The sequence below is a fragment of the Streptomyces sp. NPDC028711 genome (assembly GCF_055565415.1).
The window spans coordinates 113,915-167,660 of sequence record NZ_JBVHUJ010000011.1 but is presented as its reverse complement, the minus strand read 5'-3'; the positions used below and the strand labels follow the sequence as shown (position 1 = coordinate 167,660).

The window sequence follows — 53,746 nt, the reverse complement described above, 5'->3', positions numbered from 1 at the left end:
CGGCGATCGGCCCCGGTTGGAATCCCCCGTCCAACCGGGGCTCTGTCGTTCCCGGCCCGGCTCCCGCACGGCACACCGACGGCGCCCGAGGGGCGCGCGCCCCGGCGCGTTCGACCCGTTCGAGTGAGGCCCGGCATGGTGGCCCCGCACCCGGGCAGTGATCTTCCCGAGCCGGCGACCCGATCACTCGCCGGCCGCTCCGACCAGGGACGATCGCAGGGGGACACCATGCTCGGCACCACCTCGCGCGCCCGCCGCGCTCTCCTGACCGCGGCTGCCGCCCTTCTGGTCTCCGCCTGCACCGCCGTCGGGCCGGGAGCGTCAGGGCCCTCCGGAGTCCCCTCCGAGCCGGCGGCACAGGACGCGCTCCTGAAGGCCGCCGAGCAGCGGCTCGTCGCCGACTGCCTCGACGGTCAGGGGCTCTCGCTCTCCTCCAGGCCCCGTGCCCCGGACGAGGACCGGGCCTTCCGGGCGGCGCTCTTCGGCACCGGCCCCCGGGAACTCTCCGTCACCCTCGCCACGGGCGCCACCGTCACCGCCCACGAGGACGGCTGCCTCGCCTCCGCACGTCACCGGCTCTACGGCGACCAGCGCCGCTGGTTCCGGGCCCAGGTCGTCGTCGACAACCTCCGTGCCGAGGCCCAGGCCCGGATGGGCGCCGACCCCGACCACCGTGCGGCGCTCGCCCGCTGGACGCGGTGCGTGACTCCGTCCGATCGCCCCCGCCCCGACCGCCCGGAGCCCGCCGTCGCCACCCGCTGCGCCCGCGAGAGCGGACTCGACGAGGTCCGCGCGCGGCTGGAGGCCGCCGAGCTGGCCGTGGTGCGCGCCCTGCACCGCGACGAGCTCACCACCTACCGGCAGCTGCGCGACCGCGCGCTGCGGCGGGCAGCCGAACTGCCCGCGCCCACTCACCCGCAGAAAGGCCACACCCTCTCGTGAAGCGACTTCTCGTCACCACTGCCGCGGCGCTGTTCGCCGCCACCGCCGGCCTGGCGTTCGCCACCTCCGCGGGCGCCGCGGAATGCCCCAGCGGTGAGTTCTGCGTCTGGCAGGACTCCAACTTCGGCGGCCAGCGGGCCAACTGGAGCGGGGACGACGGCTGGTGGGAGAGCTGGATCTCCGACACCGACTCCTCCTGGGCCAACCACGGCATCTCGGGCCCCGGCATCAAGGACCACGTCCAGGTGTACGAGAGCGCCTGGCAGGGCGGCAGCATGACCATCTGTCTCGCCCCGGGCCAGGAGGTCGGCTACAACGGCGCGGCCAACGACCGAGGCGACTCCCACGTCTGGTCGACCGGCTGCTGACCCTCCCCGAGGCCCGCGTCAGCTCTCGTGGCCCAGCCACAGGTCGGGGCCGAACACCTCGTAGTGGATGCCGGCGGCCTCGACGCCCCGGCCGATGAGATCGCCGCGGACCGCGCGGAGGAACGGCAGCGGGCCGCACAGGTACGCGGTGACACCGGCCGGCAGGTCGAGTGCCGTGACGTCCGCCCGGCCCGGACGTGCCCGTGAGTCGCCCGGCTCCTCGTACCAGAGGTGCAGCGTTCCCTGCGGCAGCGCGTCCACGAGGCGCCGCAGCTCGACCGCGTGCGCGTGCGACGCGGGGGAGCGGTCGGCGTGCACGACCACGACCGGCCGGGTCGAGCCGGTCGTCGCGAGGTGGTCGAGCATGGCCAGCATGGGAGTGCCGCCGATCCCGGCGGAGGCGAGCAGCAGCGGGCCGGGCCCCTCGGGCAGGACCAGGTCGCCGAACGGCGCGGAGACCTCCAGGGTGTCCCCGGCCCGCGCGTGCGCGTGCAGCCAGGACGAGACCTCGCCGGCCGGGTCGCCGTCGACCCGCTTCACGGTGATCCGCCACTGCGGCCGTGCGGGCGCGGCGGACAGGCTGTACTGGCGGATCTGCCGGGCGCCGTCGGGGAGGGTGACCTGGACGCTCACGTACTGGCCCGGCCGGAAGGCGGGCGAGGGGGTCCCGTCGGTGCGCCGCAGCGCGAAGGACACCGCGTCGGCCGTCTCCTCCGTCCGCTCCGAGATCTCCATGGACCGCCATACCTGGCCCTCGGCGACGCCGGCTTCCTGGTAGAGCCGCGCTTCCACGGCGATCAGGGCGTTGGCCATCAGCCAGTACACCTCGTCCCAGGCCCGGGCGACCTCCGGGGTCACCGCCTCGCCGAGGACCTCGACGATCGCGGCGAAGAGGTGCTCGTGCACGATCTTGTACTGCGCGGACGTGACGCCGAGCGAAGCGTGCTTGTGCGCGATGCGCGAGAGCATGACGTCGGGGCGCGCGTCCGGCCGCTCCAGCAGGGCGGTGGCGAAGGCGGCTATCGAGCCCGCGAGCGCCTTCGGCTGCTCGCCGACGGCCTGGTTGCCCCGGTTGAACAGCTCGCGCAGGAGCTCGGGACGGGCGGCGAAGAGGCGCCCGTAGAAGCGCTCGGTGATCTGGTCGAGTGCGCCGCCGACGGCGGGCAGAGTGGCGCGCACGACCGGGGCGGCCTGCTCGGACAGCATGGGAAACTCTCAATCTGGTAGATGATCTTCGCATTTAAAAGCGCGAGTCGGCGCCTCGCGGAGGCGTACGGCTCAGGCGGTGGGGCGTGAGGTGAGGGAGAGCAGCAGGGGGCCGGTCGGTGAACCCACGAGATCGGCCACTGTCAGGGGGTCGAGCACCCGGTAGAAGGCCTCCTGTGCCTCCCGCAGCGCCCCCCGCAGTCGACAGGCGGTACGTAGCGGGCACGGGGGATCGCTCTCGCAGGCGGCGACCTCGTCCTCGCCCTCCAGGGTGCGGGTCAACCAGCCCACGGACGAACGCCGACCCTGTTCCGTCAGGGCCAGTCCGCCGCCGCGGCCGCGCCGGGCCTCGACGACCCCGAGGTGCTGGAGCCGGGTGACCACCTTCGCCATATGGGCGTAGGGCACCTCCAGGGCCTCCGACACCTCCCGGGTGGTGACGGATTCCTCCGGAGCGGTGACCGCCAGGCGCATCACGGCGCGGAGCGCCAGGTCGGTGAACTTCGTCAGCCTCACGCCGCGACCGTATCAAAGCGGTATGTCGAATACGTATTAAGGGTGGGGCGGTCGGCCGCCCCACCCTTCACGCGTGGCGCGCGGAGATCTCAGCGGTGCGACGGGCGCTCAGGCCAGGACCTTCGCCTTCGCCCTCTCGAACTCCTCGGGCGTGATCGCGCCCTTCTCCTTCAGCTCCGCGAGCCGCGTCAGCTCGTCGATGGAGCTGCCGCCGCCCGCCTGCGTCCCGGCCGCCTTGCGGATGTAGTCCTGGAGAGCGGCCTCACTCTCCTTGGCCTGCCTGATGTCACGCTGTCCCATCCCCTTGCCCCGGGCGATGACGTAGACCAGCACCCCGAGATACGGGAGGACGATGCAGAAGATCAGCCAGCCGGCCTTGGCCCAGCCGTGGAGGGAGTGGTCCCGGAAGATGTCGGTGACCACCTTGAACAGCAGGAACAGCCACATGATCCAGAGGAAGAACCACAGCATGGTCCAGAAGAGGTTGAGGAGGGGGTAGTCGTCCATTCCTGCACGCTCCGTTCCCACGCAGGCCGGAGAAGGCCAGGTGTCTCAGAGAGTCTCACCCGGCCCGGCCGCCGCCGCATGTCGTGACCGTGCGACGTGCCCGCCGCTGACAGGGTCCGGCCGGCCGCTCCGTGGGTTCAGGCGCCGCGCAGGGCGGCGAGGGCGCGGTCCGCGTGCGCGCTCATCCGCAGTTCGCTGCGGACGACTTCGCGCACCCGTCGGTCCTGGCCGATCACGAACGTGACCCGCTTCGTCGGGGCGAGCGAGAACCCGCGCTTCACGCCGAACCGTTCTCGTATGGCACCGTCCGTGTCGGACAGCAGGGGGTAGCCGAGGGAGTGCCGCTCGGCGAACTCCTGTTGCCGCTCCACCCCGTCGGAGCTGATCCCCACGGGCAGCGCGCCGACGGCGCGGAACTCGGCCGCGAGGTCGCGGAAATGACAGGCCTCGGCGGTGCAGCCCGGGGTCAGTGCCGCCGGGTAGAAGAAGAGGACGACCGGCCCCTCGGCGAGCAGACCGCTCAGGGAGCGGGGGGTGCCCGTCTCGTCCGGAAGGCTGAAGTCCTCGATGAGGTCACCGACGTTCATGGAGGCCCGTCCCCGATCCGTCCCTGTGAGCCGCCGGAGCTTCCGGAGGCTGGGGCGGTGACGTTACCGCAGAGTAGCTCCGGGGTCACCCCTCATCCGCTCCGGACCCCGGTCCAGGCCGCCGCCTTCCTCAGCTCCGACACCCCCGGGGAGCCCGCAGGCCCGGGTCGATCACGACCGGTGCGCGGCCTCCGGCCTTCCGCTCCGCGCGGCGGCGCGGAGGTCGAGCACGGCGAGGGCACGCTCGCCCCAGCGCAGGTTCTCCTCCTCGAAGAACCTGCCGCGCATCAGAGTGAGGTACGGGCCGACCCGCTCCGCCTCCGCGAGGTACCGCTCCTCGTCCCGGCCGTCGAGCATCCACTCCCGCAGCCGGTCGTAGCGGGCCAGCTTCGCCCGCGCCGTCTCCATCCGCTGGGCCACGAACCCGCGCACGGCCGCCGTGTCCCCCTCGTCGCAGGCCTGCACCTGCACCATCAGCTCGTCACGGACCGCACTCGGGCGCGGCGGCGTCGACGTGTAGGCCGCCAGATCCCGCAGCCCCGGCTCGGTCAGGCTGAACATCCGCTTGTTGGGGCGTCGTTCCTGCTGCACCACACGCGCCGTGATCAGTCCGGCCTCCGCGAGCCGGTCCAGCTCGCGGTAGAGCTGCTGCGGGGTGGCCGCCCAGAAGTTGGCGACGGACACGTCGAAGATCTTGGCCAGGTCGTACCCGGATGCCTCGCCCTCCAGGAGAGCTGCGAGGACGGCGTGCTTGAGCGACATCCGGACACGCTAGCAGCACGTTGAATAGTTTCCTCCGCACCTATTCAACCGGCGCTCCGGGACCGTACGGGGGCCCTTCGCTGGCAGGTCCGTCCGGCGCCTGCCTAGGCTGGAGAGAGGGGACGGCAGACCCGAGGGGCAGCGCGATGGACAGCGGCACGTTCGTCTACACCAGCTATATCCGGACCACTCCCGACGAGCTCTGGAAGGCCCTCACCGACCCGGTGTTCACCCGCCGGTACTGGGGCGTGGCCTTCGAGTCCGAGTGGACCTCCGGCGCGTCCATGGTCTGGCACGAGGGCGGACGCAGGACCGCCGACCCCGAGCAGGTCGTCCTCGCCGCCGAGCCCGGCCGCCTCCTCTCGTACACCTGGCACACCTTCACGCCCGAGTGGGCGGAGGCCGTGCACCTGGGACAGGACGTGTACGAGCGCCTCGCCCGGGAGCGCCGGTCCCGGGTGACCTTCGCGATCGAGCCCTCGGGGGACACGGTCAAACTCACGGTCACCCATGACGATCTGGAAGCCGACGGCTTGATGCGGGGGCTGATCGGCGAGGGCTGGCCCGCGCTGATCTCCAGCCTCAAGTCGCTCCTCGAGACGGGCGAGGAGCTCCCGGAACCACCCCGCTGACGCGCGGGAGCGCCCCCGGACTCCCTCGGGGGTCCATGCCGCTGGCCCAATCGAGTCGTCTCGTCCGCCACTCCGCCGCCACGCCCGCCGCCTTGATCATCTTTTTCTCCTCTCATCCGTTTTGATGCTGCGGTCGGCACAGCCCCGCCGACGTCGTCGTCCGGAACGAGAGGGTGTCCGACGTGCCGTCACGCAGATACGTACGGGGGTGGGGAGCGCTCTCCCTGGCCGTCGGAGCCGCACTCGTCGGTACGGCGGCCCAGCCGCCCGCCGGACCCGACCGGAGGCCCACGGCGGCGCCCGACTCCACCACCGTCGTCTCGGTGGACGGCTGCGCCGCGGGTGGCCTCTGCTCCGCACTCCACCGCACCGCCGTCCTCACCGGCGGCCCCGTCGTCACGGGAGCCCCGGTCACCCTCGACGACACCCCGCTCTCCGGCCCCGTGGAACTCGCGCTGCGCACGCCGGGAGTGCTCGCCGACGTCACCGTCACCGACCGGCGGGGCCGTCGTGTCGCCGGGGCGCCGAGCGCCGACGGCACCCGGTGGACCAGCGCGGCGCCCCTGCCGGCGGGAGCCCGGTACGCCGCGCGCCTCGTCATCGAGCGGACCGGCGCCGAAGGGCCGCGCCGCCACCTCGCCCGCCTGGACCTCCGTACGGACGCCGCCCCCGCCGGGGAGCGGCTCACCGTCTCCTTCGGACCCGGCGACGGGCGCACCTACGGGGTCGGCCAGCCGGTCACGGCCGCACTCAGCCATCCCGTGCCGGCGGACGACCCCGCCGCCCGGCGGGTCGTGGAGCGCGCCCTCGTCGTGCGCACCGAACCCCGGGTCGACGGGTCCTGGTACTGGGTCGACTCCACCACCCTCCACTACCGGCCCCGCGCCTACTGGCCCGCCCACACCACGGTCCGGGTCCGCAGCGGTCTCGAAGGGGCCCGGGTCACCGGCGCCCTCCGCGGCGGCCGCTCACGGCCCCTCACCTTCACCACCGGCCCCCGGGTCGAGGCCGTCACCGACGTCGCCGACCACGAGATGACCGTCCTCCGTGACGGACGCGTGCTCCGCACCCTCCCGGTCACCACCGGCAAGCCCGGCTACCGCACCCGGGGCGGCACCAAGGTCGTCCTCGGTAGGGAACCGCTCGTCCGCATGCGCGGCGACTCCATCGGCATCGCCCGCGGCAGCCGTGACTACTTCGACCTGAAGGTGCGCTGGGCCACCCGCGTGACGTGGAGCGGCGAGTACCTCCACGCCGCGCCCTGGTCGCTCGACGCGCAGGGCAGCGAGGACGTCAGCCACGGCTGCACCGGCATGAGCACCGAGGACGCCGCCTGGCTGTACCACACCGTCCGCGAGGGGGACCTCGTACGCGTGGTCAACGGGTACGGCGAGCCCATGGCCCCCTTCGGCAACGGCTTCGGCGACTGGAACCTCAGCTGGCCCGCATGGCTGCGGGGCAGCGCCCTCGCCCAGGACGCCACCGGGACGCACCCGGGCCACACCGCTGCCACCCTGCGCCCGACACTCTGACGCCCGGGCGGACGGGAGACGTGCCGTACGCGGCGACCCGCCCCCGGAACACCAGGGCGCGGCGCGCCTCCAGGCCCGTACCTCTCAGTGATACTGACGGCCTCCCCCCAGCCGACCGTAGGGAGCTTCGATGACGGACATCACCCAGGTCGACGTCGGCGACGCGACCCTCTTCGTGGAGGCACGGCGCCTCGGCCCCGACACGGAACTCGACGACCTCGAAGGGCTCGGCGGACGCCTGCCCGACCTCTCCGCGGTCACCGAGGCCCTCTCCTCGTTCGCCGGACAGATCGGGGACGCCCTCCACCGGGCGGCCCCCGACCGGGCCACCGTCGAGTTCGGCTGCCAGCTCGGCCTGGACGCCGGCAAGCTCACCGCCCTGGTCGTCCAGGGCAGCGCGAACGCGAGCCTGCGCGTCACCCTGGAGTGGGAGAAGCCGACCCGCTGAGCGGCGGCGACGTGGCCGCCGGGCCGTACGTGGACCACCTCTGCTCCGACGACCACAGCCCGACGCTCCCCGCACTCCAGCGGCTGCCGAGCCCCGCCCCCTATCGGTACTCCACCGTCAGCGTCACCGGCGTGTCCCGGTTCACGAACAGGTACGCCGTCGTGGCCGGAGCCGACGTGAACCCGAGCCGGAACTGCGTGACCCCGCCCCGGTTCAGCGCGGCGAGCGCCTCCGCCGACAGGTCCGTCGACACCGCGCTCCCGGAGGAGAACGCGTCGATCCGGGCCGCGCCCGCCACCGAGGCCTGCGCGGACCAGTCCGAGGGCTCCACCGCGCAGCCCCCGAAGCAGCCCGTACGGAGGTCCGCCAGGAGCCGGTTGCCCGCCGGGGAGGCCCAGGGATCGCCCGAGCCGCCGGACCGGGTGACGGTCAGCCAGGCCCGGGTGATTTCCTTGCCGGCCGGGATCCGCGACGTGTCGAAGGAGACGAGCGACCGGTTCACCCTGCTGTCCGTGCCCCGGCCGAGCGCGAGCCCGGACAGGTCCTCCAGGGTGCCGACCGCCGCCCCCGAACCGTCCGCCGCCGCCTTCACGTACCCGTCCTCGGCGTCCGTGCTGGACAGGACCGTACGACCGGACGCGGGCGGTGGCGTCCCGGTGCCGCCGCCGCCCAGGGCCCGCACCATGCCCATGACCGCCTCGATCTGCTTCCCGCCGTGCCGCGCGTACGCCGTGTCACCGAGGTAGCCCCACCAGTTCCAGCAGCCGTTCGGGTTCTCCAGGGTCGCGGTGGGCGCCGCCTGCGGATACAGCACGATCATGTCGTTGGTGTCGGCGTACTCGTTCAGGTACGCGTTCTCCACGAACCGGGTCCCGAACCCCTGGTACGTGTACCCCTGCTTGCAGCCGTGCAGCGCCACGAGCAGCCGGCAGCGCGCCCCCGCGGCGCAGGACCCCGGGACGTACGCGAAGCCCTCACCGCCCATCGAGAGCGCCGACGCCGAACCGCCCGGCGCGTACGCGTTCTGGTCGAAGCGGATCAGCGTGCCGCCCGTGCCGGACCCGGGCGCCGCGACCGAGCCGAAGAGATGGCCGAGGAGCGCCCCCTCCGCGTCGATCCCGCAGTCGTTCAGATACGGACTCTGTGTCACCGTGCAGGAGTTGGGGCCGAGCGGGGTGATCCAGGCGTGCCCGGCCGCCGTCGACCGGTTGTACTGGACCCGGGCGCCGAAACGGCCGTAGTAGTCGGCGAGCGCGTCCACCACCGGCCGTTTCACCGTCGCGTCGCCCGAGCCGCCGAAGACGTACACCGGATCGCCCGACAGGTTCTCCACCGGGTCGACCTGGCCCTGCGCCGACCGCTCGCGCGTGGTCTGCTCCAGGGCGGCGAGCTGGAGGTTCTGCGTCGTGTCCATACAGGCGTTGAGCGCCGTGGCGAGCTGCCCGCGGGCGCAGTCGTACGGCCCTGAGGCGAACACCGCGGAGCCCTCGAACGTACCCGAGTACGCCACGTGCAACTGGGTGGCCATGTAGCCGCCGGACGACACGCCCGCACTGAACACGGAGTCGATCGCGTACGCCTGGAGCGTGCCGGGCACGGGCGGGGGAGCGGCGGCCCCGGCGGGGGCCGGGGTCGGGAGGAGGGCCGCGGCGGCGCAGAGCAGCAGCGCCGCGAGGCGGAGTGGCCCGCGACGGCGGACGGGACGGGGTGAACGCATGGGATCTCCCGGATGGCTGGTTCCTGACGGAGGGTCGGCCGGGAGGCTATGGGCGGTGGGGAGTCTTCCTCCATGGGCGAGGACGCCACAATCCGGCCCGCCCGGTATGGCGGCCCGTCACCTGGCAGCCGCCACCGGGCCGGTGGCGGCGAGCTGCGAGGATGCCTCCATGGATCACCACGACGAGAAGGACGGCCTCCTGGCCGAGGCGGTCGCGCTGCGCGAACAGGGCCGCACGGAGGAGGCCCGCGAGCGGCTCGTCGCACTCGCCGCCCGCCACCCGGACGACGCCCCGATCGCGTACCAGACGGCCTGGGCGCATGACGTCCTCGGCCTGGAGGCGGAGGCGGTGCCGTACTACGAACGCGCCCTCGCGGGGAAGGGGCTCGGCTCGGATGACCGGCGCGGGGCGCTCCTCGGGCTCGGCAGCACCTACCGGGTCCTCGGGCACCACGAGGACGCCGTCGCCCTCCTCACCGGCGCGGCCGAGGAGTTCCCGGCGGACGGTTCGCTGCGGGCCTTCCTCGCGATGGCCCTCTACAACACGGGCCGCCACCACGAATCGGTCCGGCTGCTGCTCCGGCTGCTCGCCTCCACCAGCGAGGACCCGTCCGTACGCGCGTACCGCCGGGCCATCGAGCACTACGCGGACGACCTCGACGCGACCGAGTGAGGCGGGGCGGCGGTACGAGGTGAGGCGGCGGCAACCCGTGTGAGGCGATGCCGTCAGTCGTTCACCACCGTCAGTCGTTCACCGCCGTCAGGAGCACCACCGCGTCCTCCAGGGCGGTGAGCCCGTGCCGCTCCTTGGGGATCATCCGCAGCGTGCCCGAGGGAAGCTCCTCCGCCCAGCCGGCCGCCGTCAGGTTCACCCGGCCCCTGAGCACCTGGAGGCTCGCGGCCGGCGGCGCGTTGTGCTCGTCGAGGGACGTGCCCGAGGTGAGGGCGATGACGGTCTGCCGCAGCACTCCGTCGTGCATCAGCAGATGGGCGCTGCGCCCGTGCGGCGCGGTGCGGGCCGCGGCCAGATGCTCGTCGGCGAGGGCGGTGAGGTCCTGCTTCATGTCTCTCCCTGCGGGGTGCGCGGGCGGATACCCCCAGCCTCCCGTGTGACGTCCGGTACGCAACTCGGGGCCGCCGGTCGTGCCGAGCGCGCCACCACAAGCCCCCCGACGGCGACGGACGCCCCGGCGGCGAACAGGGCGGCCGACCAGCCGTACGCGGCGTACAGCCAGGCCCCGGCGAGGGACCCAAGGGCGCCGCCGCCGAAGGTGGCCAGCATGAACACCGTGTTGACCCGGGCCGCCACCGCCCGTCCGATGCCGAAGATCCGCGCCTGGTTGGCCACCTGGCAGCAGCTGACCCCGAGGACCAGCAGGTTCGCCCCGGCGACCAGGGCCGCGGGGGAGTACGGGGCGAGGCCCGCCGTGCCGAGGCCGAGCCCCGCGACCAGCAGACCTCCGGAGCTCACGGCACGCGCCCCGTACCGGTCGGTGAGCGACCCGGCCGACGCCGAGAGCAGCGCGGCGGGCAGCGTAAGCGCCCCGAAGAACCCGGCGGCACCTGGCCCGTACCCCAGCGGCGGGGCCGCCAGATGGAAGGCGAGCACCGCCCAGAACACGCTGAAGGCGGCGAAGACGCAGGCCCCGAGCAGCGCCGAGACCCGCAGGTCCCGGTGGACCGCGAGAAGCCGGGGCAGTCCCGCCAGGAGCGCGGCGTACGAGTCGCGACCGCGTGCCCCGAGCCGCTCGGGCAGCCGGCGGGGCAGGACGCACAGCAGAGCCGCCGTGGCCCCGGCCGCCACCAGGTACGCCACCCGCCAGCTGCCGCTCGCGTCGGTGACGGCCCCCGAGACCGTACGGGAGAGGGTGGAACCCAGCGTAAGGCCGAGTCCCACCAGGCCGACGACCCTGCCCTGCCGCCCGGGTCCCGCGAGGACCGCCGCCACCGGGGTGAGGATCTGCGGCAGCACCGTCGTGGTGGAGAGCGCGAGGGTCGCGAGCGTCAGCGTGAGCACGTCGGGAGCCGCCGCCGCGACGAGCAGCGCGACGGTCGTGGCGGCGAGCAGCACCGAGGTGAGGCGGCGCAGCCGTGCGGTGTCGGCCAGCGGCACGAGCAGCAGGATGCCGAGCGCGTACCCGATCTGGGCCGCCGACGCCACCAGACCCGCCGTACGGTCCGAGACGTCGAGCCCGCGGGCCACGGCGGCGAGCAGCGGCTGCGGGAAGTAGATGTTGGCCACGGTGACCGCCCCGGCCACGGCGAACAGCAGGACGTTCACGGGCCGGTCGGGACCGGGGGCGGGTCGGGGGCTCGGTTCCACGGACTCTCTTCCGCACGGGGGAGGCTGACGGCTCCAGGCTCCTCGCCGCGGGGACGGCGGATCAAGATGTCATCATGAAAGCGGCGTTGAGCCACACTCAACGATCACGAGGGGGGAAGATGCTCGAACGCTACGAACTGGAGACGTTCCTCACGCTCGCCGAGGAGCTCCACTTCGGTCGCACCGGCGAGCGCCTCGGCGTCTCCACCGGCCGGGTCAGCCAGACCGTCAAGAAGCTGGAGCGCCGCATCGGCACCCCCCTCTTCGCCCGCACCAGCCGCAGCGTCCGCCTCACTCCGGTCGGCCTCCGGCTGTACGAGGACCTCCTGCCCGTCCACCGGCAGCTCCGCGCCGCCGTGGAACGCGCCGCCGAGGCGGGGCGCGGACTCCACGGCCGGCTGCGCACCGGCTTCGGCACCCCTTGGGGCGGCGAACTGCTCACGGCCGCCGCCGACGCCTTCCTCGCCCGGCATCCCGGCTGCGAGATCACCCTCCACGAGGTCCCCCTCGACGGCGGGGTCCGGCCACTCCTGGACGGCGCACTCGACATCCAGCTCACCGCGCTCCCCGTGGACGAGCCGGAACTCACCACCGGCCCCGTCGTCGTCCGCGACGACCGGGTCCTGCTGCTGCCCGCCGCCCACCCCCTGGCCCGCCGCCCGTCCCTCTGCCTCGACGATCTCGCCGACCTGCCCCTGATCACCACCGGCGGCGCCAACTCCCGCCGCTGGCTCGATCACCACTACCCCCGGCACACCCCCTCCGGAGCACCCGTCGAGCGGGGCCCCGTCGCCTCGACCTGGCAGGAGGTCCTGTCGCACGTCTCGGCCGGCCGGGGAGCCGCCCCGGGAGCGGCGCGCGGCGCCCGCTACCACCCCCGCCCCGGCGTCGCCTACGTCCCCCTGCGCGACGCCCCGCCGCTCGAATACGGCCTGGTCTGGGCCACCGCCGCCGACTCGGGCCTGCTCAGGGCCTTCGTGACGGCGGTCGGCACCCAGCGGGCCTGACGCGCGACCGGTCAGCCGCCTTCACACGGTACGAAGGCCCCCGTGCCGCGCGACCGGTCAGCCGCCGGCACGCGGCACCAGCGCCCCCGTCAGATGGTCGTACGCCACGTGCGCGTGGAGCCGGACGCCGGTGACGAGGGTGTCGTCGTCCGCGTAGAAGCGAGGGTTGTGGTTGGTCACCAGACCGCGCCCGCCCGGCACGGGAACCGGCCGCCCCGACGCGTCCAGGGCCGTGTCCTGGACGCCCAGCATCACGTACAGGCCGCCGAACCGGCTCACGAACTCGGAGACGTCGTCGTACCCGAGCGTCCCTCCCGTCTCCACCACCCGCTCCTCGCCCACCACCCGCCGGAAGGTCGGAAGGCCCGCCTCGACCCATGGACCGCTGTTGTGCACGGGTGGCACGGACTGCAGGTACTCCACCGAGGCCGTCGCCCCGTACGCCGCCGCGGAGTGCTCCGCGAGCGTCGTGAGTCGCCGCTGGACCCTCGCCATGTCGGACTCCACGGCGCAGCGGACCGTGCCCCACAGCGTCACCGTCTGCCCCACGATGTTGAAGCGGCCGACGTCCTCGACGTGCCCGATCGACACCGTGACCGGATCGAAGGCCGAGACCTGCCGGTACAGCTGGCCGATGCCCGTCAGGACCGCCCCCACCGCGGGCATCGGATCGATGCCCTCCCACGGGGTGGAGCCGTGGGTCTGCTCGCCGGTGACGACGATACGGACGAGGGTGGAGGCGCCGTACTGATTGCCGATCCGGTACCCCACGTACCCCTTCGGATGGGGTGTCACATGCAGCCCGAACGCCATCGTCGGCACGGGGTCCGCGAAGGCGCCCGCCTCGACCATCGCCAGGGCCCCGCCCTCCTCGGTCACCGGAGGGCCCTCCTCCGCGGGCTGGAAGACGAAGAGCACCGTGCCCGGCAGCCGCTCGCGGACTCCCGCGAGCACCGTCGCCGCGCCGAGGAGCGCCGCCGTGTGACAGTCGTGCCCACAGGCGTGCGAGACGGGGAACGGGCCGCCCGGGTAGTCGGCGTCGACCACCTGGGAGGCGAACTCCGCCCCGCACAGGTCCTTCACCGGCAGCGCGTCCATGTCCGCCCGCAGCGCCACGACCCGCTCACCGGGGGAGCCGCCGCGCAGGACACCGACGACCCCGTGCCCGGCGATGCCCGTACGGACCTCGTCGAGACCGAGGGCGCGCAGCCGCTCCGCCACCATGCGGGCCGTGTTCACCTCACGGTTGGACAGTTCCGGATGCCGGTGCAGATGGCGCCGCCAGGCCACCACCGGCTCCGCCACCCCGGCCGCCCGCCGGTCCAGTTCGTCGTGGATCGCGTCGCTGCCCAAGGGGACTCCCTCTCGCTCCGGCCGGAGCCGCGGTCACGGGACACATGCCCCACCAGGCTCCCATCCGAGCGCGTACCCCGCGTCGACATCGCCGAGCGGGGGCCTCACGCCCGGTCGGTGGCTCGCGGGGAGAGCGGCCGCTCGAAGAACGTCTCGAGGACCACCGTGGCCTGGGTGCCGCTGACCCCGTCGATGGCGTAGATCCGGCGCAACACGTCCTGCAGCTGCTCGGTGGTCGCGGTCCTCACCTTCACGAGGACCGAGGCGCTGCCGGCGATGACGTGGGCCTCCAGGATCTCCGGGAGCGCGGCGAAGGCCTCCGCCGCATCGCCCATCCAGGCGGTCGAGTCCACCATCACGTACGCGAGGACGGCACCGCCCACCGCGGCCGGGTCCACGTCGACGGTAGTACGCCGGATCACGCCCCGTTCCCGCAGTTTGCGGACGCGCTCGTGCGCGGCGCCCGCGGACAGGCCGACGGCCTGTCCGAGCGCGGCGTAGGACCGGGTGGCGTCCTCCTGGAGGAGGGCCAGCAGGGCTCGGTCGATGGGGTCCACAACTCTCCGTTCGAAGCATCCTTGCGCTGACCGTAGCTCATCCTGCAATCTTCACGTCAGGCAGGACGAGGTTCGGCAAGCGACGCTTCCAGGAAGGCAGACTCCCATGACCGGCGAGGGCCCCGGGCTGTACGAGATGTTCGACGAACGGTTCCGCACCGGACGGTGCATGAACGGCGACGAGGCGCTGGAGGTCCTGTACACCGGCTGCCGCTGGGCCGAGGGGCCGATCTACGTGCCCGCCTGGCGCCAGCTGATCTGGAGCGACATCCCCAACGACCGGATGCTGCGGTGGGACGAGGAGACGGGCGCCGTCAGCGTCTTCCGACGCTCCGCCGGGCACACCAACGGCAACACCCTCGACCGCCAGGGCCGGCTGATCACCTGCGAGCAGGGCAACCGCCGTGTCACCCGCACCGAACACGACGGAACCGTCACCGTGCTCGCGGACCGGTGGAACGGCAAGCGCCTCAACAGCCCGAACGACGCGGCGGTCAGGTCGGACGGGTCGATCTGGTTCTCCGACCCGGACTTCGGCATCACCAGCGACTACGAGGGCTATCGCGCGGAGAGCGAGATCGGCTCCAACAACGTCTACCGCGTCGATCCGGCCACCGGCGAAGTGCGGCTGGTCGCCGACTGCTTCGGCGCGCCGAACGGTCTCGTCTTCTCGCACGACGAGCAGCAGCTGTTCGTCTCCGACACCCGGGCGGGGTTCATCCGGGTCTTCGACGTACGCGACGACGGCACGCTGTCCGAGGGCAAGGTCTTCGCCGACGCGGCGGCCCGGGAGCGCGCCCGCTTCGACAACCTCCGCTTCGACGACGCCGGCCGGCTGTGGGCCGCAGCGATGTACGACGGCGTGCACTGCTACGACCCCGACGGCACCCTGATCGGGCGGCTCGACGTCCCCGAGGCGGTCGCGAACATCTCCTGGGGCGGCGCCAAGCGCAACCGACTCTTCATCGCCGCCGAGACCAGTCTCTACTCGGTGGTCATGGGCGCCACGGGCACCCACCCGACCGGACCGGGGCGCCGGCCCTGGCTCGACCAGGCGCCCCGGTGATCCCGCGACCCGAGGGGGCCGCTCAGGTCAGGACGCGCCCTGGCCGCTGTGCCCCTGAAGGGTGGCGCGGAGCAGGTTCGGGTCCTTCACCTCGGTGAAGTACGACGCGCTCGGAACGTAGACGGTGTTGCCGCGCACGGCCACGGAGGTCGGGTTGGAGAGCCCGTCGCGCCGGGTGAGGACGGTCTTGTGCGTGCCGTCCGGGCGTACGAGGGCGAGTTCGCTGTCCATGATCAGGGCAGCGAGGACGGTGTCGCCGTGGCCGGTGAAGGCGAAGTCGTCGATCCCGTCGAGCCCCGTCGCCCTGGTCTCGATGGCCCCCGCGCTCTCGTCGTCGCGTACGGGGACGCGCAGCAGCGTCTTCCGGTCGGAGTTGGACACCCACACGGCGCCGTTGTGGACCTTGACGCCGTTCGCGCCGATACCGAAGCCGTCAGGAGCGGGCAGCGGTCGGAGCGCGGTGCCCGTGGCCCAGGCCGTCGGGGCCCCTCCCTGCTGCGGGGCGCGCCACACCGTTCCGCGTACCGAGTCGGCGACGTAGAGCACGCCGCATTCCTCGTCGAGGTCGATGCCGTTGGGGAACCCGTCGGCCGGCAGCCGCACGATCTGGACGGGTGCGCTGCCGTCGGGCTTGACGCGCCAGACGCCGGTCTCGCGCGTACCGGTGGCGTAGGCGACGTAGAGGGTGCCGTCGTGAGCGCGGGCGATGCCCAGCGCTGCGGCGGCGCCGATGACGGGGGTGCTCGGATCCGCCACGGCGGGCAGCTCCGCGAGGGTCCGCTTGTCGCCGTGCCTGTCGACCTGGACGACCTGCCGGGCGAAGGACAAGGTCAGGATCGTGGAGCCGTCGGGTCCGAGGACGATGTTCTCCGGCGTCTGTCCGAGCGCGAAGTCGAAGCGGGCGACGACGCGCGGGTCCCGCACGGTCGGCTCGCCGGCCACTGTGGGGCCCGATACGAACACGGTGAGGGCGAGGGCGGCCGTGGCCGTGGCGGCCAGGCGGGTGAGTCGGAACATGGAGTCTCCTTGGCAGGGCACGGGGCACCGGGAAGCGGGGCGCCGGACGACCATGACGGCATGTCGTCCCGGTGCGGCGGGAGCCCCGGCCGGGAGGTCGCCTGCGTGGCCGACGGGATGCGGCCGGATGCCCGGGCGCGCGGGTGACGCAGGTGGGGCCGGCGGAGACGCCGGGACCGGTCAGGGGCGGTGCCTGGTGGATGACCTCATGCGCGGCCGGCTTCGGGGACTCCCAGTGCTCGCAGGGTGAAGGCGACGAGCGAGGGTACGGTGCCGGGTCCGACGGACCCCTCCGCCAACGGGCCCACGAGCGCCTCCGCGCCGGCGCCGACCAGCGCCGAGGCCGTCAGGACCGGGTCCTGCGGCGGCAGCTCGCCGGAGCGGACGCCCTCCTCGACGCGTGCGGCGAACACGTCCCGGAACGCGCGGCGGAAGACGAGCCGTTCGGCGTCGACGGCCGGGTCGACCGGCTCGGCGAGCAGCGCGTAGGCGAGTCGCGGCGACTTCAGGGCACGCAGCGCGAAGGTCTCGACGACGGCCACCACCCGCTCGGCGGCCGAACGGTGCCCCGGGTGCCCCGCCGCCTCGGAGACGGCCGCGACCTCCCGGCTCACCACGGTCCTGAAGAGTTCCACGGAGAGCTCGGCCTTGCTGGGGAAGTGGCGGTACACGCTGCCCGTGGCGATTCCGGCGCGGGCGGCGACGGCCGCCACCGTGCACCCCGCGTAGCCCTGCTCGGCGAGCAGCTCCCTGGCGGCGTCCACGACGGAGGCGCGCTGGGCGTCGAGGCGGGCCTGGACGGCGGGGGTGCGGCGGTAGGGCATGGAAGGAGTGAATCAACCCTTCAGAGCTTGATCAAGGGGAGCGTTTCTCTGGCCCTGGGTGGGGGGCGGGGACCCGTCCCGTGACAGCGCACGCCCCCGCCGTCTCCGGGCGGGGGCGTGCGCCGTTCGGTACGGGCGAGGTCAGCCGGTGAAGACCTCCGTCAGGGACCAGATCGCGAGCGCGGCCATGCAGACACCGCCGATGCGCTGCACGGTCTTGAGCGGGACGCGCTTCGCGATGAAGCGGCCCGCGACCAGGGCGAGAGCCGAGACGCTCATCAGGGCGGCGAGGGAGCCGATCGCCGTCGACCAGGTGCCGTTGGTGGCGGCCAGGTTGGCGGTGGTGATCTGGGTGAGGTCCCCCCACTCGCTGATGAAGACGGCCATGAAGGCGGTCGAGAACACGGGCCAGAAGCCGGTGACCGTCCGCCCGCCCTCATCGGCCTCGTCGTCGTCGCCCCCGCCGCGCAGCAGCATGAAGGCGCCGAAGCCGAACATCAGGGCCGAGACCAGCTTCACGGACCAGCCGGGGAGCAGCCCGAGCAGGCTGCCGGCCCCCACGGCGATGGCGACATGGGCCAGGAAGGCGGTCGAGGTGCCGAACCACACGTACAGCGGACGCATGCGCGTGCCCATGGCGAGGGACGCGAACATCGTCTTGTCGGGGAGTTCCGCGAGGAAGATCAGCCCGAAGGCGGTGAGGATCGCCAAGGGGTCGAGGTGCATACCGGGGCTCTCTGCTCGGTCCGGGCCCGTGGACTCGGCACGGCGCCTCGGTGGGCGACGGGAGGACCACTCGGCCCGGCATGACGGACCACGCCCACGGAAGCGCGGACGCGGTTGATGCCTGGCCGAAGGTCTCGCCCGTCCGCGCGGAACGCGGACCCGGTCACCGGGAACCCGGGGGTTCCAGTGTGTCGACGACCGGTTTGCGGGGCTACTCCCCTTCGCTGTCCCTCAGTGTAACCGACGGGGGCGCGAGAGTGAGTAGACAGCGTCTACTCGATCTTGGTAGACAGTGTCTATGAATGAGAAGCCCGAGAAGTACGACGGTGAGCGCGACCCGGACGGCGACCCTGACGGTGAAGTCGAGGGTCACCCTGAGGGTGAGGGCGACCTTCACGGTGGCGGGCTGCGGGCGCGGCTCGTCGAGGTCGGCGTCGAACTCGTGGACGCCGAAGGCGCCCAGGCCCTCTCCCTGCGCGAGATCGCCCGACGCGCCGGCGTCTCCCACGGAGCCCCCCGCCGCCACTTCCCGACCCACCTCGACCTCCTGTCGGCCATCGCCCGGCAGGGCTTCGCCGAACTGTCCGCCCGGGTCGCCGCCGAGGACCGGGAGACGGCCCCACCGCGCGAACGGATCGCGCTCCTCGCCCGCCTCTACCTGGACTACGCGGGGACCCGGCGCGGCATGTACGAGCTGATGTTCCGCCACGACCTCCTGGAGAGCGGCCGTCTGGGGCTGCGCGAGACGAGCCTGCCGCTGTTCGCCCGCCTCACCGGACTCGTCGCCCTCGTCCGCCCCGGGGCCGACCCCCTCGTCGTCGCGGGCGCGCTCTGGGCCAACCTCCACGGCATCGCCCAGCTCTGGCACTGGGGCAGCCTCCGGCTCGCGACCGGCGGCGACGACCCGGCCCCCCTGCTCGCCGCAGCGCTCGACGCCCACCTCGGCCCGACGGAGCCGGCCGCGTGAGCGCGCGTCGCGCTCCTTGGTCCCAGGGAGCCGGTCGCATGACCGCGCGTCGCGTTCCTCGACCCCGGGGAGCCGGTCGCGTGGGCCCGCGTCGCGCTCACGTCCTCGCCTGCAGTGTCGTCGGCGCCGCCGTGGTCGCCCTCGACGGCACCGTCCTCACCGTCGCCCAACCGGCCCTCCAGCGTGATCTGCACGCCGGCGTCGAGCAGGTCCAGTGGACGAGCACCGGGTATCTCGTGGCCGTCGCGAGCCTCCTGGTCTTCGCCGGCCGGCTCGGCGACCGCTACGGCCACCGCCGGGTCTTCGCCGTCGGCGCTCTCGGCTTCGCCGCCGCCTCCACGGGTATCGCGCTGGCGCCCGGCATCGGCGCGGTGATCCTGCTGCGCGTGCTCCAGGGGGTGTGCGGAGCGCTTCTGCAGCCCGCCACCCTCGGCATGCTGAGGACCGCGTTCCCGCCGGAGCGGCTCGGGACCCCGATCGCCGTACGCACCGCCGCCATCGGCCTCGCGGCCGCCGCGGGACCGCTCGTCGGCGGCGCGCTGGTCTCCGCGTACGGCTGGCGCTCGGTCTTCCTCCTCGGCGTACCCCCGACCCTGGCGATCAGCCTCCTCGCCCTCGCCGGCGGCGAGCCGACCACCGAACGCCACGCGGAACCGCCCGGGGCCCGACACCCGGACCCGCACACGGGCCGCCGAGGAGACCCGTCCACAGCCCGGCATCCGGAGCCACGTGAGGCCCGGCACCCGGACCCGCACCTCGACCACCGCCGGGCCGGACTCGCCGCCCTCGATCCCCTCGGTGCCCTGCTGCTCGCCGCCGCGCTCGGTCTGCTCGTCCACGGGCTCGTCGAAGCGGCCCGGCCCGGGGGCATGACGGCCGCCGTGCTCGCCGGCGTCGGCGCAGGCGTCGCGGGGCTGGTCCTCGCCCGGCACGAGCGCCGCGCCGCCCGCCCCCTGCTGCCGCCCGAGCTGCTCAGGAACGGCCCCGTCGTCGCCGGCCTCGCCGTCCTGCTCGCCGCTTCCGCCGCCCTCTTCGGCTCGCTCTTCGTGGCGACGTACTTCCTCCAGGACGTCCAGGGGCTCGATCCCCTCGACTGCGCGCTGCGCGTGCTGCCGCTCGCCGTCCTCATGGTGCTCGGCGCGCCCCTCTGCGCGCCGCTCCAGCGGCGGTTCGGCCCCCGGCGTACGGCGACCGCGGGCGCCGCCCTGCTCACGCTCGGCGTCCTGGTGCTCTCGCGGCTCGGCGCGACGGCAGGACCGGCCTCCGTCGGCACCGCCGCCGCCCTGCTCGGCGCCGGGTTCGTCGTCCTGATGGTCACGGCGACGTCGGTCGTCGTGCACCGGGCCCCCGAGGCGCACGCCGGAGTCGCCGGAGGCCTCCAGCAGACCGCGATGAACGTGGGACCCGCACTCGGCGTCGCCGTCGCGACCCTCCTCCTCGCCCTCGTCCCGCGCGGCGGATTCGTCCCGGCCGAGGGCGCCGCCCTCCCGGCCCTCGCCGTGATCGCCGCGCTCGCTCTCCCGGCCGCGCTCGCCCTTCCCGCAGGCGACGCCGACCGAGGGAGGACACGCCCGGGGCCGCCGTCACCCAGGCCCGGACGTCGCCCCTGCGTACGATCATGAGATGCCCGCAGGTCACCGGGGCCGTCCCGGCACAGCGACGCGCACCCAGTTCAACCTCGGTCGCGCACTGCCCTTCCTGGCCCTGGCGCTCGCGTTCCTCGCCGATGTGATCACCCCGGACCGGGAGCGTTTCGACCGCCTCCTCGTCGCCGCGCCCGCGCTCGCCGCCGTCACCTGGAGCGTGCGCGGGACCGTCGGCATCGGGCTGCTCGCCATGGCCGCGCGGCTGCTGCTCAGCCTCCTCAGGGGGGACACCCTCACCGCCGAACTCGCGGCCAGCGAGACGGTGCTCGTGGGCGTCACCGCCGCCGCGGCCTGGGTCAGCCGGGTCCGCGCCCGCTACGAGCAGGACCTGCGGGAACTCACCGCCGTCGCGGAGGTGGTGCAGCGCGTCGTGCTGCGCCCGCTCCCCGCCCACCTCGGCCGCTTCGACCTGCACCTGCTGTACGTGGCCGCCGCGGCCAAGGCCAGGATCGGCGGCGACTTCTACGAGGCCGTACGGGTCCCGGGCGCGGTGCGGATCATGCTCGGCGACGTCCAGGGCAAGGGCCTCGGCGCCGTCGAGACCGCCTCCGTGCTGCTCGGCTCCTTCCGCGCCGCCGTCAACGACGCCCCCGATCTGGCGACCCTCGCCGACCGGCTCGACGAGGGCCTGGCCCGCTACGGCGCCTGGGACCCGGACTCGGACGCCGCCGAACGCTTCGCCACCGTCGTCCTCGTCGAACTCCCCGACGGCGAGGACGTCGCACGGCTCCTCAGCTGCGGCCACCCCGCACCGCTGCTCCAGCGCGGCGCCGAGGTCGAGTGCGTGCACTTCACCGACCCCTCACTGCCCGTCAACCTGGCGGGCCTCGCCGACTCCCGGCACCGCGTCGAGGAGGTCCCCTTCGGCCCAGGGGACCGGTTGCTCCTCTACACCGACGGCGTGAGCGAGACCCGCGACAGGACCGGCACCTTCTACCCGCTCGAACTCCGCCTGCGCGGCTGGGCGCGGGAACCGGACGAGGAACTGCCGGAACTCCTCCACAAGGATCTCGCCCGCTACGGCGCCGACGGCGTCGACGACGACGTCGCCGCCCTGCTCGTGGTGTGCCCGCCGGAACCCGCTGAACCGACCCGTCCGCGCTGACCTGACCCGTCCGCGGTGTCACCAAACATCGACTTCGGGGCGGCTTGTGTCGTTCCCGACGGGTTGGGTGACACGTGCGCCGTTCGTGCGCTCTTACCGCTCCGGCCCGCATACGTGAGGCTTGCGACGGTCCGCGTCGCGGACCGTCACCAGTCCAGTCGAGAGGAACGGGTGCACGTGCCCCAGGAGAACCCCTTCAGTGCCGGCTCGTCCGAACACTTCCCCGGCTTCCCGGACGTCACGGCGGGCCTGACCGCCGCCGAGACCACCCGGATCACGGGACGCGGCCTCTGGGCCGCCGACGGAACGGTGGACCCCGGTGCCGTCCGGCTCGGCCAGACACTCGCCAACGCGCTCCTGGGAGGCCCGCCCGACGACACGGACGGCACCGACGGCATCGGCGGCACCGACATCGCCGACGTGCTGCTCCCCGCCGAACTCGCCGCGTTCGTCAGGGAGGTACGAGGCCTGGCCCTGCCCGCCTACCACCGCGTCGAGGGGGCCACGGAGGACGTGCGGCTCTCCGCCTTCAGCCTCCGGCAGCTCGGCCCGGGCCCGCACCCGCTCGTCGTCGTCCCGGCCGGCTGGACGCCCTTCGGCTGGCCGCTGTTCCTCTGGTCGTACCTCGTCCTCGCCCACAAGGGCTACCACGTCCTCGCCTACACCCCCCCGGGGCCTCGGCATCCCCGGACTGCCGTCCACCTCCGGGGGCCTGGTCGACGTCGCGGGGCCGCACGACTGGGCCGACGGCTCCGCCGTCATCGACTTCGCCGTCGACCACTTCGCCCCGAGCACCATCGGCTTCATGGGCGAGTCCTACGGCTCCGGCATCAGCCAGCTCGTCGCCGCCCACGACGACCGGGTCGCCGCCGTCGTCGCGCTCAGCACCTGGGGCAACCTGGCGACCAGCCTCTACGACCACGAGACCCGTCACCTCGCTGCCGTGAAGGCCCTTCTCGCCCTCACCGGCGGGTCCGTGGAGAGCAAGTTCGACGAGGACAACCAGCGGATCCTCGCCGACTTCCAGGCCGACCGGAACCTGGACACCGTCGTCGACTGGGGCCGGCTGCGCGCCCCCGAGTCGTACCTCCACCTGACCAACGAGAAGGGCACGCCGACCTTCTTCTCCAACACCTGGCACGAGAGCCTCTTCGCGGTCAACCAGACCCTGGAGACCTTCAACGGCCTGGACGTCCCGAAGCGGCTCAACCTGTGGATCGGCGACCACGCCGCGCCCGAGGGTCCCGCGCTCATCGGCCCGCCCGCCACGCCCGGCGAGGTCAACCTCCCCATGGCGGAGGCGTACGCCTGGCTCGACCACCACCTCAAGGGCGAGCGCAACGGCGTCGAGGACTGGCCGAAGGTCTGCAACCAGGTGATGTTCACCTATGTGACGGAACCGGTCCTGGACCCGGAGACCGGCGAGCCGACCGGAGAGAACCGGATCGTCACGCCCGCCCGCCGGGAGACGAGGGCCGACTGGAGCGAGGTCACGCGGTCCACCGAGGTGTACGGCCTCACCGGCGACGGCGCGGGCGGCTCCGACGGCCGTCTCCTTCCCGCCGGCGGGGGAGCGCACGGGGCGGAGGGGACCGGCTGGCGGCGCGCGTTCCTCGCCGGCGTGGACACCGAGGCCACCGCCATGGACGGCCTCATGAAGACCGGCCAGGCGGAGTGGGCGGGCAACCCCAAGATCTACGACACCCGCAAGATCGACCGCCGGCACGCGGTCGCGTGGACGACGGAACCGCTCGTCCCGTCCGACGGGGGCGAGGCGGCCGGCCGCCGCGTCCGCGGCATCCCGCGGCTTCGCCTCACCGTCCGCTCCACCGCCACCTCGGCGAGCCTGTACGCCCACCTCCTGGACGTCGCCGAGGACGACACGGCCCGCATCATCAGCCATGAACCGCTCAATGTGTACGGCCTGACGCCCGATCAGGACAGGACCGTCACCTGGACGCTCCAGGCGGCCGCGTACGACATCGCCTCCGGCCACCGCCTGATGCTGGTCGTCGACAGCAAGGACCCGCTGTACGGCGACGCGTCCGTCACCTGGACGCAGACCGTCATCGGCTCCCCCGCGGACGATCCCTCGTTCCTGGAACTGCCTCTCGGCTGACCTCCGCCAGGTCGTATCGCGGAGGGGTACACGGGCCCAACGGCTCGCGCACCCCTCCGCCGCTCACGTCACGGTGTCCGCCGCAGGCGCGTCCTGCCCTGTCAAAGCCCCGTCACCCACCCGGGTCAGCCCCCGGTCTGCCGCGACATGAGCCCACAGCACGACGCGCCGAGCAACCCCAAGTCCCTAACGTGCACGTCATGAACCGATTCACCAGAGCGGCCGCGGCCGTGCTTCTCGCCGGCTCCCTCGCCTTACCCGTCACCCTCGCCACGGCGGCCACCGCGACGGCCTCGGGCCCGGCGCCGGTCGCCGCACCCGCGCCGGAGGTCACGCGGGCCGCGCTCCCCGCGCCCACCGGGCCGTACGCGCTCGGCAGCACCGTCCTGCCGCTCGTCGACCGGTCCCGCACGGACCCCTGGGTCCCCGGTGCCGACGGCCGCGAACTGATGGTCACGCTCCACTACCCCGCCGCGCGCCCCGGCGGCGGACGCCCCGCCCCGTACGCCACCCGGGAGGAGGCGCGGCTGCTCGCCGGACAGCTCGGGCCCGCCGTCCCCGGCGACGTGCTCGCCAGGACGCGCACCCACAGCAGGACCGACGCCCGGCCGGCCCCGGGCCGCCACCCCCTCGTACTGCTCTCGCCGGGCTTCGGCGTCTCCCGCTGGACCCTCACGCATCTGGCCGAGGACCTCGCCTCCCGTGGCTACGTCGTCGCCTCCGTCGACCACGCCTACGAGTCGTCCGGCATCAGCGTTCCCGGCGGCCGTACCCTCACCTGCGTCGCCTGCACCGCCCTCGACGGGGGCGGGGTGCACGGCAGCGTGGTCACCTCGACCCGCGCCGCCGACATGCGGTACGTCATCGACCGCCTCACCGGCCCCCGACCCGCCTGGCGGCACGCCGACGTGATCGACGCGCGCAGGATCGGCATGGCGGGGCACTCCATCGGCGGGGCGAGCGCGGCCACCGCGATGGTGGCCGATCCGCGCGTCGACGCCGGGATCAACATGGACGGGTCCTTCTGGGAGGACCTTCCGCCGGAGGGCCTGCGGGGCCGCCCGTTCATGATGCTCGGGACCCACGACGCCATGCATCTGCCCGGCGGGACCGACACCACCTGGGACCGGACGTGGACCGCGCTCGACGGGTGGAAGCGCTGGATCACGGTGGCCGGATCCGAGCACTTCACCTTCTCCGACGGCCCCGTGATCACACGACACTTCGGTCTGCCCCAGCCCGAACTGCCCACCGACAGGGCCGTCGTCGTCACCCGGACGTACGTCGCCGCCTTCTTCGACCGGCATCTGCGCGGAGTCCCGCGCCCGCTGCTCGACGGCCCGTCACCGGCGAACCCCGAGGTCCACATCCAGCACCGCTGACCGACAGGGCCCCCGTGCCGTCAGCCGCGGTACGGGGTGTTCGCCTCCGCCCAGTCGGCGAGCGCCCGCGCGCACTCGGCGACCGATTCGCGCCAGGTGCGCGCGGCACCGTCACCGGCCTCGTCGCTGACGTGCTTCACGATGCGCAGCGGCACCCCGGCGAGCTCCGCGGCCACCGCGAGCGCGTACCCCTCCATGTCGACGAGCGGCGCCCGCTCCGCGAGCCGGGCGCGGGCGGCCTCGTCCGAGATGAACGCGTCCCCGGTGGCGAGGACCACGTCGCCGCCGTCGGGCAGCGACAGCGGAGCCCCGTACGTCTCGCCGGTCAGCGTGGCGAGCAGCTCGCCGTCGAGGTCGTGCTGGACGACGGTGCCGACGACGTGCGTGCCGGTCCAGCCGCTCCGCAGCGCCCCGGCCGTCCCCAGGTTCACGATCCCGGACGGGCGCGGGCCCCGGCCCAGGACGGTCGCGAGCGCGGTCGCCGCGTTCACCTTGCCCATGCCGGTCAACAACACCGGCAGGTCCGTGTCCAGGAACTGCGCCTCCTCCTTGACGGCGAGGACGAGCAGGGGACGGCCGGCCGAGATCTCTCCCAAGAGTTCCATGGGGGCCACGCTAGTTCGATTGCCCGCCCGCCGTACAACCGGGACCGGAACTCCTCCGGGGGCGGCGGTACGTCACCCCGGTCACCCCAGGGTCAGTCCGCGCTCCGCGAGCGCCTCACCGAGCACGCGCAGCGCCTTCGGCCCGACGCCGTGCAGCGCGGCGAGTTCGGCGGCGGGCACCCCCGCGAGCTGGTCGAGCCGGGTGTACCCGGCCGCGGCGAGCGCGCGCGTGGCGGGAGCGCCGACGGCGCGGGGGAGATCCGCGTCGGGGCGGTCGGATCCGGTGGCCATGGAGCGATCGTGCCACGCCGGCGACGCGGCGGCCCGCGCCCCGCGATGTACGGCCGTGTGTACGGGATCCCTCTCGTCGTGGACCCGGACGGATGTGCCCCCCGCCGTTCCTGCGCCCCCGGCGCCGTACGCCCCCGTCCTCAGACCGGCAGCAGGCGGCCGATCAGCGCCCCCAGCCGGCGGGCGTTCCGGCACGGACGCATCTCGACGATTCCGGCGTAGGCCGGGGCCACCGAGTCCCCCGTGCCCCACAGCGAGGGCTGCTCGGGGTTGAGCCAGTGGACCCGCCGGGCCCGGTCCGCGATCCGCCGCAGCGCCGCGAGGTTCGGATCGGAGCCGTTGGTCCGTGCGTCCCCGAGCACGAAGACCACCGTGCGCGGGCCGACGGCCTCCGCGTACCGGTCGGCGAACTCCCCCAGCGCCGTCCCGTAGTCGCTCTGCCCGTGCCACCCCGTCAGCTCCGCCTCCGCCAGGATCCGGTCGCCGAGCCCCGCCGGGTCCGCCGAACCCCGGGCGATCAGCCGCGTCACCTCGTCCACCCGGTTGACGAAGGCGAACACCCGCACCCGGCTGAACTGGTCGTGCAGGGCCTGCACGAGCAGCATCGTGAACTGGGCGAAACCGGCCACGGAACCCGAGACGTCACAGAGCAGGACCAGCTCCGGCCGCCGAGGAGCGCGTCGCCGCAGGACCGGGCGCACCGGCACGCCCCCGGTCGACAGAGAGCGACGCAGCGTCCGCCGCAGATCGATCTCCCCGCGCGCCGCCCGCCGCCGCCGGGCCGCGAGCCGCGTGGCCAGCTTCCGCGCCAGCGGCCGTACCGTACGCCGCAGCTCGTCCAGCTGCGCCCGCCCGGCGAGGAGGAAGTCCACCTGGTCCGCCGTCCCCGCGACCGCGCGGCGTGCGACCAGGTCCCGCCCCCGCCGTTCGGCGACGCGCCGCCGTGCCTCGGTCCGCACCCGCTCGCGGAACGCCTCGATGCGCAGCCGGATCTCGTCGTCGAGCAGACGGTCGGTGAACTCGGCGTCCTCCGTGGGGAGGGCAGCCCTGTGCCGCTCCCTCACCCGGGCGAGCAGCGTCTCCGGGCGCAGCCGGGACAGCGTCTGGTACGAGGACCAGCCGTCCGAGCCGGGCGCGGAGCCGAAGCCGCCGAAACCGTCCACCGCCTCGGCGGCCAGCCGGTCGAGGGCGGCGCCGTCACCGGCGGTGAGGGCCTCCGCCAGCCGCTCGCGCAGCGCCGCGAGATCCGCCGGGGCGTGTGTGTACGCCCCCGCCGCCCCTGTCTGCCCGAGCGGGAAGTACAGGTCGAAGACCCGGTCGAACACCGGGCGCTGTCCCTCCCCGTGCAGCAGGGTCGCCGCCAGCGCCTCCCGTACCCGCTCGCGGTCCGTGAAGCCGACGGCGTCGAGCGCGTGCCCGGCGTCGACGGTCTCCCCGGTCCCGATCCCGAACCCATGGGCGCGCAGCGCCCCCACCAGGCCGGTGAGGCGCCCGACGGCCCCCGCCCCGGTCGGCTCCGCCGGGCTCACACCGCGTCCAGGTCGAGCTTGGCAGCAGCCTTCACGATGTCCTCCTGGTGCTTCAGAAGGACGCCCAGGGTCTCCCGTACGACCCGCTCGTCCAGCCGGTCCGCGCCGAGCGCGAGCAGGGTACGGGCCCAGTCGATCGTCTCCGACACGGACGGCGCCTTCCGCAGGTCCATGGCCCGCAGCGCCCCGACGACCCGCACCACGGAAGCGGCGAGCGCCGTGTCGAGCCCGGGGACCTTGAGCGTGACGATCCTGCGCTCCAGCTCCTCCTCGGGGAAACCGATGTGCAGGAAGAGGCAGCGGCGGCGCAGGGCCTCGGACAGTTCGCGGCTCGCGTTCGAGGTGAGCACGGTGAACGGCCGCCGGCTCGCCCTGATGGTGCCGAGCTCGGGAACCGTGATCTGGAAGTCGCCGAGGACCTCCAGGAGCAGCCCCTCCACCTCGACGTCCGCCTTGTCGGTCTCGTCGATCAGGAGCACGGTCGGCCCGTCGGACCGGATCGCGGTGAGCAGCGGCCGGGGGAGCAGGAACTCCTCGCCGAAGATGTCCGTACGCGTCTCGTCCCACGACTCGCCACGGCCGGCCGTGATCCGCAGCAGCTGCTTGGCGTGGTTCCACTCGTAGAGCGCGCGGGACTCGTCGACGCCCTCGTAGCACTGCAGCCGGACCAGGCGCGCGCCCGTCACCTCGGAGACGGCCTTGGCGAGCTCCGTCTTGCCGACGCCGGCCGGGCCCTCGACGAGCAGCGGCTTGCCGAGCCGGTCGGCGAGGAAGACGGTGGTGGCGACGGCGGGCGACGCGAGGTAGCCGGTCGCCGCGAGACGTTCGGCGACGTCGTCCACGCAGCTGAAGAATCCGGTCGTCGTGGTCGTCATGCCGTCCCCCCGGGAGCGAGTCTCTTACCGGCCAGTAGCCTCTGCTGTACTTGATCAGATCCGGCACCGGCGCACAACCGTCCCGCGCGCGGGAAGCCGGCCGCTGGTGCAATGGAGGACCGGGTACGCCACCCGGGGACCGCGCGGCGGTGGAGGTGTCGTGACGGAACGGGACGAGGCCCTCCTTGCCAGGGTGCGGGCCATGGAGCAGGCGGTCGGCGAGATCGGCACGACCCTCGACGAGACGGCCACCTGCCGCGAACTCGCGACCTTCGCCGCGCGCCGTCTTGGCGCCTCGGCGGCGGTCGACCTGGTGACGGAGCGGGGCACCCCGCCCCGGCGCGCCGCCCGCGCGGAACCGCCGACGCCCGTCACCACCGCCCCTACCGGCCCGGCCACGATCGCCACCCGTACCGCCCCGGCCGGCGGCCCCGGCCCCGCCACCGCGCCGGCCATCGATGGCGAACCCGCCAACTCCGGCGAACCCGCCGCCTCGCGCCCACCCGCCGCCCCCGGCGCCACCGCCCCCGGGAGTCGTGACGCCCACCGGCTCTCCGTGCCCCTCGCCGTGCACGACGAGGAGCCCCTCGGAGCGGTCACCCTCACCCGTACCGGCGGCCCGCCCTTCTCCGCCGACGAGACGGCTCTCCTCCGCCACGCCGCCCGGCTCGCGGCCCGGCACCTCGGCCATGCCCGGCGCCTCGCGGCCACCGAGGACACCGCGCTCCACCTCCAGCGGGCCCTCGTGGCCGAACCGGGCAGGCCGCACCCCAATCTGGAGGTCGCGGGCGGCTACCTCCCCGCAGGACCCCGCGCCCTCGTGGGCGGCGACTGGTTCGAGACCGTACGGCTCCACTTCGGCCGCAGCCTCCTCGTCGTCGGTGACGTCATGGGCCACGGCCTCGACGCGGCCGTCGACATGAACGCCTACCGCACGGCGCTCCGCGAGGTCGCCGCGACCGACCTCCCCCCGCACCGGGTCCTGCGCCACCTCGACTCCGTGGTCGCCGAGGACGATGCCCGCCGCCCCGCCACCTGCCTGCTCGTCCGGGTCGACCCGGCCCGTGGCACCGCCACCTTCGCCAGCGCCGGGCACCTGCCGCCGGTGGTGTTCGGCGCCGACGGCCAGGCGGAACTCGTCGACCTCCCGGTGGGCCCGCCCCTGGGCACCGGCGTCGGGGGCTACGAACCGGCGACCCGTCCGCTCACCCCCGGCGAGACCCTGCTGATCTTCACCGACGGACTCGTCGAACGGCGGGGCGAGGACATCGACGTGTCGCTCGCCCGTCTCGCGGCCCTCCGGCTCCCCGCGGGCTCCGGCCCCGGCCAGGTCGTCGACGAGGTGCTCCGCCGCCTCGGCGCGCACGGCGCGGAGGACGACGTGGCCGTCCTCGCCGCCCGCGTCCGCGCGCGTGCGCCGCAGTGACACCGGGTCACATCCTCCCCACGGAGCGCCGTGACACACGGTCACACCACCCCAGGTCACGACGGGTTTCGCAGCTGGGCGGGATTCTTCCGGCAGGACGCTTGTGCGCGGCCTCCGCGCCCGGCACGCTCCTCCGTATGAACACGGCCAGGCATGCCAGTGAACGTCTGATGAGCTGGCCCTCGCTGACACCAGGCCGCGCCCATTGCGGCGCCGCGCTCGGCCTGGGCACCGCGACGCACGAGATCGTCCATTTCCACGGTGAACACGAGGCCGACGTCCATCTCACCCGCGCCATGATCGCGAAGCTGCGCCCGGCCCTCCTCGGGTCGAGCGCGGTCCGCCTGCGGGCCGGATCCGGATGGGTCACCGTCCGTCTTGACATGGGATCGGACATCGACCTGCTCGCCACCCTGGTGAGCGCCGCCCTCCAGGCCAACGGCGTCCCCGACGTCGCCCCTGACGGCTGCACCCGCACCCGCCCGGTCTCCGGCATCCGCTGAGCCCGATTCCCGGATCCCCGTCCTTTACGCGCGCGTGCCCCCGGAACCCTCCGCCGGTGCGGGGAACAGCATGCACGTGCTGGTCGCGTGGGCGAGCAGCCGGTCCTCCGCGTCGTACAGGCCCGCCTCGGCGAGCGCGGTCCTGCGCCCCCGCGAGAGCACCGTGCCGATCGCCCGCACCTTGCCGGTGGCGGCCGTGAGCGGCCGGAGGAAGCGGGTCGACAGGTCGAGCGAGGTGTACGCCGTGCCGAGCGGGAGCGTCGAGTGCACCGCGCAGCCGGCCGCCGAGTCGAGCAGCGTCGCGTACACGCCGCCGTGCACGCTGCCGATCGGGTTGTAGTGCTCCTCGCCCGGCTCGAAGACGAACACCGCGCGCCCGTCCTCGACCTCGTCGAGGCCGAAGCCGAGGAGTGCTGCGATCGGAGGGCCGGGCAGCCGTCCCGCCACCATCTCCCGCAGGAAGTCCAGCCCCGCCATCGTTCCGGCCGCCCGCGCGGTGGCGCCCGCGTCCTCCCACTCGACCGTGCGCGACCGCCCCATGACCACTCTCCGCCCGTCGTGGCCGGCCGTCACCCGGCTGGCTCTGTGCAGCGAAGCTAGCCCTCGCCGCAGCTGACTGTCAACGACGCAGTCAGGTGGCTACAGTGGGACGATGAAGTGGCTGGAGACGGACACGGAGAACTGCTCGGTCCGCCGCACGCTGGACCTGGTGGGCGAGAAGTGGACCCTGCTGATCCTGCGGGACGCCTTCAACGGCGTCCGCCGCTACGACGAGTTCCGCCGTCATCTCGGGCTCTCCGAGGCCGTCCTCGCCGACCGCCTCCGCAAACTGGTCACGGCCGGCGTCCTGCGCGCGGAGCCCTACCGCGAACCCGGCACCAGGACCCGCTACGAGTACCGGCTCACCCCCAAGGGCGTCGACCTCTGGCCCGTGCTCCTCGCCCTCAAGCAGTGGGGCGACACCCACGCGGGAGACCCCGAGGGCCCGGTCCTCGACGTCCGGCACACCGACTGCGGTGCCCCCGTCCGGGTCGTCGTCCAGTGCGAGGGCGACGAACGGGCCACCCTCGCCGCCCGTGACGTCACCGTCCGCCCGGGCCCGGGCGCCCGCCGCCTCCACGCCTGACGCCGCCCGGGCCCCCGGATCGGCCGGCCGACGACCCAACCGGTGGCCGCCGCGGACTCCCGCACCGCCGGCCGACGACCAGCCGGTTCCACGAGACGCCGCCGGCACCCGTTCGGCCCCCTCCCCGCGATGGCCCACCGCCCGGCCGGGTACCTCACGAGGCATGCGCTTCCCACCCGGTCCGCCGCACGACGGCGCCCCGGCCGAACACGGCCACCGGCTCCAGCGACTCCACGCCCGTGTCCTCGCCTCGCCCCTCGGCCTGGCCTGGAACCGCGGCCGGGCCATGGAGCTGATGCACCGAGCCATGGGCTTCGCCGCGCTCAGCCTGCTCACGCTCGTCCCGCTGCTCATCGTCGTCGCCGCGGCCGACCTCGCGAGCGGTCAGGGCTTCGCCCGCTGGCTCGTCCAGGGCCTCGGCGTCTCCCAGGTCTCCCAGGAGGAGGTCGAGCGGCTCTTCGGCCAGCCGGGCCAGGCCCTGCAGCGCACCACCGCCTTCGGCCTCGCCGCCCTCGCCGCCTTCGGCGTCACCTTCGGATCCGCCGTACAGACCGGGTACGAGCGGGTCTGGGACCTCCCCACGGCCCGCTGGCACACCATGTGGCGCCATGTCGTCTGGCTCGCGGTCCTCGTCACCTCCCTCCTCCTCTTCGTCGCCACCCCCGCCCCCGCCGAGTCCTCGGCCGTCATGACCGCGCTCGTCGCCGCGGTCGACCTCCTCGGCACCTTCGTCTTCTTCTGGTGGTCACAGCAGTTCCTGCTCTGCGGCCGCATCCGCTGGCGCGCCCTCGCCCCGGGAGCCGCCCTCACGGCGCTCGGCCTCCTCGGACTGCGGATCTTCTCCCAGCTCGTGTTCTCCCCGCTCATCGCCTCGAACGCGGTGACGTACGGCCAGTTCGGCACCGTCCTCGTCCTCCAGTCCTGGCTCGTCGGCGTCGGCTTCGTCGTCTACGGAGGCGCCCTCACCGGACGACTCGTCCACGAGCACCTCCTCCGACGCCGCCTCCGCCGGAACGGCACGACCGCGGGCTGAGCCACCTCACCGGCCCCGGAGCCGAACCACGAGCCTCCTCACTGATCCCGGCGCCGCACCGCGAGCACCGTGACCGCCACCGCGCCCGCCGCCCACAGCGCGTACACCAGCCAGGCCCCGCCCGCCGTCCAGGGGAACGGCGGCTCGACCGGGCCGGGCCAGGCCAGCCGCTGCCAGGCACGCGCGGGCGTGGCGTGTGCGAGAACAGCCGTCGGACGGCGCCGCTCGCTGAACATCATCGGCAGGAGCAGCAGCACCACCACGGACGCGACGATCGCCACCGCGCCGCGCCGCAGCAGCGCTCCCAGGGCCATCCCGGTCAGCGCGCAGACGGGGGCGAGCAGCGCGGAGGCCACGACGATCCGCAGCGCCCCCGGATGGGTGATCGGCAGCCCCGCGCCCCGCGCCGAGAGCACCGCCTGCGTCAGCCAGAACGACCCGCCCGCGACCACCGCCCCGAAGAGCAGCTGGACCACGGTCACCGCGAGGACCTTCGCCGCCATGAGCGCTCCGCGCGCCGGCACCGCCGCGAACGTCGTACGGATCAGACCGCTGCCGTACTCGCCGACCAGCGCCGTCGCGCCCATCGCCGCCGCGCACAGCATGAGGACCAGCGACGCGTTCCCCGTGAAGGCGTCGCTCAGCGGAATCTCGTTCGCGACGAAGTCCGCCCGGCTCCGGGCGTCGTACTGGTACCAGTAGCGGTAGTGGTCCCAGGCCGTGCCCACGTTGAAGGCGACCACGGTCAGGGTGCTGAGCAGCAGCGCCCACCCCATCGAGCGCAGCGACCACAGCTTCAGCCACTCCGAGGCGACCAGGTCGAGGAACCGGGGACGGGGCTCCGTCACGGTGAAGGCGGTCATCGGGCGTCTCCTGCCAGGTACTCGACACTGCCGGCGGTCAGTTCCATGAACGCCTCCTCCAGGGAGGCCGTACGGGTGGTCAGCTGGTGCAGCGGCACCCGGTGCTCCAGGGCCAGTTCGCCGATCCTGGCCGCCGGGAGCCCCGTCACCGTCAGCACCCCGGACTCCTCGCGGACCTCCGCACCCTCCGTGAGCAGCAGCGCCGTGAGAGCCGCCCGGTCGGGCGTGCCGACGGTCACGCTCAGCCTGGCCCCGCGCGCCGCGAACTCCGTCAGGCTCTCCTCCGCGATCAGCGCGCCCCGGCCGACGACGACCAGGTCGTCGGCGGTGTGCTCCATCTCGCTCATCAGGTGGCTGGAGACGAACACCGTGCGCCCTTCGCCGGCGAGGCGCCGGAACAGCCCCCGAACCCACTTCACGCCCTCCGGGTCCAGGCCGTTGAGCGGCTCGTCGAAGAGCAGCACCGGAGGGTCGCCGAGCAGCGCGCCCGCGATACCGAGCCGCTGCCGCATGCCCAGGGAGTAGCCGCCGACCCGGCGCCGGGCCGCGGCCGTGAGGCCGACCTCGTCGAGGACCTCGTCGACCCGCGCGAGCGGGATGCGGTTGCCGCGCGCCAGGACCGCCAGATGGGCCCGTGCGGTCCTGCCGTCCTGCACATCGCCCGCGTCGAGCAGCGCGCCGACGTGCCGCAGGCCGCGAGGCCGGTCCCGGAACGGCCGGCCGTCCACCGTGACCGACCCGCTCGTCGGCCTGTGCAGCCCCAGGACCATCCGCAGCGTGGTGCTCTTGCCCGCCCCGTTCGGCCCGAGGAATCCGGTCACGCGCCCCGGCCGGACCGTGAAGCTCAGTGAGTCCACGGCGGTGGTGGCGCCGTAGCGTTTGGTGAGTTCGATGACTTCGATCATGGACACCACCGTGCCGCCCCGCCCCCGGGCCGGGCATCGGACCGGCGCGGACAATCGGCGCCGAGGACTGTCACCCCTGGTCGTACACCCCAGGTCCGATGCCCCGGGCGAGAGGCGTCCCCTACGATCACGCCCATGTCCGCCACCCCGTCAGCACCGTTCCTCAAGAGGGTCACTCCGGGTGCCTGGACCGCCCTGGCCTGGCTCGCGGGCCTCCTGTTCACCGCCCTGCTCCGGGTTCGGCTGCCCGGCCAGGAGGAGGCCGACGTCATGGCGGGGGTGATCTTCCTCCGCTGGGACGGCATCACCATGCTGGTCCTCGCCACCGCCCTCGCCCTGCGGGGCAGCGTGCTTCTGACCCGGCGTCCGGCCGCCGCCCTTTGGCTCCTCCTCGCCGCCGCGGTCGTCGGCAGCACCCCGCTCGGCGTCACCGCCATCCCCTTCGCCCAGTACCTCGCCGTCGACGTCGCCCTGTACGTCATCGCCGCGACCGGGCCGCCCCGCGAGGCCGCCCGGGCGCTCCTGTTCGCCGTCGGCGTCCTCGTCGCTCATCTGACGGTCCGACTGCTCGCGGGCTGGGAGATCGGCACCACCAGCGCCCTGGCCGTGGCCCTCGCCGCCGCCGTCGTCTGGCTCCTCGGCCGCTCGGAGCACCAGAGCCGGACGTACGCCGAACGAAGCCGCGCCCAGGCCGCCGAACAGGCGGTCACCGCCGAACGGCTCCGCATCGCCCGCGAGATGCACGACACGGTCGCCCACAGCATCGGCATCGTCGCCCTGCAGGCCGGCGCCGCCCGGCGTGTCATGGAGACCCAGCCGGACCAGGTCCGACAGGCCCTCACCGAGATCGAGACGGCGAGCCGGGAGACCCTGGCCGGACTGCGCCGGATGCTCGGAGTACTGCGCCCGGAAGAGCGCGGCGGCTCCGGACCGCGCCCCGCCACCGACCCCGAACCGCCCGGCCTCGCCGTCCTCGACCGGCTCGCGGAGGTCACCGCGGCCGCCGGTGTCCGCGTCGCCGTGCACCGCGCCGGCGCGCCCCGCCCCCTGCCCCCGGACATCGACCTCTCCGCCTTCCGGGTCGTCCAGGAGTCCGTCACCAACGTCGTACGGCACTCGGGCGCCGACTCCTGCACGGTCACCGTCGACCAGCGCGACCCCGAGGCGCTCGTCGTCACCGTCGAGGACCGGGGCGCCGTCCCCGGCCGGGACCGGGCGCGCGCCGCAGGCGGGTCGGGATACGGCCTCGCGGGGATGCGGGAACGCGTCACCCTGCTCCAGGGGGAGTTCACCGCGGGACCCCGCCCCGACGGCGGCTTCCGCGTCACCGCCCGCCTCCCCCTCCCCACAGGAGTCACCGCCCGATGAGCCAGACCACCACTCCCCGGCCCGTCCGGGTCCTCCTCGCCGACGACCAGCCCCTGGTGCGCACCGCGCTCCGCATGGTCATCACCGACACCGCGGACCTGGTCGTCGCGGGCGAGGCGGCGAACGGAGCCGAGGCCGTCCGCCTCGTCGAGGAGACCGGCGCCGACGTCGTCGTCATGGACCTGCGCATGCCGGGAACGGACGGCATCGAGGCGACCCGCCTCATCACCGGCGGCGCCACCGGCGCGCGGGTCGTCGTGCTCACCACCTTCGACGACGACGACCACGTGTACGGGGCGCTGCACGCGGGCGCGTCCGGGTTCCTGGTGAAGGACATGGCCCTGGACGACATCCTGGCCGCCGTCCGGGTCGTCGCCTCGGGCGACGCCCTCATCGCCCCGAGCGTCACCCGGCGGCTCATCAAGGAGTTCACCGACCGCCCGAGGACCGCCGCCGCGGCACCGAGACGCGGGACCGACGGGATCACGGACCGCGAACGCGAGGTCCTCACCCTTGTCGGTCGTGGCCTCTCCAACACGGAGGTCGCCGCCGCGCTCCACATCAGCGTCGCCACCGCCAAGACCTATGTGACCCGGCTGCTCGCCAAGCTGGACGCCCGCGACCGGGTGCAGCTGGTGATCATCGCGTACGAGGCGGGCCTGGTCTCCGCGGTCTGACGGGCCCGCGTGGTCACACGATCCGGTGATCGACTCGTGAGCGGCCGGGCCGCCGTGCGGGGCCCGCTTGGATGAGGGCGAACCCATCGGTCCGTCGAGAGAGAGCCGCCCATGGCGAACATCTGGCTGCCGCCCGTCGAGTACGTGGAGACCCTGCCGAGAGCGACGGCGTACGCCTGCCTCTACTTCACCGACACCGCAGGCCGGCCCTTCCAGCTGCGCGCCACCTACCGCGGCGAGCCGTGGCAGTGGCCGGGCGGCAACATGGACCCGGGGGAGACGCCCTGGGAGACGGCGGTACGCGAGTGCCACGAGGAGACCGGCATCACCTTCACCGGCGCCCCGCGGCTCCTCGGCACGCACTTCGTCACCGACCGGGGCGAGGAGTGGCCCGCCAACCACATCGGCTTCATCTTCGACGGCGGAGAGCTGACGGACGAGCAGGTCGCCGGGATCGTCCTCGACCCCGAGGAACACAGCGAGTACAGCCTGCGCACGCTGGACGAGTGGGAGCGGGAGATGGAGCCGGGGGAGTTCGGCCGCCTCGCGGGCGTCGACCGGGCCCGCAGGACCGGCGTACCGGTGTACATGGACAACCGGCCGGTGTCCCTGGACACCGGCCGGTGAAGGACCGGCGCACGAGGACGGCCCTACGGGAGGAGTAGCGGAGCACGAGGGGTGGGGCCGTGCGTGAGGACGGCCCCACCCCCGTGCCTCAGGCCCGGCACCCCACCGGGTGGGCGATGTCGACGACGAAGCGCTCCGGGGAGTGCAGACGGAAGGTCTTGTAGGCGGGCTTGGTGTCGAAGGCGGCTCCGATGGTGACCACGCCCTCGAAGTCGCCGGTCAGCGCGACTCCCTTGAGCGCGGGCAGATTGATCTTCTGCAGCCGGGGTCCCTGGTAGACGGACCTACCGGCGTCGTCGTGGGCGGCGGCGGGGGAGAGACGGATCTCCAGGAAGTGCTTCCCGGCCAGCGGGACCTTCAGCCCCGACCCGTCCTGATGGAGAGCGGCGACCTGGCGCACGGTGACCGGGGGCATGGCACCCCGCACGTCGATCACGAGCCGGTCGAAGGTCGCGTGGCCGCCCCAGCGGGCGTTGACGACCAGGGCCGTGGCCTGGGTCGAGGCGTTCGGGGAGGGGGCCTTCGCGGCGCCTGCCGGGATCGTGGAGCCGATCCCGGAGGTCAAGAGGATTCCCGCGGCGACGGCCGCGAGGGTGTGACGGTGATGCATGACGTCCCCCAATTTCTCCTGCTCCGGGGACAGTGGTGTCACAGGGAGAGACATCCACCACAACCATACGGTTCCACCCGATATGAGGTAAGAGTGCGCTATGTGCTGGAGTGCGACGGCCGACCTCTGGGCCGGCATCGGGATCGGCGCCGTCGGGGCGGCCTGCCTCGCCTCCGTACGCCGTCCCGGGGACGCGCCCCTCGCCGCCCTGCCCCTGCTCCTCGGCGCCCACCAGATCGTGGAGGCGGCCGTCTGGCGCGCCGGGGGCGGAACCGGAACCGCGACTCTCGTCTGGGCCGTGATCGCCCTCCCCCTGCTGCCCCTGTGGGTGCCGGCCGGCGTCCTCGCCGCCGCCCGCCCCGCCGACCGGGCGCGCCTGATCGTCCCGCTCGCCGCCGGAACCGCGACCGCCGGATTCCTCGCGTACCGCCTCGCCACCCGCCCCGTCACCGCCGAGGTCCGGGGCCACACCCTCGGCTACGTCGTCGACCTGCCGTACGCGCCCCCGCTCCTCGCCGGGTATCTCCTGGCCACCGTCGGCGCGTTGCTCCTCGCCCGCGACCGGTCACTGCGGCTCCTCGGCCTCGTCACCGGCGCCGGAGCGGCCGTCTGCGCCCTCCTGTGGAGCACCGCGTTCCTCTCCACCTGGTGCGCCTTCGCCGCCGTCGCCTCCCTGCTGCTCCTCCTGTGGATCCGGCGGCGGCCGGCCGTAACCCCTGGGCCGCTCAGCAGTTGACCAGGGCATGAAGAAGCGCAGCATGCTCGCCATCGCCTCCCTCGCCGCAGGCGTCGTCACCGCCCTCATCACCCCTCCGCCGCAGGCGAACGCGGCCGAGAGCCCCCTGGGCGGCGCCACCGGCCTCCTCCAGGAGGACCAAGGCGTCGAGACCGTCCTCCACGACACCGTCCAGAGCGCCGAAGGCACCCTTCCGGTCCCCGGCGCCGGTGGGGTGCTCTGAGCCGCCTGTCCCACGCCTCGACCGGGGCCCCGCGCGCTCACGGGCCGCGGGGCACCGGCGCGCCGTGACCCGGGAGGAGGCGGCCCGTGCGCGCGCCGTGCGTCAGTAATGACAGGATGTCCCCATGAGCGAGAACGTTTACTTCGACATCACCATCAACGACGAGCCCGCGGGCCGCATCACCTTCAAGCTGTTCGACGACGTCGTCCCGAAGACGGCCCAGAACTTCCGCGAGCTCTGCACCGGCGAGCACGGCTTCGGCTACGCCGGCTCCCCGTTCCACCGCGTCATCCCGCAGTTCATGCTGCAGGGCGGCGACTTCACCCGCGGCAACGGCACCGGCGGCAAGAGCATCTACGGCGAGAAGTTCGCCGACGAGAACTTCAAGCTGAAGCACGACCGCCCGTTCCTGCTCTCGATGGCCAACGCCGGCCCGAACAGCAACGGCTCGCAGTTCTTCATCACCACGATCGTCACCGACTGGCTCGACGGCAAGCACGTCGTCTTCGGCGAGGTCGTCGAGGGCCAGGAGCTGGTCAAGAAGATCGAGGGCCTCGGCTCCCGCTCCGGCGCCACCAGCGCCACCATCAAGGTCGCCGAGTCCGGCGTCGTGAAGGCCTGATCGCCTTCCCGAGCTGAGCGGAGGGCGCCCGGCGCCCTCCCTCGACCACCCCGGCCCGGGGCGGGGAACGCCGTCCGCGTGACGTGCGCCCCGCCCCGCCCGTCGGCCCTCGACAGAACCACACGGCCGGCCGTCGGTGCCGTCCTCAGACGAAGGCCGGCGCGTTGCGCTCCGCCCACGCCGAGAACGGGCGCGGTGCACGGCCCAGGACCCGCTCCACGTCCGGGCTCACCCGCTGCTCCTCCGCACGGGGCGCGCCCATCACGGACAGCATCCCGTCGACGGCCTCCTCCGGCAGGAACCGCACCAGCCGGGCCCTGGCCTCACTCGCGCTCAGCGCCACGAACCCGACCGGGCCGCCCACCACGCCCGCGAGGGCCTCGACCTGGTCGCGCGGCGACACCGCCACCGGGCCCGTCAGGACGTACGTCCGTCCCGTGTGCGCAGGGTCCCGCAGCGCCTCCGCCGCCACCGCCGCGATGTCCTCGGGGTCCACCACCGGCAGCGCCACATCCGCGAACGGGGCCGCCACCGTACGGGCCGAACGCACCTGTTCGGCCCAGAGGAAGGCGTTCGACGCGAATCCGCCGGGCCGCAGGACCGTCCAGTCGAGCCCCGACTCCCGCACCGCCGTCTCGAACGCGCGCAGGATCTCGTGCGAGACCGAGTCGCTCCGCGTCCCCACCAGCTGCGAGGACTGGAACACGATCCGCCGCACACCGGCGGCCACCGCCGCCGCCACGATCTCCCGAGGACTCAGCTCGTCCCCGAGACCCGCGACGAGCAGGTACACCGCCTCCGCCCCCTCGAACAGCCCCTTGAGGCCGGCCACATCGGCCAGGTCACCCTGCCGGTGCGTCACCCCCGCGGGCAGCCCGCCCGCCGGCCGGCGGCTCACCGCCGTCACCTTCCCACCGGCCGCGGCAAGCAGCTCCACCAGCGGTCGCCCGACGTTTCCGGTCGCTCCGGTCACCACGATCACAGCAGTTCCCCTCCAGGGAGTCCTCGGCGGAGCGCGAGCGCTCCGCCGTCTTCGTGACCTCATCCTGGAAGGTGAACTGGCCATCCTCCGGCCAGTTTCATGGGCGGGACGCCGGATGCACGAGCAGGCCCGAGAAGAGCGGCCGACCCCCCGGAGGTTCAGCCCGTCTCGCCGAAACGCCGCTCGAACTTCGCGATCCGCCCCTCGGAGTCCACCGTCCGCGCCTTGCCCGTGTAGAACGGGTGGCTCTCGGAGGAGATCTCGACGTCGATCACGGGGTACGTCCGGCCGTCGTCCCACTCGATGGTCCGGTCGCTGGTCGCCGTGGACCGGGTCAGAAAGGCGTACCCGGCCGAGCGGTCACGGAAGACCACCGGGCCGTACTCGGGCTGCTTGTCCTGCTGCACGTGTCCTCCTAGGGCCCGACTCGCCCGGCCTGATCGGCACGGGCACCTCCAGCCTCCCCGGGCACACGGCCGCCGACCAGCGCCACGGGCCCGACCGGGTGACCCTCAGCCGTGCTCGGGCCACCGCGCCGCGAGCAGCAGGGCGATGTCGTCCGGGCGGGCCGTGGCCTGCCGGGCCTCCCGGATCACCCGGTCGGCCGCCTCCGCGAGCGGCAGCGAACAGGCGGCGGCCAGAGCCCGGCGCAGCCGCTCGATCCCCTCGTCGATGTCCCGGCCCGGCCGCTCCACCAGACCGTCCGTGAAGAGCGCCAGCACCGCACCGGGAGCCAGCCGCAGCCGCGTCACCGGATACGACGCGCGGTCGTCGACCCCGAGGACCACCCCGCCCGCCAGCTCCACCGGCTCCGCCGTCCCGTCCGGCCGCAGCAGCAGCGGCTGCGGATGCCCGGCCCGCACCGCCCGCATCTCACCCGTGTCCGGATCGAGGAGTACGTAGCAACAGCTCGCGAACTGCCCGGGATCCAGGTCGATGAGCAGCCGGTTGGTCCCGCGCATCACGTCCTGCGGACGGTGACCGGCCAGGGCGAAGGCCCGTACGGCGCTGCGCAGTTGCCCCATCGTGGCCGCTGCCGCCACCCCGTGCCCCTGCACGTCCCCGATCACAAGCGCCAGGTGCCCCTGTTCCGCCTCGATCACGTCGTACCAGTCGCCGCCGACGTCCATGCCCTGCGTGCCCGGCAGATAGCGGCCCACCGTGTCCACACCCTCGCGCACCGGCAGCCGGTGCGGCAGCAGCGCGTCCTGGAGGCCCCGCGCGACGGCCGACTCCGAGTCGTACCTCTGCGCCCGCTCCAAGGCCTGCGCGATGAGTCCCGCGAGCGCCGTGAGGACGGTCCGCTCCTCCGCGCTGAACCCGCGCGGCCGGTCGAAGCCCAGGATGCAGGAGCCCACCGGCCGGCCCGAGGCGATCAGCGGCAGGAACGCCCGCGCCCCCGAGTGCGCGTCCAGCGGGAGCCCGGGATACGTACGGCCCAGCTGTTCCATGGACTCGAAGAACAGCGGCCTGCCCGTCGTCAGCGTCTCCACCCCGGGCAACCGGGCGTCCAGGGCCACACCGTCGAAGGATTCGAGGAACCCCGGCGGGAAACCCGTCTCCCAGGCCAGGTAGAGACGCCGGTCGCTCAGCAGGTAGATGGCCAGCTGGCGCCCGCCGAACGCGGGGAGCAGCTCCTCCGTCACCACCGCCGACACCTGGCGCGCCGTCACGGCCTCGGAGAGCGCGATCGCCAGGGCGACCGGCCGGTACGGGGTCGTCACCCGGTCACCGGGCAGGGAGAGCGTGTCCTCCGCGCCCTTCCCGCCGCCGGTTCCCGGCCCGAGCCGCGCCGGGTCCTCCTCGGGGACGAGCACCATCGTCACCCCGTCCCGCCCCGGGTGCAGCGAGACCGACAGCCACCGGCCGGGCGCCGGACGGGCCACGAAGCGCACCGGCTCACCGCCGACCAGGGCGGCGCGCAGCTGCTCCTCGTGGAACGGGAGGCCGAACCAGGGGAGCGCCTCCCACAGCGTCCGCCCCGCCAGAGCCGCCCGGGGACGGCCGAGCAGCCGCTCGGTGCGCTCGTTGACGTAGGTGACGCGTCCCAGGCGGTCGATCGCCAGGATGGCCCGGGGCAGCCGGTCCGTGGCGTCCGAGCCGATCAGCCCGGTGCCGAGGTCGACGAGGGTGCACAGGAGCCGCACGGCTCCGGGGCCCCCGACGCCGTCCCCGTCACCGCCGGCCTCGCTCGCCTCACGGGCCGCGCTCGTCTCACCGGCCTGGCTCCCCTCACGGGCCGCGCTCGTGTCGGCGGCCTCGCTTCCCTCACCGGCTTCGTCCGGCCCGGGGTTCGCTCTCGCCGCCCCCGGCGCGCTCGTACGCGCCCGCGTGGAGACCTCAAGCAGGTGCAGTCCGCCGTCGGGGCCCTTCAGGCGGAACCTGCGCACCGCGGGCCGTCCGTCCGTCCCCGTCGCCTGCCGGGCGGCCGCCCACAGCGCGTACCCGTCCTCCGGCTCCAGGAGCGACGTCAGCGACTCGATCGAGCAGGGCGAGGTCACCTCCGCGCCCAGGATCTCCAGGAGCCCGGCGTCCATCGTGACCGTGCCCGTCCGCAGGTCCCAGTCGAAGGAACCGAACCGGACCGGAGGCGCGCCCGCCGTGGACAGCTGCACGCACACCGGGTCGCCCGGCCACTCGACCACCGTCCCCCGGCGGGTCAGGCCGGCCAGGGCCTCACCGAGGCGGAGCGCTCCCCGTGTCATCCGGCCCCGGTCCCGCGCGTCCACCGGCACCCCGGGGGTCGGCGCCCGCAGCGCCACCAGGACCCCGAACCGCTCACGGGCGGCGACGACCGGGGCGTACAGCGAGGCGAAGGGGAACGGCAGGCTCGCCACCAGCTGGGGGAACCGCCGCATCGCCTCCTCGACGTCGGCGAGGTGGACGGACTGGCCCGAACGGTGTACTTCCGCCACGGGGAACGGCCGGTTCTCATGCATCCGCCACCAGGGGCGGAAGAGGGGCCCGGGCAGGCCCACCAGGACCGCGAGCTTCAGCAGCCCCGTCGTCCCGGAGCGCAGGTACACCCCGCCCGCGTAGCCGCCGACCTCCTCGACGGTCCGCAGCGCCGCCTCGGCGAGAGCCCAGGTCAGCGCGCCGGAAGCAGGCCCGTCGGCAGCTCCGTTCCCGGACGGACGCCCGGTTCCGCCAGCCGGGCCGGGGCCGGACGTGCCGTGCGAGGTCACACAGACAGCATGCCCCCCACCCGAAACGCCGTGCATCCCGACGGGGCGCCCTCCGGCCCTGTCCCGAGGTGTTGACCGCTCGCGCCCGCGCCGTCACACTCGGTCGTCGACCGCGCCGCAGGCGCGCGGCGCACCACCACCTCGCGACCAGGGGGCACGATGACGGACCGCGTTCTTCCGTACGACGTACAGGGCGACGGCCCCCGGCGGGCCCTCGTGCTGCACAACTGGTTCGGCGACCGGACCAGCTTCGCCCCGCTGCGCGCCCATCTCGACGACACCGAGGGCTCCTACGCGTTCGTCGACTGCCGGGGCTACGGCGAGGCCCTCGACCGCGCGGGCGCGTACACGATGGAGGAGGTCGCGGCCGACGCCCTCGCGGTCGCCGACGACCTCGGCTGGGACTCCTTCTCCGTCATCGGCCACTCGATGGGCGGCAAGGCGGCCCAGCTGATGCTCCTCGACGCCCCCGACCGCGTCCGCTCGATCGTCGGCATCTCGCCCGTCTCGGCGGCCGGTTTCCCCCTCGACGGCGAGACCTGGGAGCTCTTCGCCGGAGCCGCGGAGGAACCGGCGAACCGGCGCGCGATCATCGACAACACCACCGGCGGCCGGTACGACGACGCCTGGCTGAGCACCCTCGTCGAGCGCTCCGTCCGGCGCTCCTCCGCGACGGCCTTCCGTGCCTACCTGGACTCCTGGTCCCGGACCGACTTCCACGAGCGCGTCCGCGACAACCCCACGCCCGTCCTGCTCGTCGTCGGCGCCCACGACCCCGCGCTCGGCACCGAGGCGATGGAGGCCACCTGGCTGCGCTGGTACCCGAACGCCCGCCTCGAAGTCCTCAAGGACGCCGGCCACTACGCGCCCGAGGAGACCCCCGGGGCCCTCGCCGAGGCCATCGAGGCCTTCCTCGCGGCCGCTGGGGTGGTTGGCTGAGGAGACCTCCCGCGGACGCGTCTACCCTGGAGATACGGGCAGGGGACGGGCACCCCGCTCCTCCCGCGCGCGGAGCCGCGGAGGCGGAAGGGCGGCGGTCATGTACTTCAGCGACCGGATCAACGCGGGCCGGCAGCTCGCCACCAGACTCGCCCGGTTCAAGGACCATGACGTCGTGGTGCTCGGTCTGCCGCGCGGCGGCGTGCCGGTCGCCGCGGAGGTCGCCGACGCCCTCGACGCCCCGCTCGACATCTGCCTCGTACGGAAACTGGGACTGCCCCGCCAGCCGGAGCTCGCGATGGGCGCGCTCGGCGAGGGCGGGGTACGGGTGGTCAACGAGCGGGTGCTGCGGGCGACCGGCGCGGACGAGCGCGATCTCGCCGCTGTCGAGAAGCGCGAGCTCGCCGAGCTCGATCAGCGGGCCCGACGCTACCGGGGCAGCAGGCCGTCCGTACCCGTCGAGGGCCGGACGGTCCTTGTCGTCGACGACGGCCTCGCCACCGGCGCCACGGCTCTGGCGGCCTGCCGGGTGGTACGCGCGCGGGGCGCCGCCCGGATCGTGCTCGCCGTACCGGTCGCACCGCCGGACTGGACGGCTCGTCTCGGCGGCGAGGCGGACGAGACGGTGAGCGTCCGCACGCCGGAGCCCTTCTTCGCGATCGGGCAGTTCTACCAGGACTTCTCGCAGACCTCGGACTCCGAGGTCATCGCCTGCCTGGACCGGAACCGCGCCACGCACGGCCCGGTCGTCCACGACGCGGACGTACGGATCCCCGCCGCCGGAGCCACGCTCACGGGACGGCTGGCGGTGCCCGAGGGGGCCGCGGGCATCGTCCTGTTCGCCCACGGCAGCGGCAGCAGCCGGCACAGTCCCCGTAACCGGGCGGTCGCGGCGGCGCTCAACCGGGCGGGCCTCGGAACGCTCCTCTTCGACCTGCTCACCGAGGCCGAGGCGGGGGACAGGGCCCGCGTCTTCGACACACCGCTGCTCGCCGGCCGGCTCGACGGCGCCACGCACTGGCTCGCCGGACGGCCCGAGGGCGGCGGCCTGCCGCTCGGCTACTTCGGCGCGAGTACGGGAGCCGCCGCCGCGCTGTGGGCGGCGGGCGACCCCGAGTCCCCCGTGACCGCCGTCGTCTCACGAGGTGGCAGGCCCGACCTCGCGGGCGACCGCCTGGCGCAGGTGAGGGCCCCGACGCTGCTGATCGTGGGCGGCGACGACGCGCTGGTCCTCGACCTCAACCGGCGGGCCGGTTCCCGGCTGCGCTGCGAGAACCGGCTGGCCGTCGTGGAGGGCGCCACTCATCTCTTCGAGGAACCGGGTGCCCTGGAGGAGGTCGCGGAGCTCGCCTCCTCCTGGTTCACCCGGCACTTCCGTGACTAGTACGGACCGTTGACGTTGTCGATGGAGCCGTAACGGGCGGCCGCGTAGTTGCAGGCGGCGGTGATGTTGGCGACCGGGTCGAAGAGATCCGTGGACGTGCCCGGCACGTGGTAGGTGTCGAAGGTCGGCTGGATCACCTGGAGGAGCCCCTTCGAGGGGGTGCCCTTCACCGCGTTGGAGTCCCAGAGGTTGATGGCCTGGGGGTTGCCGGACGACTCGCGCATGACGTTGCGGAGGATCCCGTCGTAGGAACCGGGGATGCCGTGCTGGGCCATGATGTCCAGCGACTCCCGGATCCAGCCGTCGAGGTTGTTCGCGTACTGGGTGGCGGCGGCCGGGGCGGCCTTGACCGGAGCGGCGGCGGGAGCTGCCTGCGCGGCGGAGGCTCCGGTGCCCTTGGCGACGGCCGGGGCGGCCGCACGGCGCTCGGAGCGGCTCGCCCGTTCGGCCGAACCGGTCTTCTTCGGCTGCGCGGGGGTGGCCTTCGCGGAATTCCGACCGAGCGTCAGTTCAAGGCCCGGGTGAATAAGTGATGGGTCGTCACCCACCGTGCTCTTGTTGGCCTTGTAAAGGCTCTTCCAGCCGCCCTGAATTCCCTTCTTCTGGGCGATCAGGGAAAGCGAGTCGCCGCTGACGACGGTGTAGGTCCGGGCGGCGGCCGGGGCGGCGGGAGCCTTGGCCGGGGCCACCGCGGCGGGGGCGGCGAGGGGCCGGGCGGCGACCTCCGGGGCTCCGGAGACGGTCGCGGCGCCGGCTGCGGCGGGGGCGATGAGCGGCAGGGCGAGGGCGGCCCCACCCGTTCCGACCAGCGCGATTCCACGCGAGACGGAGTGGCGTCGGGGGCGGCGGTGCTTACCGTGTGCAGGCATGACGGATTTCCTCTCCGGCGCCTTCGGGGTGAGCTGTCGGGTTCGGACTGGAGATGTCCGGCCGCGCGCACGCGGCTTCACCCCGAGCCGTTCCGGATTCCGGGCCGGCGTATTCGTGGGTCCCCCGCTCCTGCCGTCGGGTGAAAGGGAGGTATTTCGAGCGGTGGCAGGATTCGGCGATCCGCTCGAATGGAGGTGACCGTAGGCCAGTGATGCCGGAGAGAACAAGAGGAGTGGACGGGTCTGAACGGTGAAAGGATCACGGAATTCATCGAATTCAAGATCGACCGTTTCTCCGGCCCCCCGAACTTCCTTGTGCGGCGCGGCATGCGCCGGCTCGGGACGCGGGGGAGTGCCGGGGAAAGTGAGTCGCGTCACCAGGCGTTCAATGTCCGTATATGGGCCTTAATTCTCTTAATGGGAGAGTGTGTTGGAAAGTGCCCGTCGGTAGGGGTGCACTCAAGGGCATACATCGCAAAGCCGACATTCGTCCTGAACGATGGAGTGACCCCGACCGAGGAGCCGCCCGGATGTCGCCCTCCGCCACCCTGCTCACCCCCGACACCCTCGACCGTGAGGCCGCCGCGCTCTACGAGAGCGCCGCCTGGCAGCGGATCGTCACGGACTGGACCGCCGCCCCTCCGTCCGCGCCCGCGCCCGCCCCCGCGCCCGACGCCCCGCCGGACGCCGAGAGATGGAGAGCCCTGCTCTCCGTGCCGGTGGACCGGCTCGTCGCCGACGCGCTCGACGCCCTTCCGCCGCCCCTGCCGGCCGAGCGCCGCCTTCCGGGCCGGCTCGGAGCCGTACTGCCCGACCGGCTCCACGCCTGGCGCCGCGTCGGCCAGCCGGAGCTGCGCCCCTCGGTCCACCTCGGCTACGCGCGCCTCGTCCTGACGGAGTGGGGCTGGCAGAACGCCCCGTACAAGCTGCGCGACGTCCGCGGGGCCCGGTGCGTCTGCGGCGCCCTCCTCGCCGCCCACCGACTCGGCTACGGCAGCGCGACGACGATGAACGAGGCGGCCGCGTGGATCATGGCCGAACTCCGGTCACGGGGGTGGCGGGACCTGATCGGTCCCTGGAACCGGGCTCCCGGCCGTACCGCCGCCGACGCCCTCGCCCTCCTCGACGCCACGATCCACCGCGCCGCGCACGCCGGCCGCTGACGGCCGCCCGTCATGCCACCGGGCGGCGACCGGAAGGCGGCCGCCCGGGCTGTAGAGGGTGAGCTCACCGGGCCGCCCTCGCTCCGACCTCCTGGAGTGCCGTGAGCAGACCGCGCACGGCGGGCAGGGCGAGCGAGGACTCGCGTACCGCCGCGTGGATGGAACGGACCGGCTCCGGACCGCGGATCTTGCGGACGGTCACGTTCGGGTGGCGGCTGCCCAAGGCCGTCAACGGGATCAGACTGACGCCGAGACCGGCCGCGACGAAGCCCTGCGCGGTGGCGTACTCCTCGCACTCCACCCCGATGTCCGGGGTGAACCCGGCCGCCGCGCAGGCCTCCATCACCGCGTCGAGGCACGGCCCGGGACGCTCGCCTCGACGAGCCGCTGACGGCACGCGTGGTGGCGGGCATGGCGGTCGTCCTGCTGGGAGTGGCCCTGACGAGGCGCCGGCTCGCCGGGACGGAACCGAGCCCCGCGCGCGCGTGACGCCCGGGGGTTGCGCCGAGGGGGTGTCCTGGGGAGGGGTGTCCGAGAACCTACTCGACCCGCTCGACGACGAAGACCGGGATCTCGCGGTCGGTCTTGCGCTGGTAGTCGGCGTAGTCGGGGAACGCCGCGACGGACCGCTCCCACCACACCCGGCGTTCCTCGCCGGTGACCAGACGGGCCTTCATGTCCCATACCTGCGGGCCGTCACGGAGCTCCACGAGCGGCGAGGCGACGAGGTTGTGGTACCAGACGGGGTGCTCGACGGCCCCGCCGTTCGACGCGACGAGCGCGTAGGCCCCCTCGTGCTCGACCCGCATGAGCGGGGTCTTGCGGAGCTTGCCGCTCTTCACACCGACGTTCGTCACCAGGACGACGGGCATCCCGCGCATCGTCGTGCCCTTGGTGCCGCCGGACGACTCGTACAGCTCGACCTGGTCGCGCACCCACGTCGTCGGGCTGGGCTCGTACTCGCCTTCGAGGGGCATGAGTGTCCTTTCGGGAAGTCCGGCGTCACCGGCTGCCTGCTGCGTCCCTCCGACGCTATCCGACGGATCGGCCGGGGCGGGAGCATCCTGACCCGTGCGTTGTCAGTGCCGACTCGTAGGGTGGCTCGTGACGGCACGTGAGCGGTGAACCAGGGGAGAGTGGGCGGCATGCGGGAGTTGTTCCTGACGGAGCAGCAGGCGTACATCCGGTGGATCGACCTGCCCGGAGACGGGCCCGTGCGGGTCTTCGTCCACGGCCTCGGCTGCACGGCGGCCTCCGACTTCGCCCACATCGCGGCCCATCCCGCCCTCGGAGGTGGCCGAGCGCTGCTCGTGGACCTCCTCGGCCACGGACTGAGCGACCGGCCCGCGGACTTCGACTACCGCATGGAGTCCCAGGCGGCGGCGGTGGCCGCTCTCCTCGACCACCTCGGACTCACGGGCGTCGACCTCGTCGGGCACTCCATGGGCGGCGCGGTGACCATCCATCTGGCCGCGGCGCGCCCGGAGCTCGTCGCCCGGCTCGTGGTGGCCGAGCCGAACCTGGACGCGGGCGGAGGCGTCTTCAGCTCCCCCGTCGCCGCACAGGACGAGGACACGTTCGTGGCGGAGGGGTTCGCCCGGATGCTGGCCACCGTCGACCGCGCCGACTACGCGGCCCGGCTGCGGCTCGCCGACCCGGTGGCCGTCCACCGCAGCGCGATCGCGCTCGTCGAGGGGAGCGTGCCCGCACCGGGCGAGCTCCTCGCCGCGCTCACCCTGCCCCGGACCTTCCTGGTCGGAGAGCTCAGCCTGCCGGACCCCGACGCGGAGAAGATGCCCGGCTTCGGCGTCCCGGTGACAGAGATCCCCCGCGCGGGACACAACCTGATGCTGGACAACGCGGACGGATTCGCCACGGCGCTGGCCCACGCCCTCGCGGACGTCCCGGCCCCGCGTCCAGGACCCCACGGCAGCTGACGCGAGCCCGGGCGGCCGGCCCCGGTGAACCACGGGCGCCGACCGTTCTCCCCCCCCCGTCACCCATCCCTCCAGGAGCCTCAGGTGCACAGCCTCACGTACGCCGACGTCACGACGGCAGCCGACCGGATCGCGGGCCACGTCCGCCCCGTCACGGTCACCCGTGCCGACCCGGGCACCGGGCCGTACGAGCTCCATCTCGCCCTGGAACTGATGCAGCACACCGGCTCCTTCAAGGCCCGGGGCGCGCGGAACTTCCTCCTCGCCCACGGGGAGGAGGGCACCCTCCCCGCCGCGGGCGTCACGATCGCCTCTGGCGGCAACGCCGGCCTCGCCTGCGCCTGGGCCGCCCTCCGGCAGGGAGTCCGCGCCACGGTCTTCCTGCCGACCACCGCCCCCAGGGTGAAGGTCGACAAGCTCCGCGGCCACGGCGCCGACGTCCGTCTCGTCGGCACGGAGTACGCCGAAGCGCTGACCGCCTGCGAGACGTTCGCCGCCGAGACCGGCGCGCTCGCCTCCCACGCCTACGACCATCCGCTGATCGCCGCCGGGGCCGGCACCCTGCTCGACGAGATCCACGAGAGGATCCCGGACCTCGACACCGTCGTCGTCGCGGTCGGCGGAGGCGGCCTCTTCGCCGGAGTCGCCACCGCCGCCCGGCACCACGGCATCCGGACCGTCGCCGTCGAACCCGAGCACTGCCGCGCCCTCGACGCCGCCCTCCGGGCGGGGCACCCCGTCGACGTGGGCGTCGAGTCCGTCGCGGCCGACTCGCTCGGCGCCCGCCGCGTCTCCGCCGCCGCCCTGGAGGCCGCCCGGCAGGGCGACGTCCGTACGGTCCTCGTGACCGACACCGAGATCGTCCGCGCCCGGCAGGCCCTGTGGGACGACCGGCGCCTCGCCGTGGAGCACGCCGCCGCGACCGCCCTGGCGGCCCTCACACCCCCGGACCGGTCCGGCGACCCCGACCGGGGCTATCGCCCCGAACCGGGCGAGAGGATCTGCGTCGTCCTCTGCGGCGCCAACACCGACCCCACCGACCTCACCCGCACCTCCGCGACCGCGTAGCCGACCCGCGAACGGATCGACGGACGGAGGGGCGGGCCGGTGGGGGAGCGCGGGGAGCCCGTGGCGTGACGGGCTCGCCGCGTACGTCAGGATGGGGACATGACCGAAATTCGTACCCCCCGTCTCATCCTCCGCCGCTGGAGCGACGACGACCTCGTCCCGCTGGCCGAGATCAACGCCGACCCGGAGGTCATGCGCTGGATCGGTGACGGCTCGGTCCGGGACCTGGAGCAGACCGCCGAGGACATCGAGCGGTACGAGGAGGAGTGGGACGAGGAGGGCTTCGGGATCTTCGCCGTCGAGCTCATCGCCTCGGGCGAGCTCATCGGCTTCGCCGGACTGTCCGTGCCCGAGTTCCTGCCCGAGGTCATGCCCGACGTGGAGATCGGCTGGCGCCTCGGCCGGCCCTTCTGGGGCCAGGGGTACGCCTCCGAAGCCGCCCACGCGGTCCTGGAGTTCGCCCTCCAGGACCGCGGGCTCGACCGGGTCGTCGCCATCACGCACATCAGCAACCAGGCCTCCGAGAACGTCATCGGCAAGCTCGGCATGACCGCCGAGCGGGAGACGAACCACCCGGCCTTCGGCGTCCCCCTGCGCGTCTACGCGATCGACCTCACCGAGTACGAGGCCTGAGCCATCTGAGGAGCGACCCCCTCAGGGGACCGCTCAGTGCCGCTCGGGCAGGTCACGCTCCGCCGGCAGCGACGTCAGGTCACGGGCCGTGGACGGGGCGGCGGTGCGCGCGGACGCCGGGGCCGCGGGCTTCTTGCCACAGAACGCGGCCTCAAGGGTTCCGCCGAGCGCGGTGTTGGCCGCGCCGTGGTTCGAGGTGTTCGCCAGGGCGGAGAGGCTGCGCCGGCCGTCCCGCGTCGAGAACGCGTACGTGTAGAAGCCCTGCACGGTGCCGGTGTGCCCGTACACCCGCGTACCGCACGACAGGTCGTAGCGGCGCAGGCCGAGGCCGTAGAACCGGGTGTTGGTGGCGTCGGTCGGCGTGACCGTCGTCATGGCCTCCATCATCGCCGGGGACAGCAGCCGGCCGCGCATCAGGGCGCTGGTGAAGGTGTTCAGGTCGCCGGGGCTTGAGATGACGGCGCCGGCGGACTGCGCCCAGGAGACCGTCTGCTCGGTGGAGTCCACGAGCGCGCCGCCGGCCTCGTCGGGGTGCAGGTAGCCGCGGACGTGCGTGCCCCTGATCCGGGTGTCGGGGTGCACGTACGAGGTCTTGCGCAGCTTCAGCGGCGTGAAGATGCGGCGCTCGTACGCGTCCGCCACGGTCTTGCCGGTGGCCTTCTGGATGAGCATGCCGACGACCACGAAGTTGGCGTTCGAGTACTTGTAGGACACGCCGGGCTCGGTGGTCCGCGGCTCGCTCAGGGAGAGGTCGACGAGCTCCTGGTAGCTGAACACCCGGTTCCGTACGGCCTCGAACCCCGGCACGGTGTTCGCGAACATCGCGTTCGTGTAGTCCGCGAGACCGCTGCGGTGCGTCAGCAGATGACGGACCGTGATGCGGTCGTCGGGGAGCAGGCCGGGCAGGTAGGTGTTCACCGGCGCGTCCAGCTCAAGACGGCCCTCCTCCACCAGCTGCAGGAGCACGACCGTGGAGAACGTCTTGCTGACGCTGCCGATCCGGAAGCGTGCGTGGATGTCCATGGGCGTCCCGGAGGCACGGTCCTGGACGCCGGCGGTCCGGCTCCTGACCCCGTCGGGGCCGGTGAACCGGGCCATGGCCCCCGGCGCGCCGTTGGCCATGGCGGAGTCGAGCGCGGCGACGACGCCGTCCATGTCGGGAGCCGGGACGGCGGGCGTGCCCGCGGCGGTGGGGGAGACGGGGGTGCTGGGGGCGGCGAACGCGCTGGTGGCGGGGACGACGCCCGCGGCGAGCGCGGCGATCAGGGTGGCGCTCACGGCCAGGCGTCGGTGCGACAGGGGCACGGTGATTCCTCGACTTCTTCCGGATCGGTCGGCGCGGCACACGGCAGACGGTGCGCCGCGGGGCTCGGGAGGACCGGCCGGGCCTGGCCCCCGGTGCCCATGGATCATGAGTGCCAACGCCGGAGATCGGTTCCTGACACGGGCCACGGGTTACGGAGCCGCCGACTCCGATACCGGCCCAGGTGCCGCGGCACGCGAGGAGCCCCTCCACCGTGGTGGTGGAGGGGCTCCTCGGGTGCGTCGTGACCCTGTCGGGTCCTTCGGCTACTTCAGGACGGCCAGCGCGGCGTCGTAGCTGGGCTCGTCACCGATCTCGTTCACGAGCTCGGTGTGCAGCACCTTGTCGTTCTCGTCGAGGACGATGACGGCGCGGGCGGTGAGGCCGGCCAGCGGGCCGTCCGCGATCTCCACGCCGTAGTTGGTGTGGAACTCGCGGCCGCGGAGCGTCGAGAGGTTCTTCACGTTCTCCAGGCCCTCGGCACCGCAGAAACGCGCCTGGGCGAAGGGCAGGTCGGCGGAGATGCACAGCACCACCGTGTTCTCCACCTCGCCGGCCTTCTTGTTGAACGCGCGGACGGAGGACGCGCACGTCGGGGTGTCGATGCTCGGGAAGATGTTGAGCACCTTGCGCAGACCGGCGTAGTCCTTCAGCGACGTGTCCGCGAGGCCCTCGGCGACGAGCGTGAAGTGAGGAGCCTGGCTTCCGGGGGCGGGCAGGCTGCCGTTGACCTGTACCGGGTTGCCCTTCAGCGTGACCTGGGCCATGGGGAATCTCCTTCGGGCGGTGTAGATGACAACGTGGGGAATCGTACGGTGTGCGGACCCGCGCACCGGACGTGAGCCACTCGAAGCCGGCCACCGACCACCGATTCGGCCTTCGCCGCGCACCTGACGTTCGGGCGACCAAGCGGTCCCCCGAGCCCGGACCGGTGCCTCCCCGTCCCGCCCGCGTA

The 53,746-nt window shown here is 73.6% G+C and carries 58 protein-coding genes and 1 riboswitch; of the genes, 29 read left to right on the top strand and 29 right to left on the bottom strand.

Features of this window, described 5'->3' with window-relative positions:
* The first annotated feature begins 228 nt into the window (after positions 1–228).
* Both ACZ4VK_RS29405 and ACZ4VK_RS29400 read left to right on the top strand, forming a co-directional pair.
* Positions 229–942 carry a hypothetical protein gene (locus ACZ4VK_RS29405; protein WP_468358469.1) on the top strand — a complete coding sequence of 238 codons (714 nt, stop codon included), beginning with the start codon at positions 229–231 and terminating at the stop codon, positions 940–942.
* Positions 939–1,310, top strand: coding sequence for a peptidase inhibitor family I36 protein (locus ACZ4VK_RS29400; protein WP_468358466.1), 372 nt, complete (start codon positions 939–941; stop codon positions 1,308–1,310). The genes ACZ4VK_RS29405 and ACZ4VK_RS29400 overlap by 4 nt, the downstream gene beginning before the upstream one ends.
* Positions 1,311–1,328: 18 nt before the next feature.
* Here ACZ4VK_RS29400 and ACZ4VK_RS29395 read toward each other — a convergent pair whose 3' ends face one another.
* From ACZ4VK_RS29395 to ACZ4VK_RS29375, 5 genes are all read right to left on the bottom strand, one after another.
* Positions 1,329–2,516, bottom strand: a complete 1,188-nt coding sequence (locus tag ACZ4VK_RS29395; protein WP_468358463.1) for a globin domain-containing protein — start codon at positions 2,514–2,516, stop codon at positions 1,329–1,331.
* Between the two features lie 72 nt (positions 2,517–2,588).
* A complete protein-coding gene (locus ACZ4VK_RS29390; RefSeq protein WP_468358460.1) occupies positions 2,589–3,032 on the bottom strand; it encodes an RrF2 family transcriptional regulator in 444 nt (147 codons plus the stop codon).
* A 108-nt stretch (positions 3,033–3,140) separates the two neighbouring features.
* Complete coding sequence (locus ACZ4VK_RS29385; RefSeq protein ID WP_468358457.1) at positions 3,141–3,539, bottom strand: SHOCT domain-containing protein; 399 nt, start codon at positions 3,537–3,539, stop codon at positions 3,141–3,143.
* A gap of 137 nt (positions 3,540–3,676) precedes the next feature.
* Positions 3,677–4,126: a peroxiredoxin gene (locus ACZ4VK_RS29380; RefSeq protein ID WP_468358454.1), complete on the bottom strand. Its 450-nt coding sequence runs from the start codon at positions 4,124–4,126 to the stop codon at positions 3,677–3,679.
* A gap of 171 nt (positions 4,127–4,297) precedes the next feature.
* Positions 4,298–4,888, bottom strand: a complete 591-nt coding sequence (locus tag ACZ4VK_RS29375) for a PadR family transcriptional regulator (protein ID WP_468358451.1) — start codon at positions 4,886–4,888, stop codon at positions 4,298–4,300.
* Positions 4,889–5,034: 146 nt separating this feature from the next.
* Here ACZ4VK_RS29375 and ACZ4VK_RS29370 point away from each other — a divergent pair, with 146 nt between their 5' ends.
* From ACZ4VK_RS29370 to ACZ4VK_RS29360, 3 genes are all read left to right on the top strand, one after another.
* Positions 5,035–5,520 carry an SRPBCC family protein gene (locus ACZ4VK_RS29370; RefSeq protein WP_468358448.1) on the top strand — a complete coding sequence of 162 codons (486 nt, stop codon included), beginning with the start codon at positions 5,035–5,037 and terminating at the stop codon, positions 5,518–5,520.
* A gap of 182 nt (positions 5,521–5,702) precedes the next feature.
* On the top strand, positions 5,703–7,052 hold the full coding sequence (locus tag ACZ4VK_RS29365) for a L,D-transpeptidase (protein ID WP_468358445.1): 1,350 nt from the start codon (positions 5,703–5,705) through the stop codon (positions 7,050–7,052).
* A gap of 130 nt (positions 7,053–7,182) precedes the next feature.
* Positions 7,183–7,500: a CU044_2847 family protein gene (locus tag ACZ4VK_RS29360; RefSeq protein WP_468358442.1), complete on the top strand. Its 318-nt coding sequence runs from the start codon at positions 7,183–7,185 to the stop codon at positions 7,498–7,500.
* 100 nt (positions 7,501–7,600) lie between these two features.
* On the opposite strand, the gene ACZ4VK_RS29355 is transcribed toward ACZ4VK_RS29360, so the two are convergent.
* Entirely contained in the window at positions 7,601–9,217 is a 1,617-nt protein-coding gene (locus tag ACZ4VK_RS29355) for an extracellular catalytic domain type 2 short-chain-length polyhydroxyalkanoate depolymerase (protein ID WP_468358439.1), read from the bottom strand.
* A gap of 169 nt (positions 9,218–9,386) precedes the next feature.
* Here ACZ4VK_RS29355 and ACZ4VK_RS29350 point away from each other — a divergent pair, with 169 nt between their 5' ends.
* Entirely contained in the window at positions 9,387–9,890 is a 504-nt protein-coding gene (locus tag ACZ4VK_RS29350; protein ID WP_468358436.1) for a tetratricopeptide repeat protein, read from the top strand.
* 70 nt (positions 9,891–9,960) lie between these two features.
* Here the strand turns inward: ACZ4VK_RS29350 and ACZ4VK_RS29345 are convergent, their stop codons facing one another.
* Entirely contained in the window at positions 9,961–10,281 is a 321-nt protein-coding gene (locus tag ACZ4VK_RS29345; protein ID WP_389681674.1) for a cupin domain-containing protein, read from the bottom strand.
* Positions 10,278–11,540 (bottom strand): MFS transporter, encoded by a 1,263-nt coding sequence (locus ACZ4VK_RS29340; RefSeq protein WP_468358433.1) that lies wholly within the window; start codon positions 11,538–11,540, stop codon positions 10,278–10,280. The genes ACZ4VK_RS29345 and ACZ4VK_RS29340 overlap by 4 nt, the downstream gene beginning before the upstream one ends.
* Positions 11,541–11,659: 119 nt before the next feature.
* Here ACZ4VK_RS29340 and ACZ4VK_RS29335 point away from each other — a divergent pair, with 119 nt between their 5' ends.
* Positions 11,660–12,547 carry a LysR family transcriptional regulator gene (locus ACZ4VK_RS29335; RefSeq protein ID WP_468358430.1) on the top strand — a complete coding sequence of 296 codons (888 nt, stop codon included), beginning with the start codon at positions 11,660–11,662 and terminating at the stop codon, positions 12,545–12,547.
* Positions 12,548–12,604: 57 nt separating this feature from the next.
* Here ACZ4VK_RS29335 and ACZ4VK_RS29330 read toward each other — a convergent pair whose 3' ends face one another.
* Positions 12,605–13,900, bottom strand: a complete 1,296-nt coding sequence (locus ACZ4VK_RS29330; RefSeq protein WP_468358427.1) for a M20 metallopeptidase family protein — start codon at positions 13,898–13,900, stop codon at positions 12,605–12,607.
* A gap of 104 nt (positions 13,901–14,004) precedes the next feature.
* Entirely contained in the window at positions 14,005–14,457 is a 453-nt protein-coding gene (locus tag ACZ4VK_RS29325) for an Lrp/AsnC family transcriptional regulator (protein ID WP_468358424.1), read from the bottom strand.
* Positions 14,458–14,563: 106 nt separating this feature from the next.
* Here ACZ4VK_RS29325 and ACZ4VK_RS29320 point away from each other — a divergent pair, with 106 nt between their 5' ends.
* Positions 14,564–15,523: an SMP-30/gluconolactonase/LRE family protein gene (locus ACZ4VK_RS29320; protein ID WP_468358421.1), complete on the top strand. Its 960-nt coding sequence runs from the start codon at positions 14,564–14,566 to the stop codon at positions 15,521–15,523.
* A 27-nt stretch (positions 15,524–15,550) separates the two neighbouring features.
* On the opposite strand, the gene ACZ4VK_RS29315 is transcribed toward ACZ4VK_RS29320, so the two are convergent.
* The 3 genes from ACZ4VK_RS29315 to ACZ4VK_RS29305 form a co-directional block, all read right to left on the bottom strand.
* Positions 15,551–16,540: an SMP-30/gluconolactonase/LRE family protein gene (locus ACZ4VK_RS29315; protein ID WP_468358418.1), complete on the bottom strand. Its 990-nt coding sequence runs from the start codon at positions 16,538–16,540 to the stop codon at positions 15,551–15,553.
* Positions 16,541–16,746: 206 nt separating this feature from the next.
* Complete coding sequence (locus ACZ4VK_RS29310; RefSeq protein ID WP_468358415.1) at positions 16,747–17,364, bottom strand: TetR/AcrR family transcriptional regulator; 618 nt, start codon at positions 17,362–17,364, stop codon at positions 16,747–16,749.
* Between the two features lie 141 nt (positions 17,365–17,505).
* Positions 17,506–18,090, bottom strand: coding sequence for a TMEM165/GDT1 family protein (locus ACZ4VK_RS29305; RefSeq protein WP_384105280.1), 585 nt, complete (start codon positions 18,088–18,090; stop codon positions 17,506–17,508).
* Between the two features lie 298 nt (positions 18,091–18,388).
* Between ACZ4VK_RS29305 and ACZ4VK_RS29300 the strand changes: the two genes are divergently transcribed.
* From ACZ4VK_RS29300 to ACZ4VK_RS29280, 5 genes are all read left to right on the top strand, one after another.
* Positions 18,389–19,057 carry a TetR/AcrR family transcriptional regulator gene (locus ACZ4VK_RS29300; RefSeq protein ID WP_468358410.1) on the top strand — a complete coding sequence of 223 codons (669 nt, stop codon included), beginning with the start codon at positions 18,389–18,391 and terminating at the stop codon, positions 19,055–19,057.
* A gap of 38 nt (positions 19,058–19,095) precedes the next feature.
* Complete coding sequence (locus tag ACZ4VK_RS29295) at positions 19,096–20,679, top strand: MFS transporter (RefSeq protein WP_468358407.1); 1,584 nt, start codon at positions 19,096–19,098, stop codon at positions 20,677–20,679.
* A gap of 1 nt (position 20,680) precedes the next feature.
* Entirely contained in the window at positions 20,681–21,808 is a 1,128-nt protein-coding gene (locus tag ACZ4VK_RS29290; RefSeq protein WP_468358404.1) for a PP2C family protein-serine/threonine phosphatase, read from the top strand.
* A 319-nt stretch (positions 21,809–22,127) separates the two neighbouring features.
* Entirely contained in the window at positions 22,128–23,927 is a 1,800-nt protein-coding gene (locus ACZ4VK_RS29285) for a CocE/NonD family hydrolase C-terminal non-catalytic domain-containing protein (protein WP_468358402.1), read from the top strand.
* A 200-nt stretch (positions 23,928–24,127) separates the two neighbouring features.
* The gene (locus ACZ4VK_RS29280) at positions 24,128–25,309 is read left to right on the top strand and encodes an alpha/beta hydrolase family protein (protein WP_468358400.1); all 1,182 of its coding nucleotides are present in this window, start codon (positions 24,128–24,130) and stop codon (positions 25,307–25,309) included.
* 20 nt (positions 25,310–25,329) lie between these two features.
* Here ACZ4VK_RS29280 and ACZ4VK_RS29275 read toward each other — a convergent pair whose 3' ends face one another.
* The 4 genes from ACZ4VK_RS29275 to ACZ4VK_RS29260 all read right to left on the bottom strand — a co-directional run bounded on the left by ACZ4VK_RS29275 (position 25,330) and on the right by ACZ4VK_RS29260 (position 28,609).
* Positions 25,330–25,914, bottom strand: a complete 585-nt coding sequence (locus ACZ4VK_RS29275; protein ID WP_468358397.1) for a nucleosidase — start codon at positions 25,912–25,914, stop codon at positions 25,330–25,332.
* Positions 25,915–25,995: 81 nt separating this feature from the next.
* Positions 25,996–26,205 carry a helix-hairpin-helix domain-containing protein gene (locus ACZ4VK_RS29270; protein WP_468358394.1) on the bottom strand — a complete coding sequence of 70 codons (210 nt, stop codon included), beginning with the start codon at positions 26,203–26,205 and terminating at the stop codon, positions 25,996–25,998.
* A gap of 140 nt (positions 26,206–26,345) precedes the next feature.
* Positions 26,346–27,734, bottom strand: a complete 1,389-nt coding sequence (locus ACZ4VK_RS29265; protein WP_468358391.1) for a vWA domain-containing protein — start codon at positions 27,732–27,734, stop codon at positions 26,346–26,348.
* Complete coding sequence (locus tag ACZ4VK_RS29260; protein WP_468358388.1) at positions 27,731–28,609, bottom strand: AAA family ATPase; 879 nt, start codon at positions 28,607–28,609, stop codon at positions 27,731–27,733. Before ACZ4VK_RS29260 ends, ACZ4VK_RS29265 begins: the two co-directional genes overlap by 4 nt.
* Positions 28,610–28,811: 202 nt before the next feature.
* On the opposite strand from ACZ4VK_RS29260, the gene ACZ4VK_RS29255 reads away from it, so the two are divergent.
* Both ACZ4VK_RS29255 and ACZ4VK_RS29250 read left to right on the top strand, forming a co-directional pair.
* A complete protein-coding gene (locus ACZ4VK_RS29255) occupies positions 28,812–30,035 on the top strand; it encodes a PP2C family protein-serine/threonine phosphatase (protein ID WP_468358821.1) in 1,224 nt (407 codons plus the stop codon).
* A gap of 137 nt (positions 30,036–30,172) precedes the next feature.
* On the top strand, positions 30,173–30,538 hold the full coding sequence (locus ACZ4VK_RS29250) for a luciferase domain-containing protein (protein ID WP_468358385.1): 366 nt from the start codon (positions 30,173–30,175) through the stop codon (positions 30,536–30,538).
* 24 nt (positions 30,539–30,562) lie between these two features.
* Here the strand turns inward: ACZ4VK_RS29250 and ACZ4VK_RS29245 are convergent, their stop codons facing one another.
* Positions 30,563–31,078, bottom strand: coding sequence for a PaaI family thioesterase (locus ACZ4VK_RS29245; RefSeq protein WP_468358382.1), 516 nt, complete (start codon positions 31,076–31,078; stop codon positions 30,563–30,565).
* Positions 31,079–31,190: 112 nt separating this feature from the next.
* Here ACZ4VK_RS29245 and ACZ4VK_RS29240 point away from each other — a divergent pair, with 112 nt between their 5' ends.
* Both ACZ4VK_RS29240 and ACZ4VK_RS29235 read left to right on the top strand, forming a co-directional pair.
* Positions 31,191–31,664, top strand: a complete 474-nt coding sequence (locus ACZ4VK_RS29240; protein WP_468358379.1) for a winged helix-turn-helix transcriptional regulator — start codon at positions 31,191–31,193, stop codon at positions 31,662–31,664.
* Positions 31,665–31,827: 163 nt separating this feature from the next.
* Positions 31,828–32,697, top strand: a complete 870-nt coding sequence (locus tag ACZ4VK_RS29235) for a YhjD/YihY/BrkB family envelope integrity protein (protein WP_468358376.1) — start codon at positions 31,828–31,830, stop codon at positions 32,695–32,697.
* A 38-nt stretch (positions 32,698–32,735) separates the two neighbouring features.
* On the opposite strand, the gene ACZ4VK_RS29230 is transcribed toward ACZ4VK_RS29235, so the two are convergent.
* Both ACZ4VK_RS29230 and ACZ4VK_RS29225 read right to left on the bottom strand, forming a co-directional pair.
* Positions 32,736–33,560, bottom strand: coding sequence for an ABC transporter permease (locus ACZ4VK_RS29230; protein ID WP_468358373.1), 825 nt, complete (start codon positions 33,558–33,560; stop codon positions 32,736–32,738).
* Positions 33,557–34,465: an ATP-binding cassette domain-containing protein gene (locus tag ACZ4VK_RS29225; protein ID WP_468358370.1), complete on the bottom strand. Its 909-nt coding sequence runs from the start codon at positions 34,463–34,465 to the stop codon at positions 33,557–33,559. Before ACZ4VK_RS29225 ends, ACZ4VK_RS29230 begins: the two co-directional genes overlap by 4 nt.
* 135 nt (positions 34,466–34,600) lie before the next feature.
* On the opposite strand from ACZ4VK_RS29225, the gene ACZ4VK_RS29220 reads away from it, so the two are divergent.
* The 3 genes from ACZ4VK_RS29220 to ACZ4VK_RS29210 all read left to right on the top strand — a co-directional run bounded on the left by ACZ4VK_RS29220 (position 34,601) and on the right by ACZ4VK_RS29210 (position 37,137).
* Positions 34,601–35,833, top strand: coding sequence for a sensor histidine kinase (locus ACZ4VK_RS29220; protein ID WP_468358366.1), 1,233 nt, complete (start codon positions 34,601–34,603; stop codon positions 35,831–35,833).
* Positions 35,830–36,510 (top strand): response regulator, encoded by a 681-nt coding sequence (locus ACZ4VK_RS29215; RefSeq protein ID WP_468358363.1) that lies wholly within the window; start codon positions 35,830–35,832, stop codon positions 36,508–36,510. Before ACZ4VK_RS29220 ends, ACZ4VK_RS29215 begins: the two co-directional genes overlap by 4 nt.
* Positions 36,511–36,621: 111 nt before the next feature.
* Positions 36,622–37,137 carry an NUDIX domain-containing protein gene (locus ACZ4VK_RS29210; protein ID WP_468358360.1) on the top strand — a complete coding sequence of 172 codons (516 nt, stop codon included), beginning with the start codon at positions 36,622–36,624 and terminating at the stop codon, positions 37,135–37,137.
* A gap of 88 nt (positions 37,138–37,225) precedes the next feature.
* On the opposite strand, the gene ACZ4VK_RS29205 is transcribed toward ACZ4VK_RS29210, so the two are convergent.
* Positions 37,226–37,747, bottom strand: a complete 522-nt coding sequence (locus ACZ4VK_RS29205; protein WP_468358357.1) for an AMIN-like domain-containing (lipo)protein — start codon at positions 37,745–37,747, stop codon at positions 37,226–37,228.
* Positions 37,748–37,847: 100 nt separating this feature from the next.
* Between ACZ4VK_RS29205 and ACZ4VK_RS29200 the strand changes: the two genes are divergently transcribed.
* The 3 genes from ACZ4VK_RS29200 (at position 37,848) to ACZ4VK_RS29190 (ending at position 39,328) form a co-directional block, all read left to right on the top strand.
* Complete coding sequence (locus ACZ4VK_RS29200) at positions 37,848–38,483, top strand: DUF6629 family protein (protein WP_468358354.1); 636 nt, start codon at positions 37,848–37,850, stop codon at positions 38,481–38,483.
* A gap of 7 nt (positions 38,484–38,490) precedes the next feature.
* A complete protein-coding gene (locus ACZ4VK_RS29195; RefSeq protein ID WP_468358351.1) occupies positions 38,491–38,706 on the top strand; it encodes a hypothetical protein in 216 nt (71 codons plus the stop codon).
* A gap of 124 nt (positions 38,707–38,830) precedes the next feature.
* Positions 38,831–39,328 (top strand): peptidylprolyl isomerase, encoded by a 498-nt coding sequence (locus tag ACZ4VK_RS29190; RefSeq protein ID WP_468358348.1) that lies wholly within the window; start codon positions 38,831–38,833, stop codon positions 39,326–39,328.
* Between the two features lie 145 nt (positions 39,329–39,473).
* On the opposite strand, the gene ACZ4VK_RS29185 is transcribed toward ACZ4VK_RS29190, so the two are convergent.
* From ACZ4VK_RS29185 to ACZ4VK_RS29175, 3 genes are all read right to left on the bottom strand, one after another.
* Positions 39,474–40,310 (bottom strand): SDR family oxidoreductase, encoded by an 837-nt coding sequence (locus ACZ4VK_RS29185; protein WP_468358345.1) that lies wholly within the window; start codon positions 40,308–40,310, stop codon positions 39,474–39,476.
* A gap of 158 nt (positions 40,311–40,468) precedes the next feature.
* Positions 40,469–40,717 carry a type B 50S ribosomal protein L31 gene (locus ACZ4VK_RS29180; RefSeq protein ID WP_468358342.1) on the bottom strand — a complete coding sequence of 83 codons (249 nt, stop codon included), beginning with the start codon at positions 40,715–40,717 and terminating at the stop codon, positions 40,469–40,471.
* A gap of 105 nt (positions 40,718–40,822) precedes the next feature.
* Positions 40,823–43,495, bottom strand: a complete 2,673-nt coding sequence (locus ACZ4VK_RS29175; RefSeq protein WP_468358339.1) for a SpoIIE family protein phosphatase — start codon at positions 43,493–43,495, stop codon at positions 40,823–40,825.
* Between the two features lie 159 nt (positions 43,496–43,654).
* Here ACZ4VK_RS29175 and ACZ4VK_RS29170 point away from each other — a divergent pair, with 159 nt between their 5' ends.
* The gene (locus ACZ4VK_RS29170; protein ID WP_468358336.1) at positions 43,655–44,434 is read left to right on the top strand and encodes an alpha/beta fold hydrolase; all 780 of its coding nucleotides are present in this window, start codon (positions 43,655–43,657) and stop codon (positions 44,432–44,434) included.
* 100 nt (positions 44,435–44,534) lie between these two features.
* Positions 44,535–45,818, top strand: coding sequence for a phosphoribosyltransferase family protein (locus ACZ4VK_RS29165; RefSeq protein ID WP_468358333.1), 1,284 nt, complete (start codon positions 44,535–44,537; stop codon positions 45,816–45,818).
* On the opposite strand, the gene ACZ4VK_RS29160 is transcribed toward ACZ4VK_RS29165, so the two are convergent.
* The gene (locus tag ACZ4VK_RS29160) at positions 45,815–46,687 is read right to left on the bottom strand and encodes a transglycosylase SLT domain-containing protein (protein ID WP_468358330.1); all 873 of its coding nucleotides are present in this window, start codon (positions 46,685–46,687) and stop codon (positions 45,815–45,817) included. The genes ACZ4VK_RS29165 and ACZ4VK_RS29160 overlap by 4 nt on opposite strands.
* Positions 46,688–46,690: 3 nt before the next feature.
* A riboswitch (cyclic di-AMP (ydaO/yuaA leader) is annotated at positions 46,691–46,876 on the bottom strand.
* A gap of 341 nt (positions 46,877–47,217) precedes the next feature.
* Here ACZ4VK_RS29160 and ACZ4VK_RS29155 point away from each other — a divergent pair.
* Entirely contained in the window at positions 47,218–47,850 is a 633-nt protein-coding gene (locus ACZ4VK_RS29155; protein WP_468358327.1) for a DUF6197 family protein, read from the top strand.
* A gap of 64 nt (positions 47,851–47,914) precedes the next feature.
* Here the strand turns inward: ACZ4VK_RS29155 and ACZ4VK_RS29150 are convergent, their stop codons facing one another.
* On the bottom strand, positions 47,915–48,193 hold the full coding sequence (locus ACZ4VK_RS29150; RefSeq protein WP_468358818.1) for a LysR substrate-binding domain-containing protein: 279 nt from the start codon (positions 48,191–48,193) through the stop codon (positions 47,915–47,917).
* Positions 48,194–48,389: 196 nt separating this feature from the next.
* Entirely contained in the window at positions 48,390–48,827 is a 438-nt protein-coding gene (locus tag ACZ4VK_RS29145; RefSeq protein WP_468358324.1) for a nitroreductase family deazaflavin-dependent oxidoreductase, read from the bottom strand.
* Positions 48,828–48,995: 168 nt separating this feature from the next.
* On the opposite strand from ACZ4VK_RS29145, the gene ACZ4VK_RS29140 reads away from it, so the two are divergent.
* The 3 genes from ACZ4VK_RS29140 to ACZ4VK_RS29130 all read left to right on the top strand — a co-directional run bounded on the left by ACZ4VK_RS29140 (position 48,996) and on the right by ACZ4VK_RS29130 (position 51,488).
* Positions 48,996–49,787 (top strand): alpha/beta fold hydrolase, encoded by a 792-nt coding sequence (locus tag ACZ4VK_RS29140; protein ID WP_468358321.1) that lies wholly within the window; start codon positions 48,996–48,998, stop codon positions 49,785–49,787.
* Positions 49,788–49,871: 84 nt separating this feature from the next.
* On the top strand, positions 49,872–50,855 hold the full coding sequence (locus tag ACZ4VK_RS29135; RefSeq protein WP_468358318.1) for a threonine/serine dehydratase: 984 nt from the start codon (positions 49,872–49,874) through the stop codon (positions 50,853–50,855).
* A gap of 99 nt (positions 50,856–50,954) precedes the next feature.
* Positions 50,955–51,488, top strand: a complete 534-nt coding sequence (locus ACZ4VK_RS29130; RefSeq protein WP_468358315.1) for a GNAT family N-acetyltransferase — start codon at positions 50,955–50,957, stop codon at positions 51,486–51,488.
* A 33-nt stretch (positions 51,489–51,521) separates the two neighbouring features.
* On the opposite strand, the gene ACZ4VK_RS29125 is transcribed toward ACZ4VK_RS29130, so the two are convergent.
* Positions 51,522–52,793 carry a serine hydrolase domain-containing protein gene (locus ACZ4VK_RS29125; RefSeq protein WP_468358312.1) on the bottom strand — a complete coding sequence of 424 codons (1,272 nt, stop codon included), beginning with the start codon at positions 52,791–52,793 and terminating at the stop codon, positions 51,522–51,524.
* 264 nt (positions 52,794–53,057) lie between these two features.
* A complete protein-coding gene (gene tpx / locus ACZ4VK_RS29120) occupies positions 53,058–53,558 on the bottom strand; it encodes a thiol peroxidase (RefSeq protein WP_468358309.1) in 501 nt (166 codons plus the stop codon).
* Positions 53,559–53,746 lie beyond the last annotated feature (188 nt).

Bases quoted from the DNA above. Each gene is read 5' to 3' on its own strand.
- ACZ4VK_RS29280 (WP_468358400.1), top strand. From the start codon at position 24,128: ATGAACCGATTCACCAGAGCGGCCGCGGCCGTGCTTCTCGCCGGCTCC.
- ACZ4VK_RS29320 (WP_468358421.1), top strand. From the start codon at position 14,564: ATGACCGGCGAGGGCCCCGGGCTGTACGAGATGTTCGACGAACGGTTC.
- ACZ4VK_RS29305 (WP_384105280.1), bottom strand. From the start codon at position 18,090: ATGCACCTCGACCCCTTGGCGATCCTCACCGCCTTCGGGCTGATCTTC.
- ACZ4VK_RS29205 (WP_468358357.1), bottom strand. From the start codon at position 37,747: ATGCATCACCGTCACACCCTCGCGGCCGTCGCCGCGGGAATCCTCTTG.
- ACZ4VK_RS29375 (WP_468358451.1), bottom strand. From the start codon at position 4,888: ATGTCGCTCAAGCACGCCGTCCTCGCAGCTCTCCTGGAGGGCGAGGCA.
- ACZ4VK_RS29170 (WP_468358336.1), top strand. From the start codon at position 43,655: ATGACGGACCGCGTTCTTCCGTACGACGTACAGGGCGACGGCCCCCGG.
- ACZ4VK_RS29250 (WP_468358385.1), top strand. From the start codon at position 30,173: ATGAACACGGCCAGGCATGCCAGTGAACGTCTGATGAGCTGGCCCTCG.
- ACZ4VK_RS29220 (WP_468358366.1), top strand. From the start codon at position 34,601: ATGTCCGCCACCCCGTCAGCACCGTTCCTCAAGAGGGTCACTCCGGGT.
- ACZ4VK_RS29310 (WP_468358415.1), bottom strand. From the start codon at position 17,364: ATGCCCTACCGCCGCACCCCCGCCGTCCAGGCCCGCCTCGACGCCCAG.
- ACZ4VK_RS29300 (WP_468358410.1), top strand. From the start codon at position 18,389: ATGAATGAGAAGCCCGAGAAGTACGACGGTGAGCGCGACCCGGACGGC.
- ACZ4VK_RS29355 (WP_468358439.1), bottom strand. From the start codon at position 9,217: ATGCGTTCACCCCGTCCCGTCCGCCGTCGCGGGCCACTCCGCCTCGCG.
- ACZ4VK_RS29270 (WP_468358394.1), bottom strand. From the start codon at position 26,205: ATGGCCACCGGATCCGACCGCCCCGACGCGGATCTCCCCCGCGCCGTC.
- ACZ4VK_RS29290 (WP_468358404.1), top strand. From the start codon at position 20,681: ATGCCCGCAGGTCACCGGGGCCGTCCCGGCACAGCGACGCGCACCCAG.
- ACZ4VK_RS29215 (WP_468358363.1), top strand. From the start codon at position 35,830: ATGAGCCAGACCACCACTCCCCGGCCCGTCCGGGTCCTCCTCGCCGAC.
- ACZ4VK_RS29385 (WP_468358457.1), bottom strand. From the start codon at position 3,539: ATGGACGACTACCCCCTCCTCAACCTCTTCTGGACCATGCTGTGGTTC.
- ACZ4VK_RS29235 (WP_468358376.1), top strand. From the start codon at position 31,828: ATGCGCTTCCCACCCGGTCCGCCGCACGACGGCGCCCCGGCCGAACAC.
- ACZ4VK_RS29190 (WP_468358348.1), top strand. From the start codon at position 38,831: ATGAGCGAGAACGTTTACTTCGACATCACCATCAACGACGAGCCCGCG.
- ACZ4VK_RS29165 (WP_468358333.1), top strand. From the start codon at position 44,535: ATGTACTTCAGCGACCGGATCAACGCGGGCCGGCAGCTCGCCACCAGA.
- ACZ4VK_RS29195 (WP_468358351.1), top strand. From the start codon at position 38,491: ATGAAGAAGCGCAGCATGCTCGCCATCGCCTCCCTCGCCGCAGGCGTC.
- ACZ4VK_RS29155 (WP_468358327.1), top strand. From the start codon at position 47,218: ATGTCGCCCTCCGCCACCCTGCTCACCCCCGACACCCTCGACCGTGAG.
- ACZ4VK_RS29335 (WP_468358430.1), top strand. From the start codon at position 11,660: ATGCTCGAACGCTACGAACTGGAGACGTTCCTCACGCTCGCCGAGGAG.
- ACZ4VK_RS29380 (WP_468358454.1), bottom strand. From the start codon at position 4,126: ATGAACGTCGGTGACCTCATCGAGGACTTCAGCCTTCCGGACGAGACG.
- ACZ4VK_RS29345 (WP_389681674.1), bottom strand. From the start codon at position 10,281: ATGAAGCAGGACCTCACCGCCCTCGCCGACGAGCATCTGGCCGCGGCC.
- ACZ4VK_RS29160 (WP_468358330.1), bottom strand. From the start codon at position 46,687: ATGCCTGCACACGGTAAGCACCGCCGCCCCCGACGCCACTCCGTCTCG.
- ACZ4VK_RS29140 (WP_468358321.1), top strand. From the start codon at position 48,996: ATGCGGGAGTTGTTCCTGACGGAGCAGCAGGCGTACATCCGGTGGATC.
- ACZ4VK_RS29210 (WP_468358360.1), top strand. From the start codon at position 36,622: ATGGCGAACATCTGGCTGCCGCCCGTCGAGTACGTGGAGACCCTGCCG.
- ACZ4VK_RS29230 (WP_468358373.1), bottom strand. From the start codon at position 33,560: ATGACCGCCTTCACCGTGACGGAGCCCCGTCCCCGGTTCCTCGACCTG.
- tpx (WP_468358309.1), bottom strand. From the start codon at position 53,558: ATGGCCCAGGTCACGCTGAAGGGCAACCCGGTACAGGTCAACGGCAGC.
- ACZ4VK_RS29200 (WP_468358354.1), top strand. From the start codon at position 37,848: ATGTGCTGGAGTGCGACGGCCGACCTCTGGGCCGGCATCGGGATCGGC.
- ACZ4VK_RS29150 (WP_468358818.1), bottom strand. From the start codon at position 48,193: ATGGAGGCCTGCGCGGCGGCCGGGTTCACCCCGGACATCGGGGTGGAG.
- ACZ4VK_RS29145 (WP_468358324.1), bottom strand. From the start codon at position 48,827: ATGCCCCTCGAAGGCGAGTACGAGCCCAGCCCGACGACGTGGGTGCGC.
- ACZ4VK_RS29275 (WP_468358397.1), bottom strand. From the start codon at position 25,914: ATGGAACTCTTGGGAGAGATCTCGGCCGGCCGTCCCCTGCTCGTCCTC.
- ACZ4VK_RS29225 (WP_468358370.1), bottom strand. From the start codon at position 34,465: ATGATCGAAGTCATCGAACTCACCAAACGCTACGGCGCCACCACCGCC.
- ACZ4VK_RS29350 (WP_468358436.1), top strand. From the start codon at position 9,387: ATGGATCACCACGACGAGAAGGACGGCCTCCTGGCCGAGGCGGTCGCG.
- ACZ4VK_RS29245 (WP_468358382.1), bottom strand. From the start codon at position 31,078: ATGGGGCGGTCGCGCACGGTCGAGTGGGAGGACGCGGGCGCCACCGCG.
- ACZ4VK_RS29395 (WP_468358463.1), bottom strand. From the start codon at position 2,516: ATGCTGTCCGAGCAGGCCGCCCCGGTCGTGCGCGCCACTCTGCCCGCC.
- ACZ4VK_RS29360 (WP_468358442.1), top strand. From the start codon at position 7,183: ATGACGGACATCACCCAGGTCGACGTCGGCGACGCGACCCTCTTCGTG.
- ACZ4VK_RS29130 (WP_468358315.1), top strand. From the start codon at position 50,955: ATGACCGAAATTCGTACCCCCCGTCTCATCCTCCGCCGCTGGAGCGAC.
- ACZ4VK_RS29260 (WP_468358388.1), bottom strand. From the start codon at position 28,609: ATGACGACCACGACGACCGGATTCTTCAGCTGCGTGGACGACGTCGCC.
- ACZ4VK_RS29255 (WP_468358821.1), top strand. From the start codon at position 28,812: ATGGAGCAGGCGGTCGGCGAGATCGGCACGACCCTCGACGAGACGGCC.
- ACZ4VK_RS29240 (WP_468358379.1), top strand. From the start codon at position 31,191: ATGAAGTGGCTGGAGACGGACACGGAGAACTGCTCGGTCCGCCGCACG.
- ACZ4VK_RS29315 (WP_468358418.1), bottom strand. From the start codon at position 16,540: ATGTTCCGACTCACCCGCCTGGCCGCCACGGCCACGGCCGCCCTCGCC.
- ACZ4VK_RS29370 (WP_468358448.1), top strand. From the start codon at position 5,035: ATGGACAGCGGCACGTTCGTCTACACCAGCTATATCCGGACCACTCCC.
- ACZ4VK_RS29295 (WP_468358407.1), top strand. From the start codon at position 19,096: ATGACCGCGCGTCGCGTTCCTCGACCCCGGGGAGCCGGTCGCGTGGGC.
- ACZ4VK_RS29405 (WP_468358469.1), top strand. From the start codon at position 229: ATGCTCGGCACCACCTCGCGCGCCCGCCGCGCTCTCCTGACCGCGGCT.